Annotated in this window: 50 protein-coding genes and 3 pseudogenes (1 of these 53 running past the window's edge); 17 read left to right on the forward strand and 36 right to left on the reverse strand. The window is 47.3% G+C overall.

Features of this window, described 5'->3' with window-relative positions; genetic code table 11:
- Nucleotides 1–107 precede the first annotated feature (107 nt).
- Nucleotides 108–845: pseudogene (locus ACJHWK_RS14845) on the reverse strand (SbmA/BacA-like family transporter); the annotation flags it as partial.
- A gap of 202 nt (nucleotides 846–1,047) precedes the next feature.
- Here ACJHWK_RS14845 and ACJHWK_RS14850 point away from each other — a divergent pair.
- The gene (locus tag ACJHWK_RS14850; protein ID WP_122452221.1) at nucleotides 1,048–1,170 is read left to right on the forward strand and encodes a hypothetical protein; all 123 of its coding nucleotides are present in this window, start codon (nucleotides 1,048–1,050) and stop codon (nucleotides 1,168–1,170) included.
- Here the strand turns inward: ACJHWK_RS14850 and ACJHWK_RS14855 are convergent.
- From ACJHWK_RS14855 to ACJHWK_RS14955, 21 genes and pseudogenes are all read right to left on the reverse strand, one after another.
- Entirely contained in the window at nucleotides 1,136–2,293 is a 1,158-nt protein-coding gene (locus ACJHWK_RS14855) for an anaerobic sulfatase maturase (protein ID WP_001314726.1), read from the reverse strand. The genes ACJHWK_RS14850 and ACJHWK_RS14855 overlap by 35 nt on opposite strands.
- A gap of 51 nt (nucleotides 2,294–2,344) precedes the next feature.
- Nucleotides 2,345–4,027 carry a sulfatase-like hydrolase/transferase gene (locus ACJHWK_RS14860; protein ID WP_001523282.1) on the reverse strand — a complete coding sequence of 561 codons (1,683 nt, stop codon included), beginning with the start codon at nucleotides 4,025–4,027 and terminating at the stop codon, nucleotides 2,345–2,347.
- Nucleotides 4,028–4,428: 401 nt separating this feature from the next.
- Nucleotides 4,429–5,190, reverse strand: a complete 762-nt coding sequence (gene ydeO, locus ACJHWK_RS14865; RefSeq protein WP_000060474.1) for an acid stress response transcriptional regulator YdeO — start codon at nucleotides 5,188–5,190, stop codon at nucleotides 4,429–4,431.
- A gap of 74 nt (nucleotides 5,191–5,264) precedes the next feature.
- Nucleotides 5,265–5,462 carry a two-component system connector SafA gene (gene safA / locus ACJHWK_RS14870; protein WP_020233198.1) on the reverse strand — a complete coding sequence of 66 codons (198 nt, stop codon included), beginning with the start codon at nucleotides 5,460–5,462 and terminating at the stop codon, nucleotides 5,265–5,267.
- A 247-nt stretch (nucleotides 5,463–5,709) separates the two neighbouring features.
- On the reverse strand, nucleotides 5,710–7,989 hold the full coding sequence (gene ydeP / locus ACJHWK_RS14875; protein WP_001523285.1) for an acid resistance putative oxidoreductase YdeP: 2,280 nt from the start codon (nucleotides 7,987–7,989) through the stop codon (nucleotides 5,710–5,712).
- A 338-nt stretch (nucleotides 7,990–8,327) separates the two neighbouring features.
- Nucleotides 8,328–9,242, reverse strand: coding sequence for a fimbrial protein (locus tag ACJHWK_RS14880; protein ID WP_000520697.1), 915 nt, complete (start codon nucleotides 9,240–9,242; stop codon nucleotides 8,328–8,330).
- 59 nt (nucleotides 9,243–9,301) lie between these two features.
- Entirely contained in the window at nucleotides 9,302–9,805 is a 504-nt protein-coding gene (locus ACJHWK_RS14885; protein WP_000825458.1) for a fimbrial protein, read from the reverse strand.
- Nucleotides 9,806–9,817: 12 nt separating this feature from the next.
- The gene (locus ACJHWK_RS14890) at nucleotides 9,818–10,348 is read right to left on the reverse strand and encodes a fimbrial protein (RefSeq protein ID WP_000876770.1); all 531 of its coding nucleotides are present in this window, start codon (nucleotides 10,346–10,348) and stop codon (nucleotides 9,818–9,820) included.
- Between the two features lie 13 nt (nucleotides 10,349–10,361).
- Nucleotides 10,362–13,013 carry a fimbria/pilus outer membrane usher protein gene (locus ACJHWK_RS14895; protein WP_021523083.1) on the reverse strand — a complete coding sequence of 884 codons (2,652 nt, stop codon included), beginning with the start codon at nucleotides 13,011–13,013 and terminating at the stop codon, nucleotides 10,362–10,364.
- Nucleotides 13,014–13,054: 41 nt separating this feature from the next.
- Entirely contained in the window at nucleotides 13,055–13,765 is a 711-nt protein-coding gene (locus ACJHWK_RS14900; protein ID WP_001195159.1) for a fimbria/pilus periplasmic chaperone, read from the reverse strand.
- A gap of 360 nt (nucleotides 13,766–14,125) precedes the next feature.
- Nucleotides 14,126–14,689, reverse strand: a complete 564-nt coding sequence (gene fimA / locus ACJHWK_RS14905; protein ID WP_001296758.1) for a type 1 fimbrial major subunit FimA — start codon at nucleotides 14,687–14,689, stop codon at nucleotides 14,126–14,128.
- A 433-nt stretch (nucleotides 14,690–15,122) separates the two neighbouring features.
- Nucleotides 15,123–15,389, reverse strand: a pseudogene (locus ACJHWK_RS14910) (helix-turn-helix domain-containing protein); the annotation flags it as partial.
- 402 nt (nucleotides 15,390–15,791) lie between these two features.
- On the reverse strand, nucleotides 15,792–16,595 hold the full coding sequence (locus ACJHWK_RS14915; protein ID WP_001578353.1) for a carboxymuconolactone decarboxylase family protein: 804 nt from the start codon (nucleotides 16,593–16,595) through the stop codon (nucleotides 15,792–15,794).
- A 15-nt stretch (nucleotides 16,596–16,610) separates the two neighbouring features.
- Nucleotides 16,611–17,306, reverse strand: coding sequence for a putative quinol monooxygenase (locus tag ACJHWK_RS14920; protein WP_000909116.1), 696 nt, complete (start codon nucleotides 17,304–17,306; stop codon nucleotides 16,611–16,613).
- A 145-nt stretch (nucleotides 17,307–17,451) separates the two neighbouring features.
- The gene (locus tag ACJHWK_RS14925; RefSeq protein WP_063081271.1) at nucleotides 17,452–18,471 is read right to left on the reverse strand and encodes an aldo/keto reductase; all 1,020 of its coding nucleotides are present in this window, start codon (nucleotides 18,469–18,471) and stop codon (nucleotides 17,452–17,454) included.
- Between the two features lie 2 nt (nucleotides 18,472–18,473).
- Entirely contained in the window at nucleotides 18,474–19,046 is a 573-nt protein-coding gene (locus tag ACJHWK_RS14930) for an NAD(P)H-dependent oxidoreductase (protein ID WP_020233202.1), read from the reverse strand.
- Nucleotides 19,047–19,196: 150 nt separating this feature from the next.
- Nucleotides 19,197–19,760 carry an amidohydrolase family protein gene (locus ACJHWK_RS14935; protein ID WP_023153757.1) on the reverse strand — a complete coding sequence of 188 codons (564 nt, stop codon included), beginning with the start codon at nucleotides 19,758–19,760 and terminating at the stop codon, nucleotides 19,197–19,199.
- Complete coding sequence (locus ACJHWK_RS14940; protein ID WP_001322415.1) at nucleotides 19,720–19,875, reverse strand: hypothetical protein; 156 nt, start codon at nucleotides 19,873–19,875, stop codon at nucleotides 19,720–19,722. Before ACJHWK_RS14940 ends, ACJHWK_RS14935 begins: the two co-directional genes overlap by 41 nt.
- 102 nt (nucleotides 19,876–19,977) lie before the next feature.
- Nucleotides 19,978–20,925, reverse strand: a complete 948-nt coding sequence (locus ACJHWK_RS14945) for an aldo/keto reductase (protein ID WP_000854796.1) — start codon at nucleotides 20,923–20,925, stop codon at nucleotides 19,978–19,980.
- Nucleotides 20,926–20,998: 73 nt separating this feature from the next.
- Nucleotides 20,999–21,688: a type 1 glutamine amidotransferase domain-containing protein gene (locus ACJHWK_RS14950; protein WP_000801313.1), complete on the reverse strand. Its 690-nt coding sequence runs from the start codon at nucleotides 21,686–21,688 to the stop codon at nucleotides 20,999–21,001.
- Between the two features lie 8 nt (nucleotides 21,689–21,696).
- Nucleotides 21,697–22,005 (reverse strand): hypothetical protein, encoded by a 309-nt coding sequence (locus ACJHWK_RS14955; RefSeq protein WP_001221046.1) that lies wholly within the window; start codon nucleotides 22,003–22,005, stop codon nucleotides 21,697–21,699.
- A gap of 138 nt (nucleotides 22,006–22,143) precedes the next feature.
- Between ACJHWK_RS14955 and ACJHWK_RS14960 the strand changes: the two genes are divergently transcribed.
- The 3 genes and pseudogenes from ACJHWK_RS14960 to ACJHWK_RS14970 all read left to right on the forward strand — a co-directional run bounded on the left by ACJHWK_RS14960 (nucleotide 22,144) and on the right by ACJHWK_RS14970 (nucleotide 26,009).
- Nucleotides 22,144–23,043 carry a LysR family transcriptional regulator gene (locus ACJHWK_RS14960; RefSeq protein ID WP_001523294.1) on the forward strand — a complete coding sequence of 300 codons (900 nt, stop codon included), beginning with the start codon at nucleotides 22,144–22,146 and terminating at the stop codon, nucleotides 23,041–23,043.
- 390 nt (nucleotides 23,044–23,433) lie between these two features.
- A pseudogene (locus ACJHWK_RS14965) lies at nucleotides 23,434–24,442 on the forward strand (ISNCY family transposase); the annotation flags it as partial.
- Between the two features lie 214 nt (nucleotides 24,443–24,656).
- A complete protein-coding gene (locus ACJHWK_RS14970) occupies nucleotides 24,657–26,009 on the forward strand; it encodes an SIR2 family NAD-dependent protein deacylase (RefSeq protein WP_001551127.1) in 1,353 nt (450 codons plus the stop codon).
- A 199-nt stretch (nucleotides 26,010–26,208) separates the two neighbouring features.
- On the opposite strand, the gene hipA is transcribed toward ACJHWK_RS14970, so the two are convergent.
- From hipA to lsrR, 5 genes are all read right to left on the reverse strand, one after another.
- Nucleotides 26,209–27,531, reverse strand: coding sequence for a type II toxin-antitoxin system serine/threonine protein kinase toxin HipA (gene hipA / locus ACJHWK_RS14975; protein WP_001551128.1), 1,323 nt, complete (start codon nucleotides 27,529–27,531; stop codon nucleotides 26,209–26,211).
- Nucleotides 27,531–27,797, reverse strand: coding sequence for a type II toxin-antitoxin system antitoxin HipB (gene hipB / locus ACJHWK_RS14980; protein WP_001296726.1), 267 nt, complete (start codon nucleotides 27,795–27,797; stop codon nucleotides 27,531–27,533). The genes hipA and hipB overlap by 1 nt, the downstream gene beginning before the upstream one ends.
- 183 nt (nucleotides 27,798–27,980) lie before the next feature.
- Nucleotides 27,981–33,401, reverse strand: coding sequence for an ECSE_1600 family autotransporter (locus tag ACJHWK_RS14985; RefSeq protein WP_170886235.1), 5,421 nt, complete (start codon nucleotides 33,399–33,401; stop codon nucleotides 27,981–27,983).
- 523 nt (nucleotides 33,402–33,924) lie between these two features.
- Nucleotides 33,925–35,517 (reverse strand): autoinducer-2 kinase, encoded by a 1,593-nt coding sequence (gene lsrK, locus ACJHWK_RS14990; RefSeq protein WP_001523303.1) that lies wholly within the window; start codon nucleotides 35,515–35,517, stop codon nucleotides 33,925–33,927.
- A gap of 78 nt (nucleotides 35,518–35,595) precedes the next feature.
- Nucleotides 35,596–36,549, reverse strand: coding sequence for a transcriptional regulator LsrR (lsrR, locus tag ACJHWK_RS14995; RefSeq protein ID WP_001523305.1), 954 nt, complete (start codon nucleotides 36,547–36,549; stop codon nucleotides 35,596–35,598).
- Nucleotides 36,550–36,797: 248 nt separating this feature from the next.
- On the opposite strand from lsrR, the gene lsrA reads away from it, so the two are divergent.
- From lsrA to tam, 7 genes are read left to right on the forward strand one after another with little or no spacing between them, the layout of a single operon-like run.
- Nucleotides 36,798–38,333 carry an autoinducer 2 ABC transporter ATP-binding protein LsrA gene (gene lsrA / locus ACJHWK_RS15000; protein WP_001523306.1) on the forward strand — a complete coding sequence of 512 codons (1,536 nt, stop codon included), beginning with the start codon at nucleotides 36,798–36,800 and terminating at the stop codon, nucleotides 38,331–38,333.
- Nucleotides 38,327–39,355 carry an autoinducer 2 ABC transporter permease LsrC gene (lsrC, locus tag ACJHWK_RS15005; protein ID WP_001523307.1) on the forward strand — a complete coding sequence of 343 codons (1,029 nt, stop codon included), beginning with the start codon at nucleotides 38,327–38,329 and terminating at the stop codon, nucleotides 39,353–39,355. Before lsrA ends, lsrC begins: the two co-directional genes overlap by 7 nt.
- Entirely contained in the window at nucleotides 39,355–40,347 is a 993-nt protein-coding gene (lsrD, locus tag ACJHWK_RS15010) for an autoinducer 2 ABC transporter permease LsrD (protein ID WP_001222721.1), read from the forward strand. Before lsrC ends, lsrD begins: the two co-directional genes overlap by 1 nt.
- Nucleotides 40,348–40,358: 11 nt before the next feature.
- Nucleotides 40,359–41,381 carry an autoinducer 2 ABC transporter substrate-binding protein LsrB gene (lsrB, locus tag ACJHWK_RS15015; RefSeq protein WP_000172469.1) on the forward strand — a complete coding sequence of 341 codons (1,023 nt, stop codon included), beginning with the start codon at nucleotides 40,359–40,361 and terminating at the stop codon, nucleotides 41,379–41,381.
- A gap of 26 nt (nucleotides 41,382–41,407) precedes the next feature.
- Entirely contained in the window at nucleotides 41,408–42,283 is an 876-nt protein-coding gene (lsrF, locus tag ACJHWK_RS15020) for a 3-hydroxy-5-phosphonooxypentane-2,4-dione thiolase (protein ID WP_000774183.1), read from the forward strand.
- 22 nt (nucleotides 42,284–42,305) lie between these two features.
- The gene (gene lsrG, locus ACJHWK_RS15025) at nucleotides 42,306–42,596 is read left to right on the forward strand and encodes a (4S)-4-hydroxy-5-phosphonooxypentane-2,3-dione isomerase (RefSeq protein WP_000558525.1); all 291 of its coding nucleotides are present in this window, start codon (nucleotides 42,306–42,308) and stop codon (nucleotides 42,594–42,596) included.
- A 56-nt stretch (nucleotides 42,597–42,652) separates the two neighbouring features.
- Nucleotides 42,653–43,411, forward strand: a complete 759-nt coding sequence (tam, locus tag ACJHWK_RS15030) for a trans-aconitate 2-methyltransferase (RefSeq protein ID WP_001286549.1) — start codon at nucleotides 42,653–42,655, stop codon at nucleotides 43,409–43,411.
- Nucleotides 43,412–43,414: 3 nt separating this feature from the next.
- Here tam and ACJHWK_RS15035 read toward each other — a convergent pair whose 3' ends face one another.
- The 6 genes from ACJHWK_RS15035 to sad form a co-directional block, all read right to left on the reverse strand.
- Nucleotides 43,415–44,329 carry a bestrophin family protein gene (locus ACJHWK_RS15035; RefSeq protein WP_001313828.1) on the reverse strand — a complete coding sequence of 305 codons (915 nt, stop codon included), beginning with the start codon at nucleotides 44,327–44,329 and terminating at the stop codon, nucleotides 43,415–43,417.
- A gap of 196 nt (nucleotides 44,330–44,525) precedes the next feature.
- Complete coding sequence (gene uxaB / locus ACJHWK_RS15040; RefSeq protein ID WP_001523308.1) at nucleotides 44,526–45,977, reverse strand: tagaturonate reductase; 1,452 nt, start codon at nucleotides 45,975–45,977, stop codon at nucleotides 44,526–44,528.
- A 227-nt stretch (nucleotides 45,978–46,204) separates the two neighbouring features.
- Nucleotides 46,205–47,623: a diguanylate cyclase gene (locus tag ACJHWK_RS15045; RefSeq protein WP_001523309.1), complete on the reverse strand. Its 1,419-nt coding sequence runs from the start codon at nucleotides 47,621–47,623 to the stop codon at nucleotides 46,205–46,207.
- A gap of 138 nt (nucleotides 47,624–47,761) precedes the next feature.
- On the reverse strand, nucleotides 47,762–48,121 hold the full coding sequence (locus ACJHWK_RS15050; RefSeq protein ID WP_001523310.1) for a DUF4186 domain-containing protein: 360 nt from the start codon (nucleotides 48,119–48,121) through the stop codon (nucleotides 47,762–47,764).
- Nucleotides 48,121–49,047, reverse strand: coding sequence for a glutaminase B (gene glsB, locus ACJHWK_RS15055; RefSeq protein WP_000257409.1), 927 nt, complete (start codon nucleotides 49,045–49,047; stop codon nucleotides 48,121–48,123). Before glsB ends, ACJHWK_RS15050 begins: the two co-directional genes overlap by 1 nt.
- Nucleotides 49,048–49,110: 63 nt before the next feature.
- Nucleotides 49,111–50,499: a succinate-semialdehyde dehydrogenase gene (sad, locus tag ACJHWK_RS15060; protein ID WP_000156620.1), complete on the reverse strand. Its 1,389-nt coding sequence runs from the start codon at nucleotides 50,497–50,499 to the stop codon at nucleotides 49,111–49,113.
- Nucleotides 50,500–50,599: 100 nt separating this feature from the next.
- Here sad and ptrR point away from each other — a divergent pair, with 100 nt between their 5' ends.
- The 3 genes from ptrR (at nucleotide 50,600) to ydeA (ending at nucleotide 54,014) form a co-directional block, all read left to right on the forward strand.
- A complete protein-coding gene (gene ptrR, locus ACJHWK_RS15065; RefSeq protein WP_000366511.1) occupies nucleotides 50,600–51,475 on the forward strand; it encodes a putrescine utilization regulator PtrR in 876 nt (291 codons plus the stop codon).
- Nucleotides 51,476–51,558: 83 nt separating this feature from the next.
- The gene (gene yneK / locus ACJHWK_RS15070) at nucleotides 51,559–52,674 is read left to right on the forward strand and encodes a putative protein YneK (RefSeq protein ID WP_001523312.1); all 1,116 of its coding nucleotides are present in this window, start codon (nucleotides 51,559–51,561) and stop codon (nucleotides 52,672–52,674) included.
- 149 nt (nucleotides 52,675–52,823) lie between these two features.
- Nucleotides 52,824–54,014 (forward strand): L-arabinose MFS transporter, encoded by a 1,191-nt coding sequence (gene ydeA / locus ACJHWK_RS15075; protein ID WP_000210785.1) that lies wholly within the window; start codon nucleotides 52,824–52,826, stop codon nucleotides 54,012–54,014.
- A 24-nt stretch (nucleotides 54,015–54,038) separates the two neighbouring features.
- Here ydeA and marC read toward each other — a convergent pair whose 3' ends face one another.
- Nucleotides 54,039–54,704: an NAAT family transporter MarC gene (gene marC / locus ACJHWK_RS15080; protein ID WP_000885033.1), complete on the reverse strand. Its 666-nt coding sequence runs from the start codon at nucleotides 54,702–54,704 to the stop codon at nucleotides 54,039–54,041.
- 211 nt (nucleotides 54,705–54,915) lie between these two features.
- Between marC and marR the strand changes: the two genes are divergently transcribed.
- The 3 genes from marR to marB are packed head-to-tail and all read left to right on the forward strand — an operon-like array spanning nucleotide 54,916 to nucleotide 56,004.
- The gene (marR, locus tag ACJHWK_RS15085) at nucleotides 54,916–55,350 is read left to right on the forward strand and encodes a multiple antibiotic resistance transcriptional regulator MarR (RefSeq protein ID WP_000843422.1); all 435 of its coding nucleotides are present in this window, start codon (nucleotides 54,916–54,918) and stop codon (nucleotides 55,348–55,350) included.
- A gap of 20 nt (nucleotides 55,351–55,370) precedes the next feature.
- On the forward strand, nucleotides 55,371–55,754 hold the full coding sequence (gene marA / locus ACJHWK_RS15090) for an MDR efflux pump AcrAB transcriptional activator MarA (protein ID WP_000091199.1): 384 nt from the start codon (nucleotides 55,371–55,373) through the stop codon (nucleotides 55,752–55,754).
- A gap of 31 nt (nucleotides 55,755–55,785) precedes the next feature.
- Nucleotides 55,786–56,004 (forward strand): multiple antibiotic resistance protein MarB, encoded by a 219-nt coding sequence (gene marB, locus ACJHWK_RS15095; protein ID WP_000803518.1) that lies wholly within the window; start codon nucleotides 55,786–55,788, stop codon nucleotides 56,002–56,004.
- Between the two features lie 56 nt (nucleotides 56,005–56,060).
- On the opposite strand, the gene ACJHWK_RS15100 is transcribed toward marB, so the two are convergent.
- Both ACJHWK_RS15100 and ACJHWK_RS15105 read right to left on the reverse strand, forming a co-directional pair.
- The gene (locus ACJHWK_RS15100) at nucleotides 56,061–57,500 is read right to left on the reverse strand and encodes a 6-phospho-beta-glucosidase (RefSeq protein ID WP_001523317.1); all 1,440 of its coding nucleotides are present in this window, start codon (nucleotides 57,498–57,500) and stop codon (nucleotides 56,061–56,063) included.
- Nucleotides 57,501–57,524: 24 nt separating this feature from the next.
- Nucleotides 57,525–57,671: the 3' end of a carbohydrate porin gene (locus tag ACJHWK_RS15105; protein ID WP_001523319.1), read on the reverse strand. 1,527 nt of this gene lie beyond the right edge of the window; only the last 147 of its 1,674 coding nucleotides appear in the window; its start codon lies off the right edge, out of view; it ends in the stop codon at nucleotides 57,525–57,527.

Below are 57,671 nucleotides of genomic sequence, written 5' to 3' on the forward strand. Positions count from 1 at the left end.
AATAGGCTGATTCAAGGCATTTACGGGAGAAAAAATCGGCTCAAACATGAAGAAATGAAATGACTGAGTCAGCCGAGAAGTATTTCCCCGCTTATTCGCACCTTCCTTAGCGCAATCAGTTCAGCCTGCTTATTATGCTGCACAAGATTAGTTCGAAATGTCGCTTCGCTACGTTGTTTTTCCACATTAAGCGGACGAATACGTTTACCAACCTTATGAGTAAATAAAGTTCCACCGATCACAATGAGCACGACGGTATAGACCATATACCCCTGGATATTCCATTCTGTTCCACCAACAGTGAATGAGAGCGTACCCGCGCTTTGCCAAAGAATAACGGTAAAGGTGATCAACATGCTAAGTGACTGGATGAAGCCAAATGAAAGACTGAGCGTTTTGCTGATCAGTAAGAGAATGTCTTCAGCGATACGTTGGTCAGGGTTATCTGTATTTTTATGCTTACCGTAGATCTGCGTGAAGTAGTAGTTTTTATCTGCAAACCAGCGATTAAGGTAGTAATCTGTTAACCATTCGCGCCAGCGAATAGTCAGTAGTTTAATTAGCCATGTTTTGTTTACGGATATTAATACAAAGATCCCCAGCAGGGCAGGGAACCAAAGGACAAGCTGCCAAAGCTTATCGGTTTCTTTCTGGCTTAGCGCATTGAAAAAATCATTATTCCAGTCGTTTAACCAGACCTGAATTTTAACCACGCCAAGGATCATGGCGAGGATAATAATGATTAACAGCACTGAAGTTTTATTATTCTTACGCAGCCAAAAGGGCTTCAGCAGACAGAGATACTTTGCTATCAACATACGAAACGTAATGGGAATGGTTATCATTAGCGAAAATTGATTGTGCCATCCAATGATTATCTATGGCAATGATTTACTGATGAAATTTATTTAAGTGTCATTTAACATTATGAAATATAAAGAAATTATTTATTTTCAATGGTTACGGTTATGCTATTGATAATCAAGGGTATTGCTAATGCCCTGACGCATGCCACGTAAGCCAGAATTTTCGCAAGGGAAGATGATGATGACGAAACACCCAACAGTAATTTATGTCGGGTGTCTTGTTAAGGCCATAAGAACGAAGCTAAGACTGGAGCAAAGAGGGAGCGTTATTAATTATTCTCCATTTGTCTTGCAACATCCATGATGTGGTAAAGCGGTACTCTGTTCTTAGCTAACTCCACCATGGCGTTCATATAAGGTACCATGGTTGAAAAAAGGATTTTATAACCTTCGCAAAAATAAGAAACAGTCTCATTGTTTACTTTAGTAATACGATGCTTAGGACAACCGCCATTGCAGATAGGTTTATATGCACATTGCTGACATTTCGCTGAAATCCGTTTTTTTTGCGCTGTCAGTTGTACACTGTTCATCGTTTTGAGTTCAGATTTATTAATGTTTCCAATTTTGTACTGTGGATAGACAAAATGGTCGCATTCGTAAATGTCTCCATTACTTTCAACAACCAGATTATCCTTGCAGGACTCCTGGAAAATACAACTGGTATGCCCATTCCCCAAAAAACGGCTGACAAAGCTTTCAAACTGACGGATGAAAATTTCACCCACATCGTTTTTAACCCATTGCATAAAAATGGTCGACATAAACTTGCCATAAGCCGTAGGAGGCACAGAAAAATCAATGATACGGAATGTGTTCTCACTATGACCACTGAAATCAATATTCGGCGTCCCGGTTTCGAGCAATTCGATAAATTGCATATGTTTACTGCCGATAGATTTTAAAAAATGATAAACCTCAAGAGGGTAATGGACATTAACGTTATTAATGACGGTTAACGTATTAAACTCTACTTGATATGATTTCAGACGCTCGATGGCTGCTATCACTTTTGCAAAAGTACCGTTACCAGAATTACTGCGTCTGTAACGGTCATGTAGCTCCTGGGGTCCATCGATCGAGATACCAACCAGAAACTCATGTTCTTTGAGAAAGGCACACCATTCATTACTCAATAAAATGCCATTCGTTTGTAATGCATTAAAAATACGTTTTTGGCCTGCATAGCGTTGTTGATAGTGAATAACTTTACGGAAAAAATCCAGGCCAGCCAGAGTGGGTTCACCGCCTTGCCAGGTAAAATAGACCTGATTGCCAGACGCTGCGATATATTGTTTGATGAACTCTTTCAGAGTGCTGTCATCCATCCATTTTTCATGAGTAAACTGCGACTCTTTTTCAAGGTAAAAACAGTAATCACATTTGAGATTACATTGAAAACTGGAGGGCTTGGCTGTAACGTGCATCGCTATCTCGCTCAATAAGGCGGCGGAAAATTCCGCCGCATGAAGGTTTAGTTATTTCGCTTCGCTTAGTGCTTTCTTGATATTGTTAAACTTCTCCTGATTTACTTCGCTAAGCGGTGGCTGGCTGCTGTCGATAAACTCTCTTACCACGCCTTGCATCTCTTTAACGACCTGCGGATTGGCGGCGGCAAGGTTATCTTTTTGCTGTAGATCCGTCAGTTTGTATAGACCTAACTGATTGTTTTCTACTGTATAGACAAGCGAATAATCGTTATTTCTCACCGTATAAGAGAATTGGCTTAAGTCCTCGGTGTTGGGATTATGCGGGTAATCGTCTGACTGATGGCGGACAAATTTGTGGTAATTATCCCAGAATGGAATATTTTCCTCGTCAAACCAGTGAGAATAAGAGGTTATCCAGGTCAGATTTTTATGTGGCTCGCCTTGTTTCTTATCTTGCAACCACGGCAGCAAGGAAACGCCATCCAGCTTAAGGTCTTTTGGAATGCTGATATCGGCTGCATCAAGAGCTGTCGGGTAGAAATCCATTGCGGAAATCAGCTTGTCATAATTACCGGGTTGAAGTTTTCCTTTCCACCACATAAACATTGGGGTGTGAGTACCGCCAGGATAGGTCTGACTCTTATAGCCTTTTTGCGCCCCGTTCAGCGGCAGAGGACCATCGATAACCGCACCATTATCGGAGGTAAAGAGAATAATAGTATTGTCATACTGTCCGTTTTTCTTCAGTTGTTCGAGAATGCGTTTTACACCCTGATCAACAGAATAAACGGAAGCGTAGTAGTTATCTGCTGTTTGACTACCAGTATTAAATTGCTTCTGATATTGCTCCGGTGCAGGATTATCATTTGGCAGGTGCGGAGCATTATAAGCCAGGTAAAGCATAAAAGGCTGGTCAAGTGTTTTGGCACGATCAACAACGCCAATTGCCTCATCGGTTAACTGATCGCTGATATAACCTTTTGCGGGGACGCGTTCACGGTTTTTGAACAGTGAAGGGGAGTTGTAATATGCCGTTCCTGCAGCGTGGAATCCCATAAAGTAATCAAAGCCACGGTTTTGAGGTTGCCATTCTTCCGCAGAAAATGTGGTGAAGTTGTCATGATAGTCACGCGTTTGTTTATCTTCCGGTACTGGCACATTACTGATTTTTGACAAGTGCCATTTACCTACTGCTGCAGTGTAATAACCATGATTCTGGAATAATTCAGGCAAGAAAGTTTCTGTTAGCGGAATACCATCCTGAGCATCGGTATTGGAATAGACACCAAAGCGGGCGGGCGCTCGACCGGTCATTATTGCGGCGCGGGAGGGGCCGGAAACACCGTGCGCCACATAGCCGTTAGTAAAACGTACGCCTTCATCCATTAATGAAAGGAGCGTCGGCGTTGATTTTTGCGCAGCTTCAATGGCTTTATCTATCCCTATTTTGTAGGTATCGACAACATCACGATTTTCCATTGTTTTTGGGTCAAAAGATCCCTTATCAAAAGGAAGTTGTCCATAACCAAGATCATCCATGGTCAGTACGATAATATTTGGCTTTCCTTTGGTACTGTATTCAGTCGGCGTAAAGTCTGAGAAAGCAACGTTTGTTTTGGTTGCTTTCAGCTTTACATCATCTGCCGCATGAGCAGCAAATGCAGCCATACCAGATGCCAGTATCAAAGATATCGAGGTACTTACGACACTTTTCTTTAATGCAGACTTCATAAATGTTCCTCTTCTTATTGTACTTAATTCCAAAGTAATTTTACGAAGAGAAATAAGTGAATGTAAGTGAAGTTAGTCACATAAAGAGATAGCAGATTTAGCTAAAAAAAGGGAAATAACAGTCCATAAAGCGTTGACATTACTTTCTGTTCTACTAAGTAATTTCTCGATGATAAACAACTAATCCATTGATATTTAATAAATTATTGTATTTTACTGACAAAATGCCGAATTGAGATCATAAATAATCATGCAACGGGTTATGCAAATGCATAAATATGTGATGAATGTCACTTATTTATTTCAATAAATATATCGCCTAAAAACAACGCGGGGCAGGAAATGGCTGCCCCATTTAATTCTTACGCAGCGTGTGTGGTTGACTACTCGTTAGCAAATAATCAAATAGCTAAAGCACTCATCGTGTTGTCCGTGTTCATACCGGTGTGCCTTTGACAACGGTACTCCTTAGAAACTCTCTTCGGACTGTTGCCGAAATGTTTGCGGAACGCATAAATAAAATAAGATGTACTGGCATAACCACATTGTTCGGCAATTTTATTGACTGAACCTTCTACGCGTATCAAATTTTTTGCGTGCTGCATTCTGGCATCTAAAAGAATCTGTGAGAATGTCGTTTGCTCTTGCTTAAGTTTTTTCTTCAACAGGCTTTCACTAATGTACAGGCAGTCACAAATATCTTTCAGCTTCCATGGGTGCGCCAGCTTCATGTTGACAATATTTCTCACTTTCCCGGAAACGGATAGCACACCGTTAGTTAATAGTGTAATGAAACCTTTACATGCGGCAAAAATAGACAGGCAAGAAAAAAGCAAAAGTTCTGAAAAATTATGATGATTGCGTTCTTCCGAGTTGAGATAAGCAATCATTTCATTAAGCAATCCAGTCGGTACATTTGAAGCACGTAAAAACTTCGCAGGAACAGGCACCGTCACTGTCTGGATGTTAGTGCATTGTAGATATTTTTTAATGGTATTTTCATTAAATCCGATTTCTTTGAAATGCCGCTCATAAGGTTCAAAATGCGTACGAACAGCGTTATCTACCATCAGGATCTCGCCGTCAGAGAAGGCGTAATCTTTATCTAAAATGTTAGCGTTGAAGGCATGATGAATAAATATAACAGAACAAACGAGCGACATTTTATCTCCTTAAAACAATAAAGTTTTTATCGATACTTTTTTAACATTTCATATTTATAATTTGCTGTTTATTTTCAGTCTTGCAAACTATTGATAATGAAATGTGTAAGATCCCTTGCAATGCGACCCATTTCTGAAATACCCAGCTGATCAATTGCCGAAAAAATGGCTATCAATGTAAGGGTCAGTAATAAGACAACCACAATTACAGACATGATCCTTTTATAGTTGTCTCTTTGCGTGATTTTATTTTTCACTATGGTCGCATGCATTTCAAATGTGTTTATTAAACGAATGACGTTAAGCATCCTTAATCAGTATGCTTAATATAACAGGCTGGAGAATAGAGGAAATAGGACTGGCGCTTCAGTACTGAGCGGAGTTTCTTACAGCTGTAGGCGGAGGTATATATCTTATAACGAGCAGTTTAATTTAGCACATGTGAGTAAATTGCGCGACAATGGTCAATGAGGAATTCTTCTGCTGTGCGGATGACAGCAGAAGAAATGAGGAGGCGAATTAATTTGATGGTTCTAATTCAACCGGAATACTTTTATAGCCAGGAATGCCACTTAATGGATCGTGGTTATCAAGTGTTAGCATGTGATTCGATTCTGGAAAATAGGTCACCAGTGAGCGGTCAGCCATAGGGTAAATGACCACTTTTAATCTATCCATGCGGCGTGAGCTTCGCTTACCGTCTGGCGTAAGCGCAATAAGATTAACTCTTTCGCCGTTTTTTACACGGCAAATTTTAGCTTGTTTAGCACTCATAAAGACCACATCTCGTTGACCGAATACCCCTCGATAGCGATCATCCATACCATAAATCGTCGTGTTGTACTGATCGTGGCTGCGTACTGTCGCCATGACCAGCTTACTGTTAAACGCTGAAGAGGGATCTTCTAACAGCCCTTTGCTGGTAATGAAATTAGCCTTACCTGACGGCGTCATCCAGCGCCTTTCAGCAGCTGCATTTATCAGGTGAAAACCACCGGGATGACGGATGCGCTGGTTATAGTCGGCGAACTCTGGCAGCACAGCTTCAATGTCATTGCGAATGCGATCATAATCTTCCACCAGATACTCCCAGGCTACCACGCTCTGGGGTAGTGCTGCCTGCGCGATTCCCGCGACCACTGCACACTCTGATTTCAGCATTACACCGGCGGGTTTTAACACGCCACGCGAGGCATGAATCATCGACATTGAATCCTCAACGGTTACCGCCTGCGCACCGCTTTTTTGCATGTCAATCTCGCTGCGTCCCAGAACCGGCAGAATATAGCTATGCCGTGCGGTCAGCAGATGAGAGCGGTTAAGCTTAGTGGCTACGTGTACCGTCAGATCTAAGTGTGTTAACGGTACAGCGCTCGCTTCCCGATCTGGCATTGCCAGAGCAAAGTTGCCCCCCATGCAGATCAATGCTCGAGCCTGCCCCGTACATATTGCTTGCATGCTGGCAATTGCAGCATGTCCAGGTGCATGAGGTGGGGTGAAACCATAGCGCTCACCCAGGCGAGCCAGAAACTCTGCAGACGGTTTCTCGGTGATACCGACGGTTCGGTCGCCCTGTACATTAGAGTGACCTCGTAGTGGGCAGATACCCGCACCAGGCTTGCCAATGTTACCTTTCATCAACAGCAGATTGACCAGTTGCTGTACATTCTGGGTACCATGTTCGTGCTGAGTGATCCCCATTCCGTAACAGATAATGGTGCGTTCGGCAGCGGCATATGCATCAGCCAGTTCGGCGATTTGAGTCTGACTTAATCCAGAAATACGTTCGATATCTTTCCACTCGGAATTGAGCACGTCACGGCGTAGCTCGTCAAAGCCGACGGTATGCGTTTGAATAAATTCGTCATCCAGCAATGAGGGCCGACCTGCGGCGCTTGCAGCATCATCGCGCTCAATTAACAGGCGCATCATCCCCTTGAGCAACGCCATATCACCACCAATGCGCACGTTATAGTAGGCACTGGCCAACTGAGTCTCAGAGTTCGTCAGCATTTCAAACGGGTTTTGCGGTGCGGTAAATCGCTCCAGGCCACGTTCCTGTAGAGGATTGATGGCGATCATTTTCGCTCCCCGTTTCACTAAAGCGCGCAACGAAGTCAACATGCGAGGGTGGTTTGTACCAGGGTTATGCCCAATGCAAATGACTAAATCGCATTTCTCAAAGTCTTCCAGCAACACGGTCCCTTTACCTACACCGATACTCGCTGCCAAACCCACACTGGTCGGTTCATGGCACATGTTGGAGCAGTCGGGGAAGTTATTGCTCCCGTATTCACGAGCAAAAAGCTGATAAAGAAAGGCAGCTTCATTGGAAGTGCGGCCCGAAGTATAGAATTCAACCTGATTGGGATCACTATAGCTTTGAAGGCGTTCGCCAATTTCGTCGAAAGCTTGTTGCCAGCTTAATGGCTTGTAACAGTCGCTGACGGCATCATATTTCAAAGGCTGGGTGAGACGCCCCGCAGCCTCAAGCTCGTGATCTCCCCAGGTAAGTAATGATTGAACCGTATTCTCAGCAAAGAAAGAGGCGTTTACCTGCTTATCCGTGACTTCCCAGGCGATTGCTTTTGCGCCGTTTTCACAAATGTCGAATGACGCACTGTGCTTAGGATCTGGCCATGCACAACCCGGACAGTCAAAGCCCTCTGGCTTATTCATGTCAAACATGGCAATAACATCCTGGCGTATATCCATCTGCTTACGTACTGCATTCGCTACGGATTTAACAGCACCCCAACCACCGGCAGCCCCCTGGTAGGATTCAATTTTTTTCTTCATCTACTTATCCTGTGTGGAAATGAATTATTAGGATTTGAAATAGCGATGATGCACAGTATATACAAAGGGATTATCGTCAATATGGATATATAAGAGTAGGGGACTACTCTCTTTCTATTTTTAATCTATTATCGTTAAATAATAGAATGGTATAAATACGATAAGTTAAGCATCATCTCTCATAGTGTTTAAATTAACATGTTTTTCAATATAAAAAATAAGACTCTGGCTTCAATTGTGCGCGGATTTTCTTACAGGTGTAGGATAATAGCCTTCACAAAATAATTATCCGCGCAATTTTCGCGAATGGAGCGCATAGACTAAGGTCAAAATCACAATTATTCATAGATAAAAGTGACACCAATGACTGACTGGACGGTTCCGGCTGAAACTTTGTTTCCTGTTTGTCCATAGGTTGCGCTTAAACCCAGAGGTACTTTGCTTTTATTTACTGTCCCCAGGGAGACGTTTTCTCCCGTAGCCAGTATTTTTCCATTACGCATCAGAGAGACACCCACTCCCGATGCTTTTGTTGCATCTGGTGCTGTGTTAGCAAACACTTGTCTGGCACTGTCAGTGGTAGCACCCGAAAGATAAAATGAGAGCTTTTGTTCACTTGAGCAATATACGCCAAGGGGTATTTCTGCGCTTCCAGGAAAGTCCGGGAGATTCACGTTGACATTACGACTATCAACGGTGCAGCCGCCTGTTGGCATAACAACACTGTTATTTGAAATAATATTCCACGTAAAATTACGCGGATTTCCGCTTCCTAACGTGGCAATTTTATACATATGAATACGGGCAATAACTTCCCCGGCTTTTATGACAACTCCACCGGCCGCACCGACTGGGGTAATATAGAGTTTTAACGGTAATGGCATCGGTGTCTTATCACCAATATCTAATACATTAGTATTTGTCGTCAACGGGAAGGGGTAGGTCACATTATTCCAGTACAGCGATCCTTTATATGACTGTAGAGAGCCTGCGAAAGCTGAGCCTTGTACCAGGTTTATATGATCAGTGTCGTACCAGCCGCCGTAATCATTCCAGCAACTTATATGCTGAGACAAGTCTACAACCAGATTCTGGCCCGGTTGTATTACAGGGTCGAGATTAACATAAACAGAGGTTGTACCTGCTCCAATACTTGACCCGCCATCGACATTACAACTGAAGGCAAAAACTTTGCCTGCCATTAATAGAAGATAAATACCGAACAGAAGCTTCATACTTATTGTTTTACCCATGATATATCCTAAGGTTAAAAAATTGATTTAAAAAGGAGGCTAAGAAAATCGAATCGACGTTATTGCCAGGTGTAGATCACATTGATTAGCGCCTCGATCGTTCCCTGGCTTGCGTTTCCATTCACCGTGATAGCTCTTGCCTTAAGTGGAAACTGTGCATTACGAGTGATCTCATCAACAATAACCGTTTTGCTATCGCCATTTTTTAACGTCGCATCCTGGTCATCCCTTAGCTCTATCTGAATATTTTCGGCAGTACCTTCATTTTTGTAATAACCCGTATTGTCAGTTGAACCTGTCACGATTGCCGTCACTGCACTTGTTTCAACCGGACAATCGGTTAATGACAAAGTAATATTGTGCCAGCCTGATGCAGAACCAGGTTGTTGCAGATTGCGCGTATAAAGATCCCCGAGATTAACGTTAGCTTCTTTGGTTTGAATAGTGCAGGGTTTAGCGACTACCCGACCATTAACAGTGATAGTGACATCGGCGGCCTGGAGAGTTGCTGTGAATAACGCGCAAAACGTAGCTAACAGGAACCTCTTGTGAAGTCTTTTCATATCTGACTCTGATTATTGAAATTCAAGGGTAAAGGTTGCCGAAGCCCTCACCAGTCCCGGATTGACGGACTTCTGAGTTGACTTCAGACGAGCGGAGTAAGGCAAAATATTGTTCTGTTCTGGTACCAGTGGGATCCACTGCATCCCGGCATGAAGGTCATTCAATTTCACCGGACGCATATTTCCGTCCAGTATTTCTATACCCAAACCGGAGGCTGTATTGCTTCCTTCATCCAGTTTCAACAGAGTATTATTTTCTGCATCCTCAATACCGTTAAATGCAACCCGAACCCCCGTTGTCCCTTTACTGCATTCACTTAACGTAATCTGAAAAGGGACGGCTGGACTTGTGCTACCGGTCGTTGGAAATTGTCTGGCACTGTTTTTTTGGAGATCTACGGTAAAATTAAGCGAATCCGATGAGACTGTGCAGCCATAATCGAGGACGCGCCCGCTAATTTTAATAACGCTATCTGCAGATAAAGCAGAATAGGTGGTTAACCCCAGACATAAACCGAGGAAAATAATGTTATTGTATTTCATAATCTATTGTTCCTTAGCGACAGATTGCTGTCTGCTGGTTCAGTAAGGTACCAGGAGAAACTTCAGGAAGCTTGTACTCGACAATACAGTTTGAGTTTTTATCTTTGCCCCATGAAACCTGTAATTTCCCTGACTGTGGAAGTCCAGTCAGATAAACCTGACCGTTTTCCGCGACAATGCTGCCATTTTTATTCTCTCCATGTGTGACAATTGCACCGAATGGAACGCTCTTATTACCGTACTTCAACGTCATTAATACTTTCCCGCCGATTTGTGCATTAAATGTTGCTCTGGCAATAGCACCGTGAGTTGGGATGACAGTGACCACGGTTTCATCCAGTTCAACATTATCTGCAAGGGAATTCGCGTTAAGAGCGACACGATTTTCTCTATATTCTGTCGCAAATGGTAATATGGCATAGCCACGCCAGTCGGTATGAATTCCGGTCTGGTTCTCTATTTTGACATTATCAGCGCCAGGAGCCTTAACCAGAACCATTGTGTCGCCCAGCGGCTGTCCAAAGGTGATGCCATCAGCATGAGCAATAATGCCACCATTCATTCCGTAATAAATCTGGCTGCTGTCACCACTCCGACTGTAACCGACATTCGTATTACCGTAAGCTCCACGATAATTAAGAGAACTGTAACCACTGGTGCCAGACGATGTATTACCCCCGTGGGTGTTACCGACCTGAACACTATAATTCAGGTTATTATCCGGCAGCAGAGTGCCATAAACTCCCGATAGATTGGTCATGCCGCCTTTCAAATCGTTTGACATACTGTAACTGGCGTTTGAGTTACGAAATGCCGACTGACTGTCTGTACGCATCCAATGACTGAAGGGAACATTAAGCGTAAAAGCAAGTAAATGATCCCGATCGTTTTGCCATATATTATTGGAATAGCTGTAATTCAGCGAAGTCGTAATATCACCAAACGGCACATTTAATCCAAATGATATTTGCTGGTCGCTGCGTGACGTGTTCCAGTAACTTTGGCGACTGGCACTGAAAAATGTCGTACCGTAATTTCCAAGCTGCTGAGAGATGCTTATTTGTTCCTGACCACGCTTACTGTAGAACAGATTAAAATAATCAATAAATTGTGTCTGCTCATTGCTGTCTCCGGTAGGAGGCTTGACGGTGTAACCACTCATTCGACTGTAGGCACTGTCGGATAAGTTATAAAAACCTTGCGTAGAATAGCGATATCCTGCGACCTGGATATTGGTTCCCGTCTGGTAGAAGGATTTGCTGTAGACGGATTTAATCGATTGCCCGCTGTGACGGGTGCCATCTGCAAGTGTCGTATTGGCCTGCGTGATATCGAAAGAAAAGGCACCAAAAAGTCCTAAATCTTTACCAATACCAAGGTTGAAGGCTTGATAATCTTCTGCAATTTGCATTCCGCCATAAGGTGTCCAGTTTCCTTCCAGTCCATGCATCAAGCTACCTTGTATGAACTTGGGGGAGCTTTGCAGGTTATTTCCACTACGATATTCCCCCATGGCAAGCGCATAACGCGTATATCCAGCACGTTGGAGAACCGGAACAGACGAATAAGGAACATATAATGTCTGAATACTGCCGTCTGCCTCTTTTATGGTTACTTGCAGATCACCACCATTGGCCGCAGAGTTGATATCATCAATAGTAAAAGGGCCGGGTGGGACAGTAGTCTGATAAACATCGTATCCATTCTGTTTTACACTCACTTGTGCGGTGCCGCGGGCAATACCATGAATCACCGGAGCGAAACCATGTTGGCTATCGGGCAACATCGCTTCTGTTGAATTTATTTTGAGGCCACGAAAGTTCACACTATCAAAAATATCGCCATCGGTATAACTATCACCTACCGTTAAGCGTGAGCGTAAGGGAATAATGTCACGTTCAGCCGACGTATTGATATGCTGCCATTTATTGCTGTCAGATGAATTGCTACTCCCACTGTTATAACTCCACGTTGAGTTATCGCGCAGTCGCCAACTACCAATGTTGATGCCACTCTGTAAATTCAAATATGCATAGTTGGATTTTCCTGCATTATGGTTACTACGATTATTAATAGAATTACCATTAAAACTATAGTTTAGAAGCCCAGCATTTATTCCTTCTTCCCACAGATCAGGAGAAACATAGCCGCGAGCCATTCTGCCGACATAAATTTGCGGAACGGAGAGTGACAGATGTTGCTGACCAACATCAAACTCAGTTGATGCGTCGGCCAAACGATCCTGAAGTGGTGTGCATGCGCTGTTGTCCGGCACATGTTTTTCTGCCAAATGTTCTTTATTGTCTAATAACGCTGATTTTTTTATGCCAAGACTGACAAGAAGATCTGTACTCAGGCATGGGATGAGATCTGCGTTATTATCATCTGCAATAAAAGTAATATCCCGACTAGTCATAAATTCGTCGTTCAAATAAATGTCGACCCGATATGTACCAGGTGGTGCCTCGCGTCCCTTAGTAAAGGCGGATAAATCGACAGATTCAGCAAGATCATTGCTTAAAAACCGTGGATTAAAATAATACTCTGCGTCAACGGGAAAAACCGCAGTTGCTAAGCCAAGGGCAAAGGTAAGCCGTGCAAAGCGAGGCAGTATTAACACCTGATGCATACGATATGCCTTAAATGCGGCATGAAAGGCTGTCATTTTTAATTCCGATTGAGTTTATTATTAATTAGGTCACTGGCTTATTGCATGGTTGCCTTAATACGCGGAGTTAATGCACCGTAATCATTGATCGTCTGAAAACTGATATCCCCGGTTGCAGCATGCGGGATATCCACCGATACTTCACCTTTTGGCGGCACCATGGTGTTTGGGAGATTGCTATTTCCTGCTTTCATATTTGTTACGGTAATGAAGTAGGGCGTTGGATTAATAAGAGTGAGTTTGCTGCCGCTGCGACGAAACCGAAGCATTGCAGGCGCTTCTTCAGGTGCCATTGCCAGGTTCGTGGGGCGATAAAACATTTTTATGCGGCTAATAATTGCCAGCTGTAATGTATTCTCATTCTTCTGATCTTTTTCCATAGCAGGAATAGCTTTAACATTAACCCAGAACAGGCTTTCACGGTCGCCTGGTAACTGATGATTAGTGGCGTTGATTATCCGCAGCGTATTCTCTTTTTTACCTTGCATGGAAAAAAGCGGTGGGGTAATGACAAACTGGGTGTCTTTTTGGTCACCTGCATTTTCTATCCATGACTGAATGAGATAGACACTGGCAGGATCATTATTCGTGACAGGCAATAAAACCTGTTTCTGGTTTGCCGGATAAATTACCCGCGTCGCACCCAGTGCGACAGCTGCGTTGGCAATGGTGCTATGGCAAGCAAAGAGCAATAAAAGTAACACTGTCGCCATAAAGGAAATAGAGTAGGGGGTACGCGTAGTTTGCATCTGATGCATTCTCCATGTGTTAAGAGGATAAGCGGGGAAACCGTTACATCAGACAATCGGTAAATGTTGCTAATACATTGGCGAGTCGCCGGGTTTCCAGACTTAATGCGTTTGAAATAAATGTTGGTTCTCTTTTAATAGGAAAACCTTGCTACAAAGTAAATTTTTTAAATAACAGTAAATTTAACTACTGTTGTTTATTGATCGTTTAGATATTATGTGATTTTTCATAGCGCTCCAAATACAAACCACTCCTCATTAATAATGAGATTCACATTTCTGAGTTGCTAGGGTGTGCGTAGCCATGCCACACACACCCTGTTTCAATTTCAGATGACGTATAGCCACCTTAAGATTGAATTATAGATATTGAACTTTGAAGGTCGCATCTGCGTTTGCAGTACCAGCTACTGACTGCCCGAGAGCAATATATCGAGCCTGGAACGGCAATATATTCGTGCCATCAATCAAGTCAGTTTTAGCGCTAAAAGTGGCACCATCAAGTATTAATACCTCCCCCGTACGGTCCAAAATTTGAATACCGACATTTTGGGCAGAGCCTGCCGCTGAACTCTGCAGCGCTAATGTGTCGTCATTACTGGTGACAGTAGTACCCAGGAATGCAACAGCTGCATTACTGGAAACATTGGTATCACAATCATTCAGCTTGATATTGAAGCCAACGGCGGAGCTGAGGTCACCCGCTTTAGCCAGACGAGAAGAACGGACCTGACCCAGCTCAACCGTTTGGTTCATTGATTCTGAATCAATCGCACAAGCGGCATTTACCACTTCACCTTTAAAATGAATAACACCGCCATTAACAGTGGTCGTTACTGATTCATCACCCTCGGCTGCGCTTACCGCAGCAGACGACATCGCCAACACAGAAACGACAATCATACCGACATGTTTGAGTTTCATAATTCTCCAAAATTTATATTTAAGTAGCTGAATAAAGAAAGTTAACAATTAAGTCATTCTGTTATTGCTTATAAAACAAGAATCATTCTTGATGGGATATTGCCCTGAGAATATAGTTTCCAGGGTTATTACACTTCACGAAGAACGATAATATCTTTAAATTACAAGGACACCTAATCTCAACAAGTTTATTGCAGCACTTGTTGTAGAGAGTATTTGCAAAGACATTTTATGTCGCTAAATAACATTACGATTTCATTATGCATGTTATTTATAAACAGCGACTAAACAGAATATTATTGCGAACAAGGGAAGTGTCAGGAAAGGTCAAGAGCGACCAATGGTTTATATGGCTATAAATCATTAGCCATAGTTAATGTTTGCCTGGTGTAACTAACACGGAATTGCTTTAAACAGATAAGTGCAGGGTTTATTAAAGCTGACCGACAGACTTTCTTAACCTGGTAATATCTCTCTTAGGTGACTCTCCAAACATCCGCGAATATTCCCGACTGAAATGGGATAAGCTTTCGAAACCGACAGCATAGGCTGCAGTGGTGACATCGTAATGTTCATTCAGCATCAGTCGCCTGGCTTCATTGAGGCGTAGCCATTTCTGATACCGGAGCGGACTCATTCCCGCAAGCTGTCTGAAGTGTTGATGGAAAGTGGGGGTGTTCATTTGCACGCGGTTTGCCAGCCTGACTCTTCAACGCAGGGAAGATGCGGCAAACGGCAAACCTGCATACCAGCCAGCCTATATCCGGTATGCACAGGCCAATCATGAAAGAGGAGAGGCTTTATGTTCTGGAACCCTGAAGTAATAACGACGACTGGAAAATCGCTTCGCATCACTCAAATTCCATTTAACTATTCTGGGTTTGAGGGATATACATAATTGACTTCAGCACCAGAAACAGCATAACAAACTGTTTTAAATGGATATTAATCAAATGGCGATTCAAACTCACAGTTATGAACTCAGTTTTGGTTCATAACTGTGTTAAACGCTGTCCATAAATCACTCGATGTTACGCTTATTGGTTCATGAACTGTTCGTTCTAATGTTGTGATGTGCGTCAGGTTTTAGTGTTCGGTAATGTTACCTTTTACTCGATGATCGATTGTTTAGCACCTCTCCCACAACCGGAGCAGCGGTAAATGCGTTTGGCCAGCCAGCATAGAAGGCGGCCTGGGTAACGATCTCACCAGCTTCCTCAACAGAAAGTCCATTATCCATTGCTCTATTGAGGTGATAGCCAATCTGCGCGCTCTGTCCGGATGCGATTAAGGCGCTGACCGTAATCAGGCTTCTGTCGCGGGGTTTCAGCGCGGGTCTTTGCCAGAGATCCAGGAAGAGTGGATCAGCAGTGAATTTAACCAGGCCTGGAGATATTGGGCCAACATTTTTTTCCACTGTCTCTGAACGCTGCTTTTCTGCTTCCTGATTGAGAGGAAGCAGGTCCGGAGAAGCTTCAGGAAGTGCATCTGCCGTGACGCCACGAGTTTCAAATACTGCTTTGGTCACGCTGACGGCTGACATTGCATTTGGCCAACCTGAGTAGAACGCCAGATGGGTAATGATTTCTGATAATTCCGCTGGCGTCACGCCGCTATCGAGAGCGACGTCAATATAGTGCTTAAGCTCGGCAGGCTGGTTGCGGGCAATCAGCATGGCGACGGTCACCACACTACGATCCCTCGGTGAGAGGGCGTCGCGTGTCCACAGATCTTCAGTAATAGCTTCGCGACCAAAGCGCGCGAGAGCCGGTGAGACGGAACGAATATCAGCTTCCGAAATCGCTGACGGTTCTATTTTCATCATAGCTTTACCTCTTGTTTCCTCAGCATTGGCAAAATCAGAAATAACAAGCGACATAGCCGCTGCTGCAAGTACGCTTTTCATGTTAATCCTTACTGGTCAACGTTGCGGCTCCTGTTTGATTCCGCCTTTGTTACGAAGAAATACCGGTTTTACCGGGATTGCGTCCTTCCTGGCGCTCATATGCGCCGTTTGCCTGAGGTAATCCAGGAAGTGCAGCGTTTGTCGGTGCAGTTGATAATCCTCCTCACTGGCGTAAATCTCATAGAAATACCAGCGTTTTGGAGTCTCTGAATCTGTACCGGCATACATGGCTAACACGCCTTTCTCTACTTTGAGCGACTCGACCATTTCAGGAAGGACGATGTTTCTAAATTCGCTCTGAAATTCAGGCTTTACTTCGACGATCACCAGATTATTGATAGTTCGTTCATTCGGTATGATGTGTTTGTCGCCCAGAAACTGTGGCTCCAGGGTAATTTTCTTCTTCCTGTCAATAATGTCAGGTGCACGAGCAGCGAATGCTTTGTATGGGGCGGCATTGAGATGTTTGCGATAAGCACGCTCATTTTCATAGAGTTCGAACATGAATGCCTGACCTGAATTGTCGCTGCGTTGCAGGGCATACATCGCCAGTGTACCTGCTTCATGATCAACCGAAGCGGAAATCGTCTGTCTGGCCACGTCTGCAAAGTCGTTGTCCCGATCGGGTCTGATGCCGAGCTCGAAGATATTCATCTCCGGCTTATTCGGCGCGTCCGGTTTTGTTGCAAAGACAGGGCTGCTTATTAGCATGCAAATTAAAAGCATAAAAGTCTTTTTCACGATGATCTTTTTACTGACGTTACTGTTTAAGACGTTCGATCAACTGGTGCTGGTAAGAACGTAACCGACCGCTACTGGCGCTCTCAAAGACGAGAGGAGGAAAAGTGAATAAGGGCTATCGCATCCAGACCTGCTTAACATCTTTCGTTTGCGGCGTATTTTGCGCCATGACCCCCGTCAGAACATGCGGCTGGTAGGTTTCTTCCAGAAACTGAATTTCCTCCGGACTTAGTTGAAGATTTACTGCGTTTACCGCGCCATCGACATGAGCTTTTTTTGTAGCCCCTACGACAGGTGATGTGACTTTTGTCAGCAGCCAAGCGAGAGATATTTCCGTCATTGACACCAGATGGCGTTCGGCCAGTTCGGCTACACGCTCAATAATGCTGCGATCCTGTTCAGCCGTGCTGTCATATTTTCCACGCGCATAGTCATCCTCTGTGGCTCGCCGTGTATAGCCTTCTTTACGAGAGAGGCGGCCGCTGGCCAGCGCGCTATAGGGGGTCATTGCGATATTATCCTCAGTGCACAGGCCGAAGAGCTCCCGTTCATCTTCGCGCATAATTAGATTGTAGTGGCTCTGTACGGAAACAAAGGGCGTCAGCCCTTCGCGTTCAGCAAGGGCGTTCGCCTTCGCCAGCTGCCAGGCATAGCAGTTTGAAATACCAACAGATCGTACTTTGCCAGCAGTAACAGCGGTATGTAACGCTTCAAGCACGTCGATAATGGGCGTGTTGTAATCCCAGATGTGGTAGATGTAGAGGTCGATATAGTCCATCCCCAGATTCTTCAGGCTCTGGTCAAGGGATTGAGCGATTGCCTCTTTTCCGCTGATCCCTCCGGCAATTTGTGCGGGGGTTCGCGGCAGAAACTTGGTGGCCAGGACGATATCATCGCGTTTCGCCATCTCCCGTAATGCCCGGCCAACGTATCGCTCACTGGAGCCATTCTGGTAGGCTATAGCGGTATCGTAAAAGTTGATGCCCTTTTCAAGGCCATAGCGAATGATGTCGCGGCTTGCTGTTTCGTCCAGCGTCCAGCTATGCTGACCCGTCGACGGATCGCCAAACCCCATGCATCCCATGCAGATGCGGGAAACAAGTAAGTCACTTTTACCGAGCCGGGTATACTGCATTGTTATTCTCCCTCTGGATTATTCACGACGGAATTGAGCAGTTCGACAAGCCTTGAAGCGTGTTCCCGGGCAAGCGTTTTTTGCTGCGCGATTTTGTCGGCATCCCGGTCGGCATAGCTGATACCGCAGGTATAAACCGGCGCCAGCAGCTCAAGATTGCACAGCCTTGCCGTGGTTTCGAACGGAATAAGATACTCTTCAATGGTATGGCCAAAGAAACTGTCGACGGTATAGAGCTCCTCTGGCGCTCCCGTTGTAAAGGAGAGGATCAGCTTTTTACCGCCCAGTTTCGCCGTTGAGCCATGCGCGAAGCCGTGAACAAAGACCTCGTCCAGCCATTTTTTCATTAATCCTGGCAGCCCATACCAGGAAAAAGGGAACTGCCAGACAATCACATCGGCCCTGAGCAGGCTTTCCTGCTCCGCCGCGATGTTGAATTTGCCATCCGGATAGAGCCTGTCCAGACGACGAATCTCAACATCGGGAAGGGCGGTCTCCACTTCATCAAGAATAGTGGCATTGGCGACGGAATGGGTAAGCTCAGGATGGCCTGAAACAATAAGGATATTTTTCATTTCAATGAGTTAAATATATTTGGTGAATGTTTAACCCAGTATAGAGTGACACCATTATTTTTTTTAGAGCAGTAAAGACTCATTCACTTTTAGACAAAAACTAATAATGGTCAACTGTTCTCATTGTACCGGTCATCACGAACCCGTGAACTACGCCGTGATGCACAGTAAACGTTCTGCATTGCGAAATGCGATGGCCTCTTTTTCAGCCTTGTTGACGGGCAGACTGTCTATAAAGGTTTTTACACCGTCCAGGGTCTGATAGGGATAATCGACGGAGAACAGGATCCTTTCTGCCCCCATTAACTCGTAGATAAACTGGAAGTGCGGCAGTGTCAGCATACCTGACGGGGTAACGTAAACGTGTTGCTGGAAGGTTCTCGTTAGCGTGCGTGACAGACCCGTTGCAGCCAGTGGTAGGCTGTCATCAAGACGCTGGAGCCAGAAGGGTAACATCTCCCCCCAGTGGCCACTGATTACCTGCAGGTTGGGATATTTATCAAATGCGCCCGATAACATCAGCCGCAACAAATGGATCCCCGCTTCGTGATGCCAGCCCCAGGCAAACATAGAAAGCCTGGCGTTGACCTCTGCGCTGAAGCCCGTGAAGTAGGCCTGCTGTACGCTTTTAAGCGGTAACCCGGGATGAAGATAGAGTGGCACATTCAGTTTATTAAAGCGGGAAAGCAGGGAGTCGGTCAGGATTATGACCATCAGCGACGGTTTTCCCCCAGTCGCCAAGGAAAGGTGCCTGCTCAAGCGCAACAGGCATACACGCTCGCCCTAACTCGCTGTCGAGATAATTTTCTTCGAGGCAAATGATTTTCATATTCTCACCATTCATACAAAGCAGTAAAAGTGATACAGATTAGAATCACCCGGAACAGCCCGTTCGTGTGTGTCATTCATGACAGTCTGTTCCGGACGGGCTTTACACCATCGGTTTTTCCCAGGCGCCTCGTGTATCCACTCTGGTCTCTGCGGCGAGTTGTTCCAGCAGGATGATTTCCTCATCGCGTAACTGGATGTCTGAAGCGCAGGCGGCGTCCAGAACGTGATGGACTTTAGTCGCACCAACGAGGGGAAGGGTACCTTTCGCAATAGCCCATGCGATGGCTATCTGTGCCACGCTGGCATTCCTTTCGGCTCCCATTTTTTTCATGGCGGCGGTTAGTCTTTCTATCTGCGGCAGTACTGCGTTATAACTTTCGGCCCGGCCACTCCCGGCAGGCATGGGATGATTTGAATCATAACGACCACTGAGCGCGCCTTGCTCCAGGACCATGTAAGCAAAGAACGTGATGTTATTTTGTCGGCAATAATCAAGGATCCCGGCCTCTTCAGAAGCGCGATAGAGCAGGCTGTAGTGATTTTGTACTGCACTGAGGGAATAACCGGAAGCGTTAAGGATTTCATTGGCGCGTCTGATTTGTGCCAGATTGTGGTTGGAAACACCTACGCGTTTTACCTTACCGCTTTGTAAAAGTGGGATCAGTCCTGGCGTCCATTTTTCGACGTCGAGGGGATTATGGATCCAGTAGATATCAATCGCGTCCACGCCCAGGCGCCCAAGGCTGGCCTCAAGCATATCGCTGACAGGCTGCGCAGACTGCTTGTCCGCAATCTGCGGCGTGAATTTGGTGGATAAAATTATGTTCTCGCGGGGAAACTGACGGACTAATGCTCCCAGCGCAGTCTCGGAACTCCCCATACCATATACTGCTGCGGTATCCCAGAGATTGAGGCCCTTACTCATGGCCGCAGTGAACACTTCTGCCATCTGAGTATCAGAAAGATGATTACCAAAGACGGTGTCGCCGCCGGCAAAGCCTGTGCCCCAGGACCATGTACCTAGTGCGACTGGAGGTAGTGTTTTCATATTCAGCTCCTGAAAAAAGGCCGGATCGTGGCTGACTTAAACCGGCCAAGTAAGGTGAGTAACGATGAATTAATTAAGCTGTCCGGCGGAGTGCATTTAACAGCGCCACACCAACCCCATGTGCTGAAGCGGGATTCTGCCCCGTGATAAGGCGATCGTCGGTAACCACGTTTTCAGACCAGTTTGGAGCTTCATGATAAAGCGCACCATGCTCGCGAAGTGCGGTTTCAAGCAGGAAGGGAACCACATCTGTTGTGTGAACTTCTTCCTCTTCCTTGTTGGTAAAGGCCGCCACATTTTTCCCTTTTATCAGGTATTCGCCGCTACTGAGTTTTGCGTCAACCAATGCCGCAGGCCCGTGGCAGACGGCTGAGACAATCCCATCACTTTCATACACTTCGCGGATAATACGCTGGGCATCCTGATTATCACGGAAATCCCACATGGTCCCATGACCACCTGCAAAGAAAACTGCGCTGTAATCGGCACCTTTCAGCTCGGATAACGCAGGTGTTGTTGCCAGGCGCTGCTGAAAATCGGTTTCGTTCCAGTACCAGGCGTTAACAGGGTCGCTGAGGTCAAATCCATCCACCGGTGGCTGCCCCCCGCGAATACTGGCTATTGTTGTTTTTATTCCGGCATCTTCCAGTACTTTCAGCGGATGAGTCAGCTCGGCCAGGAAAAAACCGGTTGGTACACCGGATGCGCCTTTAATCGGATGGCTGGAAACGACACATAGCACTGGTTTATATGCAGGTTTCATATCGGTCCTCACTCTTTATTTTTAAATTCATCGGCGAAGAGATTTTCCCAGTTAATAAAGGAGCCAAGCGGTATACACTCGAAGCTTAGTAAGCCTGCTTTTGCCAACGGGAATTCGGCCATAACGTTCATCGCTTCATCGACAGAGTCACATTCAAGAAAAATAGCGACGCCAGGTCTGTCCTGACGGAAGTAGATGTCGCGGATGAAGCCTGATTTATACAATCCCCAGGCGTGCAGCGCTTCAGCGTTGAGGTGCGGAGCATATTTCTCCAGCGATGCTCCAGGGGCAGGGATATCCAGACATAAAATTCGCATCATAGTCTCCTGAACTCAGGTCGTAGTAGAAAGAGACTAAAGTATAAGAGGCGTATTTCAGGAAGATTAGAGGGTCATTGACTTAAGCATTTTTAGACTGTACTTAATAATCAGGCGAGAATTGCTTAGGAAAACATTATGAATAACGCTCTTTATAACCAGATTCGCATCTTCCAGAGCATTGCGCGGGAGGGCAATATTTCGGCAGCCGCAAGGAAACTGGAAATTACGCCTCCCTCCGTCAGCAATGCACTAAAGCTGCTGGAAGAGTATATCGGCCATCCGCTTTTTGTGCGTACGACCCGCCGTATAGAGCTGACGGAAACCGGTCAATTATTGCTGGAACAGACCGCTGCGGCGGTGGAGTCGCTGGAAAACTCACTTGAAAGCATTCGCGACCAGCATCAGGAGCCCTCAGGGATGGTGCGAATTACGCTCTCGCGTTTTGCCTACCTGTTAATTCTTAAGCCTGCGATGGCAGAATTCTGTCAGCAATATCCGGGTATACAGTTAGAAATTTCGGTCTACGACGGTACCGTGAATATCATCAAAGAGCGTTTTGATCTGGGGATCCGTTTTGGCGATATTCTTGAGGGAGGGGGGGTGGCCCGACCGTTAATGAAACCGTTTCGTGAAGGATTATATGCATCCTCAGCGTATCTCTCCCGACATGGAACGCCTGAAGTGCCGGCAGATCTCTGTCATCACCAGCTGATTGGTTACCGTTTTATCACCAACAACCGCATCCTTCCGCTGCTCCTGAACGATCGCGGTGAGCAGTTGACCGTTGAGATGCCGGGGCAGTTAATCAGCAACGATATTGACGTTATGGCAGACGGGATCCGTAACGGGCTGGGAATTGGGCGCTTGTTTGAGCCTGTCTGGCAGTTACAGCCGGACAGGGAGCGCTTTATTCCGGTGATGGAGAGCTACTGGAAAACCTACCCGCCAGTGTATCTCTATTACCCCAAAAACGCGGGTAAAACGAAAAGAGTGAAGGCCCTGATTGATTTTCTGATATCCACTACGGGGCGATAAAGACGATAACGCCTCGTTCGGTATGGAGATGCATCGAATGGCATTGTGAGTTTTTTTTCACAGATGGGCGTAATCGTCAGTGGATTTTACATACAAGGATAGCGCCCACATACTGACATCATTAATTAACGTTGGGTGAGGTTTACCGGGGGGAGGGGAAAGCGAACCAGGAGATGGAGGTGGCCAATCTGGTACGAACCGCCGCGTAGCTTGCACGGCAAAAGCTGCTGACTGATTCATCAGTTAAGCTACTGAAAGAGCGGAACACATGAACTTAAGAACAAACCCACCACATTTAACATAATATACATTATGCGCACCAAAATTATAGAGGCTCAATGCTAATGTTCTATTTGTGGCTCATTGGAGGCACTCAGTATAATCCGGGAGCACTACCGTGATTTTGGCCCCACGCTGGCGCGGGAAAAGCTGGAGGAAGTTCACGGTCTGGTCCTTGGAAAAGAAACCATCCGACGTCTCATGATAAACGCGGGACTCTGGATCCCCCGCAGACAACGCGCACCGAAAATTCATCAGCCTCGTTACCGGCGTCCTTGTACTGGCGAGCTGATACAAATTGATGGCTGCGACCACCACTGAATACGGTAAACCGATGATCCTCTACAGCGATAAAGCCAGCGTATTCAGAGTCAATAATAAGCACGCCACCACCGGTCTCGGCGATACCCAGTTTGCCAGGGCCATGCGCTGCCTTAATATTACTCCTTTGTGTGCTGAAACCAGCCAGGCAAAAGGCCGCGTTGAACGTGCTCATTTGACACTTCAGGACCGACTCGTTAAGGAGCTCAGGCTTAAGGGGATCTGTACAATAGAAGCGGCCAATGCATTTGCAGAAGAATACATGGCGGATTATAACCGGCGCTTTGCCAAAGAACCCTTGCATGATTTTAACGCGTACCGGCCGCTGGCATTAGACGATGACCTTGATGCAGAATTTACCTGGCGAGAGCCTCGCCGGGTATCAAAAAATCTGACTGTACAATACGATAAAATGCTCTATCTGATTGAGGACAACGAGTACAGTCGAAGAGCCATCGGCAAGTATATTGATGTCTGGCATTATCCTGACGGACATAAGGAGCTGCGACTAAATGGCGTGCTGCTACCCTACTCCACCTATGACCGGCTTTCTGAGGTTGAGCCCGTCGCCATTGTAGATAACAAGAGACTTGGCCATGTGTTGGATGTTGCCCGTCAGGTCCAGAGAAAACGGGACAATAATCGCTCACTATCGTTACCTTGTTCTGGTGATGAGCCTTCCCGCAGACGGCACGCGCCTAGCATCAACAAATCTCAGCGCTCACTGAACGAAGATGACCTACTTGAAACCATGATAAAGCTTCAGGGAAGCTCTGAGGCCATCTTTGGTAAAAGGTGAACTTGGCGGAAACCTCGTACTAACTGACCAACGGCGAAGTGTGCGCTATCTTTCGGCTATAGCAATCAAAGCCAGAGAAGATTTCTGAGAAATGCAAATAACTTCAATGATATTATATACAAAGGAAACCGAGGTAAAATTCGGGTGTCACAGAACCCCGAACCGCTCCGCGGCGATTTACTACTCCAGCATCTCACATCCTAAAGGCTAAAGTATGGACTTCTCTGAATATCAGACAGAAATAATTGAAGATATCAAATCATGTCTTGAAGGTTTACAGGTACAGCCAATTCTCTTTATGGGTGCAGGGGTATCTCAACGCTACTTGAAAGCTCCTGATTGGGAAAACCTGTTAAAGTATCTCGCTGAAACTTGCCCATTAATCACTCGCCCGTATGGTTACTACAGTCAAACAAGAAATGACAATAAACCAATGATAGCAAGTGATTTTTCTGAGTCATACGCTGAGTGGGCTTGGGATGTGGGGACATCTCGTTATCCTGAACAGTATTTCAATGGAAAAAGCTCTAAAGATATATATATCAAGCATGAGATTGCAACATTGTTGAATAACCTTTCAGACTCGGTTGATTTTTCAGCAATGGAGTACACTGAAGAAATTGAAAAGTTAAAAAAAGTAAGGCCCCATGCCATTATTACAACAAACTATGACGATCTGCTTGAAAAGATATTTGATAACTACCAACCGATAGTTGGCCATAATGTTGTGACTGTTAACTATACTACATACGGTGAAATCATGAAGATTCACGGCAGTAGTAAAGAACCAGAAAGCATCATTATAACAAATGAAGACTATGTTGAGTTTTATAAGCGTAAAAAGTATATCAGTGCAAAACTTTTAACATATTTCGTCGAGCATCCGTTGTTCTTCATTGGCTATAGTATTAATGATGAGAATATTAAAGCCATCCTGTCTGATATTGATGAGATAATTGCGCCAAATAACGCTTTGATTCCGAATATTTATTTGGTTTCCTTTAGTCCAGAATGTGAAGGTACAGGTTCACACCAGAAAGAGATTTTGATTGGTGTTGGTGAAAATAAAAGCATCCGAATCAAAGTGATCTATGCCAATGATTTCGGTTGGATTTATGATGCCCTATCGTCAAATACGCCAGAAATCAGTGTTAACCCAAAATTAGTCAGGGCGCTATTAGCCAGAACCTATACATTTGCCTCTCAATCTCTTGTAAAACAAGAGCTTCCATATGATTTTGAAATGCTTAAGAACATTGCTGAGCAAGATAACGTGTTAGCGAAACTTTATGGAATTGCAGAGTTAAATAATGGGCAAGCACTTAACGCAAGCTATCCCTACACCATATCTGAACTTGCAAAATTACTTGATATGGGATCTTGGCATTACGTCCATAAAGTATTAGAAAGAATACACAAGGAAACTGGTTTTAATATTAAATCCTCAGATAATAACTATCATGTGCTAGTGAAAACGGGGAAGGAAGGTGTTCATAAATATTCCCCCGCTGCATTCGAGTTAATCAAAAAAATCATTAATGGTCAGAAGTATAAACTCAAACCATAATTGGTTCGCATAATGACGTTATGCTAAAGAGGCCGTTGCGGGAGGGATTTTCGCAGCGGCCTTTTCAACATATGGACATTTCTAATGAGCCAGTGATTAGACATTTTCACTGAGCTTTGACAAACATAAACCAAGGGAGAATCCAGTCGTTGGCGGTCATGATTGTCCTGCTCATTAACAACGACCAAAACCCCATATCTTACTTAATACCGTATTCTCGGCTTAACCGGCCGTGCAACCTCAACACATTGGTTTCAACTGCCGTCACCACGTTCTCCGGAAAATCTGTCGGTAATGAAGTCTTCACGTTATCCAGTGCTGCCGGAATCATTCTGGCAAAGTCACTCAGGATTTCATGCATCTGCACTTCCGGAAATTTCAGCACCTTTGCTGTCGCCAGAAAATGTCGCGGATAAATTTTATCGATTGCCGTTTTTTTGCCTTTGGATGCGTTAACCCCCATTGCCAGTTTGAGATCGCTGATGTGTATTCCTGCGCCACCCAATACCGGAAATGCTGAAATGATGTCGTAAAATGGCGTGAGTCGATAACTGCCGCCAGCCTGAATAAATACGGAGAAGTTTTTTGCATGGCCATCCGTTGCGCCAATCAACCACTGGAACACCTGAAACTTCATAAAATCATAGCGATCTTTCAGCGCCTCGCTGGACCCCATCAAAAAAGCCATGATCCGCGCGATGCCTGGGCCTCCATCTGATTCATATTTCACCGATGAAGGTAAACCGAATGTCTGACACATATCCTCCTGTGGCAAGCGAAGTAAAACCGTTCGCTCAGCATTCCAACGCCTGTCAAAACGTTCGACCGCTAACGCGCGCACATTCCCCGCTTTAATGATTTCTGCGTCCGGCACATTCAACCCAAGTTCTTTCGCCAGCAGCAGACAGTAATACTCATTATCAACGCTTTGGCTGAGATCGAGCGTCGCATTGGGCTGCCTGATTTCGCCAATCGGTAATTTAATGATGTGCGTCGTCGGCGTTATTCCTTTCGGAATGCACCAGTCATTGCCTATTCTGAGCAGCGCTGTCTTCTCCTGCGCGCCAGCAACCGAGATGCGAAAGTCATTTTCTTCTCTAATCATGCCCAGAGGGATATCTGCTTTATAAGCCGTTAATACTTCTTCAAGTCTGGCTTCAGTAAGCTTTTCCCATGCCATTATCGGATGCGTTACGGTTTCATCTTCGGGTATTAACGTCACGGCACCAACGCTGTCTCGCCCTATTTCTGACAATAAATCAAACGGTTGTCTGGATTTGGCATGATAACGTTTAACGATCCGGTCACGTACAATCGGGCTATCGGGTAACAGGTTATCGAAGAAGTTAAATACGGCATCAGAGGTGATATTCCCCCTCTGCAATGGCAGCGAAAGTGATAACGGTCTGGCATAACGGTTGGCTAACCACTCCGGTGCATACTTAAAGGTGTGCGCGCCATTGGCTAACTTCGTTAACTCGCCTACCCGCTGGTTGTTCATCCAAGTGACAAGTTTAGGCATTACCACTCCAGATCTTGCTGTTCTGTTGATTCTGGCGAGGCATTTTTCGTGTCGCATAGCGTCATTGAGAGTTCAAGCGACTGTAAAATCTTAAAAAATGTCGTCAGCGTGGTATTGTCAGGGTTGTTTTCGAAATTGGAAATTGTCGCCTGCTTAATGCCGATTTTTTTCGCCAGCTCGCTCTGCGTCCAGCCATTTTGCTGACGAACCAGTTTCATTGCATTCGCTAATTGCGTTGGGCTATAGATCTTCTGAAAGCTCATCATGTCATACGTCCACAGCATATTTATCCGCTCAAGGGGATATTATCAGTTTTATCCTTTAGTGGGGATAAAGTCAATCAGGAAACACATCTTATCCGCTGTACGGGATAAACGCTGCGATATCCGCGATCGCGGATAAAAGGAAGGCTTAAGCCGCATGCCATCTCGACATGCGGCTTATACGGTTTACCAGCTATATTTCACTCCCAGCATGCCCTGAGTATCGCTATAGCCTTTATCACCTAGTTGCACACCGACATTCCCCCACAGGCTAAGGTTGTTATTTACTTTCGCCTCAACCCCGGTACGTACTTCACCGAGATTACGCGCACCATCACGGCTTACGGTTTGACCATTCATCTTCACTGCGTAGACTTTGCTGTTGTTGATCCAGTTCGCTTCAATGTAAGGCTGGAACTCACGCTGTTTACCATCGTCACGCTGGTGATGGCTGTTCAGGTAGGTTTTCACCCCAAGTCGCGTTTGCACGTTTCCGTCGCCTTCCGTTTCAATGCGTGTTCCGTCTTTCCGGGTATGGTCAGAATCTTTCACACCCATCCAGGTGATTTGTACCTGTGGCTGGACGTACCAGGTATTCAGCGTCCCTTCGCTGCCGCTAAAAGTTCCCGCTTCAAAGGTATACCCACCCTCAACAGAGGCCGTCACACCGCGAGAATCATAGTCGTCAGCAGAACGGTTATCGGAACTGACGCTGTTATCAAACCAGTTATACAGCGCCCAGCTGTCAACATAAGCGCCGGTCTTATTCGCATCGTTCTGATACCAGGTCGCGTACAGTCCTGCGCTGTAACCGCTGATGCGCCCATCCGATTTATAACCCACACGATTACTCTGAGTATTACTGTGCTGATTGGCGTAGCCTGCCATCACGCCAAGATGCCAGCGATCCTGCGCGTTGCTACTCCACTGCGCCAAATCGCCGCCTAGCTGCAATACATAGCGGTTAGCCTGAGTATTTAGCTGGCCGTCACCGGTCCTGAAACGTTCGTGCCCCCCGACATGACGCATCCACATACTGCTTGCCGAACCCTGAGAATGCAGTGAATCTGTATACTGCGGCTCACCCAGACGGTCGTGTAAGCGATGGCTAAACAGCGAGTTGGCTGCGGCAATGTTGCTGATATAGCTTCCGGCCTCCGGGCGATAAACTGATGGGCCTTCCGGATCCACAACAGGGGGATTATTGATGGGATCGGGTGTATCCGCTGGCGTTACGCCATCCCATTTACTGGTCAGATACCAGTTTTTCTCGTCATTCCCCTTCCCTTTAGCCAGCGTGTAGACGTAAGCCCCAGCTTCGACAGTTCCGGTGGTCAGCGCGAAGTTACCTGCAGAATTACCGCCGACCTCAATGAGTTCAATACCGTTGACCGTTTGTGCACCGACGCCGCCAATGTTATCAACCCGAACGCGAGTATTCCCTTGGGTATCGCCTTTCACGTTCATCTTATCGGTGGGCGAATTATCGCCGCCCAGCGTCGCGTTGAACGTCATCAGGCCATTGTTTCCGGTATAGTTACCGTTAACGGTCAGTACATTCCCCGGTTTCCCCCCTTCGCTGTTCATTTGAACCGTGCCACCATTCTCCAGGTTACCGCCGACAGTGGTTTTAGAGACACGCAGTGTCCCCCCTGGCATAACGTTCACATCACCTGCAGTGGTGACATTTCCCGACATCACACCGCTGTTATGGATATTAATGTGCTGACTTGCCATATTAATGGCAGAGTCGGAACCGAAAGCAATTTCACCACCCACGATATCCGTCGTACCCTGATACGCCGCGGAATCTTTGTTAAGAGTCAGGATCCCGGTACCCAGTTTTGTCACATCACCGCTACCGCTGATACTGTGCGTCATCGCCCAGCTACGCTCAGTGGAGATGGTGAGCAGGCCATTATTGATAACGGAAGCATCACCCAGGTTTTTCTGCTCGTTGACGCTGAGCGCGCTGCCTGTATCAATGTTGAATTGCCCCACAAAGCGGCTATTATCGCCATCCAGCTCTACGTCTGTCCTGGCGGTTGCGCTCACGATACCCTTCCCGCTTATGCTATTACGCAGTTCGCCGGTCACATTTTTTAGCGTTAACAGACCGTCATTGGCAATATTTCCTCTGCCTAACCCCTGCGTATTATCGAGGCTGACTTCCGCATTTGAGCTAATGCTGGTTAAGGCATTGTAGCGTGCATTAAGCCCCTCGATAGCCAGCGTTCCCCCTGTAACATTCAGGTTTCCGCCACCTGTCAGTTCGCCCTGACTGATCCCACCTTTATTCACCGTCAGCGACCCCTCTTTAAACAAAATAGTCGAATCCATCAGCCCGGTGAATGTCTCTACCGTCTGGGCCGATCCATTAAGATCGACGATGGCCGCGTTGCTGATGTTCAGTTCCCGAGTATTGCCCAGCGCGCCATCCGCATCGGTACGTAATGTCCCCATCTGAACGTAGGTTGCCCCCTGATAGTCGTTCTGACCGTTAGAAAGCGAAACCTGTCGCACCGTATTGATTGCCAGATCCCCTTCACCACCGATTTTTGCCGACATATCGGCCGTTGCGCCATAGGCTCCGCCATGTTCGGCTAACGTCAGCTTTTGCCCACCATGGATGTTCAGCGCTTTCAGCCCATAGTTAACGTACAAACCATCACCTGGTGCGGTCGTGAGGCGGAATCCATAATCACCCTCGGCGACCACTGTCCCGTTTTGTGCAATATGTAACGTTTTGTCCGCTTCCACCTCGTCGCCCTGTAAATCACGTAACGTTAATGAGCCACCCGACCCAATAACCGTTTGCGCCTTCACCAGTTGAACGCCGACATGACTATCATCGTGTTCCAGCAAATTGAGCGTCGTCAGAGGGTTATTCGCCATGGGATCATTCCACGGTTTAGGCACGTCGATAAGCACGTCGCCCGTCCCGTTTACCTGATAGTTACGGCCTTTCCAGGTGTAGTCACCCGCGCCGACAACCAGCGTATCGACGCTGATATATCCCTCCGCGAGCGTCGCAGCAGGAATATCCGTATCGAAAATGAGCGTACCGCCATTCATGGCCAGTCCACCAATGGATTGCTCTCCCACGTTTACCGATGTGGTATTTTCACTGTCAGACTGCAACATCGCGTGAGTAAGCGCAGCGGTGTTGTCGCGTTCCAGCGTGAAGGTACTATCTTTCAGTTGGGCAACACCGGCGAATTCAGTCCCTGTTGCATGGGTAAAGCCAAACATCTTGTCGGAGGATGACAGCTGCACTCGCATCAAGCCATCGCCTTTGAGCGCATTGGTCAGCGTGTAATCTCCTGCACTGTTCGTTGATGCGAGAATGTCGAGCGTACCGGGGTTTGCAATGGTTACTTCACTCGAACCCATGCCCGTTACCCCATCTGCCGTATGAGACGCAATGGTCAGGAGGCCGTCATTGACCAGCGTTTTACCGCTATAAGTATTCCCTGCATTGAACACCGTATGGCCTGCATCATGGATCACTTTTCCGTCTTTATCGTCACCTGTAATCAGCATATCGACCTGGTAGCCGGCATCACTGTTATTAGTATGATTAAAGACAAAAACACCTTCGCCAGAGCCAAACTCTATTTTCGTCGCGTTGGTGATAAATCCGGCATCTGCCGCCGCCTCACCGTGAGCTGCACCAATGTTTAGCGTTCCTACAGCAGGTTCAAAAACACCTAAGTAAACTTCTCCACCTTCGACATTCAGCGTACCGTTATTCGTCAGTGTTAACGTACCTGTGCCAGTCGTCCCTACATTCATATTGAATGTTTCAAGAAGAGAGTTCTGCCCATCCACCCGCACGTCGCCCTTACTTTTGTCATTGAGAGCTATCTGTGTATCACGCGCTTTAACTATACCTCCGGTGGTAATATTCAGTTCACCCGCGCCTAATACACCGACCTGTAGCAATTGGGCGTTAGTAGATGACGTTTTTAAATTCCAGAGACTATCCGTTGAAATATTAACTATCCCCTTACCGGAGGCATTTCCTCCGATAAATCCATAGCCCGTTGAATTAAGAGTGGCACCATTACTGACATTTACGATGCCGCTACCAAAATTACCGACATTAATACCTACAGTATCGAACAATGATGTCGCATCCATCAGGTTCAGTGTGCCGATACCGCTTGCTTTATCGCCCAAAAAAGTAATATTTTGCGATACAAACTTACCGCCATCGCTAATATTGAGGTTTCCGACACCCGCAACACCAATGGTGGTATAGACATTCTTATTGACCTCCCACATCCCCCCCGTGGTGATGCTGACATTCCCGACGCCGGTTTCTCCATAACCGAGTGAGCTTCCTCCGTTGCTGACAACAAGCCCCTCATTACTGATATTCATTTCGCCGTGGCCGTCATAACCAAGATTAGTTCCGAGATTAGTGATAACGGAGTTCTTATCCTTAATAGTAATGTTGCCTGTGCCTGTTTCTTTCATCCCCGCAGTGATAATTCCCGAATCTACTTTTCCTTCACTCGAGACATTAAGTTCACCGTCGCCAGCATCACCGATATAGATATAGCGGAAAGCTTCGCCCGTTCCGAGGAAATTCCAATGCCCTTTATCAGTCACGTTGACGACACCGTGAGAACCGTCCTGAACGCCCACCAATGAATATTCTTTGTTATTAATCAGTCCATTATTGGAAATATTGACTTTGCCATTACCGAAATATCCATTATAGAGTCTGCGTACCGTGATGACAGAGTCTTGATCCTGCACATTCAGGGTTCCGATACCGGTGGCATTGCCACCGATAATCGTATTTTCAGCCGTAATCAGCCCACCCTCGCGAATAGTCGCTTCCCCAGTTCCTTGATTGCCAATTTGAAATTCAATTGAGGAATCATTATTTTTTATTAGCCACTCGCCACCCTTTTCAACGACAACCTTACCATTACTGTTCGCCTGATATCCTACAATGGCGACGATTGAACTCGTGACGTAACCCTTATCCGTAATATTTAATGAGCCTGTACCGTAACTCCCTATTTCGAATAATTCGGTCATCAGAACCGAGTCCTCTCCCTCAACATTGACCGTCCCGACGCCTCCTGTCGAAGAACCTATCCTTAAATATCCTCCGTCAACGTGCCCCTTCTGTTTAATATTCAGCATCCCCGTTCCGGATTGGCCCACATTTAAAGGCCTTGCATTATTTCCGCTATCATACAATCGCCAGGTGCCACCCAAAACATTAACGGTGCCCTTCGAGTTCTCATTACCACCAATGACGCTGGTAGTAATAGTGGTTAAGGAGGCATTACCGCCAGCCAAAATATTAAGCACTCCAGTGCCATACCACCCAACCAGGTAGGCATCATAAGCAATATCAGTATTAATATTGGTAATCTGATCATTATCAACTTCCAGACTCGCACCAGACGCTGAACCGCTTAGTGCCAGCAAAACACCCAGCGACAATCTACTGAATTTCGTTGTCAGTCCAGAGGATTTACGCAAATTAACCGTCGATGTTTTACCTACTCTGCGAGTTAATTCCGAGCAGACCTGAAATACCTGTAGGGTGCAATTCCATATCACGCGATAGATTCTATTCATATAAACGCTCCATATACAAACAATACAGCCACGAAAGAGATGAGTCGTCAGACATTAAAAATGAAACTTATTAAATTGTCAGAGGTCTGTATTGAGTGTTGGTTGGAGGTGGGAAGGTGTCAATTTGGCTAATTTGCTAATACTTTCGAATTGATAGATTAAAAATTGCATAGTTCTTATTTTATTTAAAAATGAACCATGAGTTATTGTTGCTTAATAAGAAAAATGTTTCTTTTAATAAGAAAATTACCATCATCATATTTAACAAAGAATAGCATTAATTGCTAAAAAAGAACTCTATTAAAACTCTTTTTCATTCATTTATGCCTTTAGGAATATTCGCTATAAAATAAGGGTTATGCTTAATATTTTAAGAAAAATAGCAATTTCCCCTTGAATATATTACTGGCGATGGAACGATGAATCTGCAAGCTGGCATTTAACAAACCAGCTCTAAAAGAAGGGAAATAAGAATACTCAAAAACTAACAGCCACGGTCATCATGATGTGGCTGTCAATGAAACTATAACCCAGGCGCTTTCCATAACGACGTCGTCAGCCCGTGATCAACCAGCCCCAGCTGATCCTGATAAACTGCCTGCCACTTATCGCGTGAATCCTGATAAAGTTCATGTTTTTCCGGGTCTGGTGTGTGCGTCCGTTCCCAGCGAACCAGGCGTTCTCCGGTTTCTGCCATTGATGAAAAAATTCCGGCACCGACGCCAGCTGCAATGGCACATCCTAATGCGGTGGCTTCTTTGACCACCGGAATATTGACAGGTAATCCCGAGACATCAGCGAGAATTTGACTCCATAATTTCCCTTTTGAACCTCCGCCTGCAAAGACTAACGATGAAGGATGAATATCCGAGAAATCAGCGATTTGCTGCAAGTTACACGCTGATACAATCGCCGCATTTTCTTCCAGCGCACGGAACAACGTCGCTTTGTTACATTTATCCGGATCAATAGACAAATTAATAAAGGAAGGCGCAGCGTGATACCAGGTTTTAAACCGCATTCTGTCGGAGAATATCGGCATTACGCCCCACGACCCAGGCGGCACCCGACTGGCCATCTCTTCCAGCAGCGTATAGGTGTCGATGCCTAAACGTTCGGCAATCAGTTTTTCTTCGGCACAGAAAGCATCGCGGAACCAGCGCATGGTGAGTCCGGTAAAAAAGCTTATAGATTCAGCTTGTACCATGCCAGGAATAACATGAGGATTAACGCGCACGTTCATTTCTGGGTCTGTCACCGGCGCGGCTAAGTTTACAACTTGCTGCCAGAATGTGCCGCCAAGAACAGCGGTTTGTGCCGGACGCACAACGCCTAACCCCAGGCAACCAAGTTGCACGTCGCCTCCTCCAACGACCACCGGAGTGCCCGCCTTCAGACCGCAGAGTTCCGCCGCTTGTGAACTTACCACGCCCAGCAATGTGCCGGTTTCTTTGACAGGAGAAAGAATATCGGCCCGCAGTCCGGCCATATCCAGCAATGCAGGTTTCCAGTCACGGGTGGTTAGATCAAGAAGTCCCGTGGTGCCAGCGTTAGAGGGATCCACCGCCAGTTCGCCGCTGAGCATATAGGCCAGCCAGTCGCTGATCATGGTGATGGTCGACGCCTGTCGGTAGATATCAGAACGATGGTGCGCCAGCCAAAGTAATCTGGGAATAGCGCTTAAAGCCAGCGTTTGTCCGGTGGCGCGATAAACTTCGTTTTCAAAGGTATTGTTGTGCAGTTCTTTAAGTTCGCTAACTTCGCGCGCCGCTCTGGCATCCACATTGGCGCAGGCCCAGATCGGTGTTCCTTCATTGTTATATAAAACAATGCCTTCACGCATAGAACATGCCGAAACGGCAGCGATATACTCCGGGTCTATGCCGGCGTTGTGCAGCGCCTGGCGCATACACTCACACGCCAGTTGCCAGTTTTTGTTGAGATCAAATTCCATAGAACCAGGAACGTCCGGTACTGCCAGATGCCGCCACTCCGCCTGTCCCACTGCTATTTGATTGCCTTCCAGGTTGAATATCACAGCCCGAATACTTCCGGTGCCTGCATCCAGCGCCATCAGGTAGTACTTTGATTCTGAAGGGGTAAAGAGTCGAGCCATTAGATTATCCTCGGCTTATGCGTTCTGTCTGTTCCTCTATACGTTCTCCATCATTCCCGGTAATAAGGTCATGCAAATTTAACTACGTAAAATCGCCGCTGCTGTGTCCTGATCGGTAACCAGTGCGTTGATATAACCGCCTTTCATTGCAGCGGCAATTGCTTCGGCTTTATTTTCTCCCCCTGCCACGCCAACCCGGACGGGAATAGTCTTCAGCGCGCTTAAAGGTAAGCCAATCAGTTCGTTATGTATTTTGATATCCGTGACAACGTCACCTTTTGCATCAAAAAAGTAGCCTAAAATGTCGCCAACAGCCCCTTTTCGACCAATCATTAACTGTTCGCCCTGGCTGATATAGCCGGAGCGAATGATTGTTGCGTCGTCTTGTTGACTCACAGCCCCAATGCCGACAATCGCCACATCCGCTGCTTGTGCGGCTAACAGAACATCTTTGACGCAATTTTCATTTTTTAGCGTACGGGCAATGTCAGCGGAGGATGCCCGCAGCGGAGCCGGAATAATATTCACACTGCACGCCGCATTAAGCTGCCCGATACCCGTCATATAAGAACCGACGCCACCGGAGAGCGTGACCAGGCGAATTTGCTGCGACGAAATAAAACCACTTAAGCGTTGCAGCGTATTCATGGTTGCCTCGCCAAAACCAATCGCCAGCATCTGTTGTGGTTGAAGTAAACTCATCAACATATGCGCCGCGCCTATCCCTAGTCGCCCGCCGACATCAGCATCCGCAAGCCCAGGGATCACCCGGACATGTTGCAGCGAAAACTGACGACGTAATTGTGTTTCATGTTCCAGACAGCCTTCAAAGCGAGAATTAATCTGCACGCGAATAATGCCGGACTGATGCCCTTTTTCCAGTAATCGCGACACTTTCAAGCGAGTCAGCCCGAGACGATCGCTGATCTCGCTCTGGGTCAGCCCGTCGTGGTAGTAAAACCACGCGATCCGCGCGACCTGTTCTTCTTCACACATTCCCTGTTCTGAAATTGCCGAATCGTTGATTGTCATAATTCATTCTTCACTTTGAACATATTTAAATCTTTAATGCAATTGTTCAGTTCTTGCGCATTTATATCTGTGATGGCAACCACAGTTTGACTCTACGAGTATGAACAAACGCAACCGTGAAAATCAAAATAGCATAAATTGTGATCTATTCGTCGGAAATATGTGCAATGTCCACCTAAGGTTATGAACAAATTAAAAGCAGAAATACATTTGTTCAAAACTCACCTGCAAAACTGAACGGGGGAAATATGCAAACGAGTGATACCCGCGCGTTACCGCTACTTTGCGCCCGCTCGGTTTATAAACAGTATTCAGGGGTCAATGTCCTGAAAGGCATCGATTTTACGTTGCATCAGGGGGAGGTCCACGCCCTGCTCGGCGGCAATGGTGCCGGTAAATCGACGTTAATGAAGATTATTGCCGGTATTACCCCTGCTGATAGCGGTACGCTGGAGATTGGGGGCAACAACTACGCCAGATTAACGCCAGTTCATGCTCATCAGCTGGGTATTTATCTCGTTCCCCAGGAACCGCTGCTTTTCCCAAGCCTGTCGATAAAAGAAAACATCCTGTTTGGGCTGGCAAAAAAACAGCTCTCCATGCAGAAAATGAAGAACTTGCTGGCGGCGCTGGGCTGCCAGTTTGATCTGCATAGTCTGGCAGGATCGCTGGATGTCGCCGATCGCCAAATGGTGGAAATCCTCCGCGGGCTGATGCGCGACTCGCGGATTCTGATCCTCGATGAACCTACCGCCTCGCTTACCCCTGCGGAAACCGAACGCTTGTTTACTCGCTTGCAAGAGCTGCTTGCTACTGGCGTGGGTATTGTTTTTATCTCGCATAAGCTGCCGGAAATTCGCCAGATTGCCGATCGGATTAGCGTGATGCGCGACGGAACTATCGCCTTAAGCGGCAAAACCATCGAACTGTCTACCGACGACATTATTCAGGCCATTACGCCAGCGCTACGGGAAAAATCGCTCTCTGCCAGCCAAAAATTATGGCTGGAATTACCTGGCAACCGCCCACAACATACCGCGGGAACGCCGGTGCTGACACTGGAAAATCTGACCGGCGAAGGTTTCAGGAATGTCAGCCTGACGCTTAATGCCGGAGAAATTCTGGGTCTGGCTGGGCTGGTGGGTGCCGGACGCACAGAACTGGCCGAGACGCTCTATGGTCTGCGTACTTTGCGTGGCGGACGCATTATGCTGAATGGTAAAGAGATCAATAGATTATCCACCGGAGAACGTTTACTGCGCGGTCTGGTTTATCTGCCGGAAGATCGCCAGTCATCCGGACTTAATCTCGATGCTTCACTGGCGTGGAACGTCTGCGCCCTTACTCATAACCTTCGTGGATTCTGGGCGAAAACCGCGAAAGATAATGCCACCCTGGAACGTTATCGTCGGGCGCTGAATATTAAATTTAACCAACCGGAACAAGCTGCACGGACATTATCCGGTGGCAACCAGCAAAAAATCCTGATTGCCAAATGCCTGGAAGCTTCGCCGCAAGTATTGATTGTCGATGAGCCGACGCGCGGCGTGGATGTCTCGGCGCGTAATGATATCTACCAACTGTTGCGCAGCATCGCCGCACAGAATGTGGCTGTGCTGCTTATCTCCTCTGATCTCGAAGAGATCGAACTGATGGCAGATCGCGTGTATGTGATGCATCAGGGCGAAATTGCCCACTCTGCACTGACCGGGCGCGATATTAATGTCGAGACCATTATGCGCGTTGCCTTCGGCGATAGTCAGCGTCAGGAGGCGTCATGCTGAAATTTATTCAGAACAACCGTGAAATCACGGCACTGCTGGCGGTGGTGCTGCTGTTTGTATTACCCGGTTTTCTCGACCGCCAGTATTTAAGTATGCAAACGCTGACCATGGTTTATAGCAGCGCGCAAATCCTGATCCTACTGGCAATGGGCGCGACGCTGGTGATGCTCACGCGCAATATCGATGTTTCGGTAGGTTCGATTACCGGAATGTGCGCAGTGCTGTTGGGAATGTTACTGAACGCGGGGTATTCACTACCTGTTGCTTGTGTCGCGACTTTACTGCTTGGTTTGCTCGCGGGATTTTTCAACGGTGTCCTGGTCGCGTGGCTAAAGATCCCTGCCATTGTCGCCACCCTTGGCACGTTAGGGTTGTACAGAGGCATCATGTTGCTGTGGACTGGCGGTAAATGGATTGAGGGATTACCCGCCGAACTGAAACAACTCTCCGCCCCGCTGCTGTTTGGCGTTTCCGCGATTGGTTGGTTGACGATAATTCTGATGGCATTTATGGCCTGGCTGCTGGCGAAGACGGCGTTTGGACGCAGTTTTTATGCCACGGGCGATAATTTACAGGGCGCTCGTCAACTGGGCGTTCGTACGGAAGCCATTCGCATTGTGGCATTTTCGTTGAACGGCTGCATGGCGGCACTGGCGGGAATTGTGTTTGCTTCGCAGATTGGTTTTATCCCCAACCAGACCGGTACCGGGCTGGAGATGAAAGCAATTGCAGCCTGCGTGCTGGGCGGCATTAGTTTGCTCGGCGGTTCCGGCGCGATCATCGGTGCGGTACTCGGCGCATGGTTCCTGACGCAGATCGATAGTGTACTGGTGCTGTTGCGCATTCCGGCATGGTGGAATGATTTTATCGCGGGCATGGTTCTGCTGGCGGTGCTGGTGTTTGATGGACGCCTGCGTTGTGCGCTGGAACGTAATCTGCGGCGGCAAAAATATGCCCGCTTTATGATGCCACCGCCATCCGTTAAACCCGCTTCGTCAGGTAAAAAACGGGAGGCCGCGTAATGCGTATTCGCTACGGTTGGGAACTGGCTCTTGCCGCACTGCTCGTTATTGAGATTGTTGCATTTGGTGCAATTAACCCGCGGATGTTAGATCTCAATATGTTGCTGTTCAGCACCAGTGACTTTATTTGCATTGGCATTGTCGCCCTACCGCTGACGATGGTGATTGTCAGTGGCGGGATCGATATTTCGTTTGGTTCGACTATCGGCCTCTGCGCCATTGCATTGGGCGTACTGTTTCAAAGTGGTGTGCCGATGCCGCTGGCGATTCTTCTGACCTTACTGCTCGGCGCATTGTGCGGGTTGATCAACGCCGGATTAATTATCTATACCAAAGTTAACCCGCTGGTGATTACGCTTGGCACGCTGTATCTGTTTGCCGGAAGCGCCCTGCTGCTTTCCGGGATGGCCGGAGCGACGGGGTACGAAGGTATTGGTGGATTCCCGATGGCGTTTACAGATTTCGCTAACCTGGATGTGCTGGGACTCCCTGTTCCGCTGATTATCTTCCTGATATGTCTCCTCGTTTTCTGGCTCTGGCTGCATAAAACCCATGCCGGACGTAACGTGTTTTTGATTGGGCAAAGCCCGCGCGTGGCGCTTTATAGCGCGATTCCAGTTAACCGTACCTTATGTGCGCTCTATGCCATGACGGGGCTGGCGTCTGCGGTCGCCGCTGTGCTGCTGGTGTCGTATTTTGGTTCAGCACGTTCCGATCTCGGTGCGTCGTTTCTGATGCCCGCCATCACCGCCGTGGTGCTTGGCGGTGCCAATATTTATGGTGGTTCCGGTTCCATTATCGGCACCGCCATTGCGGTTTTACTAGTGGGATATTTGCAACAAGGTTTGCAAATGGCAGGAGTGCCAAATCAGGTGTCCAGCGCCCTTTCCGGTGCGCTACTTATCGTCGTTGTCGTAGGTCGTTCCGTTAGCCTGCATCGCCAGCAAATTAAAGAGTGGCTGGCGCGTCGGGCCAATAACCCATTGCCATAAAGGATATCTTCATGACACTTCATCGCTTTAAGAAAATCGCCTTACTTAGCGCGCTTGGCATTGCCGCAATCTCTATGAATGTGCAGGCCGCAGAGCGTATTGCATTTATTCCCAAACTGGTTGGCGTGGGATTTTTTACCAGCGGTGGCAACGGCGCACAACAAGCGGGTAAAGAGCTGGGCGTTGATGTGACCTACGACGGGCCGACAGAACCCAGTGTTTCTGGTCAGGTACAGTTGATTAATAACTTTGTCAATCAAGGTTATAACGCCATTATCGTTTCTGCGGTTTCGCCTGATGGCTTGTGTCCGGCACTGAAACGCGCCATGCAACGTGGTGTGAGAGTGCTGACCTGGGACTCTGATACTAAACCGGAGTGCCGCTCTTACTACATTAATCAGGGAACGCCCGCCCAGTTGGGAGGTATGTTGGTGGATATGGCGGCGCGTCAGGTGAATAAAGACAAAGCCAAAGTCGCGTTTTTCTACTCAAGCCCCACCGTTACGGACCAAAACCAGTGGGTGAAAGAAGCGAAAGCTAAAATCGCCAAAGAGCATCCTGGCTGGGAAATTGTCACTACGCAGTTTGGCTATAACGATGCCACTAAATCATTACAAACCGCAGAAGGAATATTAAAAGCGTATAGCGATCTCGACGCCATTATCGCCCCCGACGCCAACGCCCTGCCCGCTGCCGCACAAGCCGCAGAAAACCTGAAAAATGACAAAGTTGCGATTGTCGGATTCAGTACGCCAAACGTGATGCGTCCGTATGTGGAACGCGGCACGGTGAAAGAATTTGGCCTGTGGGATGTGGTTCAGCAAGGCAAAATTTCAGTTTATGTCGCGGATGAATTATTGAAAAAAGGATCAATGAAAACGGGCGACAAGCTGGATATTCAGGGCGTAGGTCAGGTGGAAGTCTCGCCAAACAGCGTTCAGGGCTATGACTACGAAGCGGATGGTAATGGCATCGTACTGTTACCGGAGCGCGTGATATTCAACAAAGAGAATATCGGCAAATACGATTTCTGATGTGCATTACTTAACCGGAGTACGTTATGGCAGATTTAGACGATATTAAAGATGGTAAAGATTTTCGTACCGATCAACCGCAACAAAATATCCCTTTTACCCTGAAAGGTTGCGGTGCACTGGATTGGGGAATGCAGTCACGCTTATCGCGGATATTTAATCCGAAAACGGGTAAAACCGTGATGCTGGCCTTTGATCATGGTTATTTTCAGGGGCCGACTACCGGACTTGAACGCATTGATATAAATATCGCCCCGCTGTTTGAACATGCCGATGTATTAATGTGTACGCGCGGCATTTTGCGCAGCGTAGTCCCCCCTGCGACCAATAAGCCGGTGGTACTGCGGGCGTCAGGTGCGAACTCTATTCTGGCGGAATTAAGTAATGAAGCCGTGGCGTTATCGATGGATGATGCCGTGCGCCTGAACAGTTGCGCGGTGGCGGCGCAGGTTTATATCGGCAGCGAATATGAACATCAGTCGATCAAAAATATTATTCAGCTGGTCGATGCCGGAATGAAAGTGGGAATGCCGACCATGGCCGTGACTGGCGTGGGCAAAGATATGGTGCGCGATCAGCGTTATTTCTCGCTCGCGACTCGAATCGCCGCTGAAATGGGGGCGCAGATTATCAAAACCTATTATGTCGAAAAAGGTTTTGAACGGATTGTTGCCGGATGTCCGGTACCCATTGTTATTGCTGGCGGTAAAAAATTACCGGAGCGCGAGGCGCTGGAAATGTGCTGGCAGGCTATCGATCAGGGCGCTTCTGGTGTGGATATGGGGCGTAATATTTTCCAGTCTGACCATCCGGTGGCGATGATGAAAGCCGTACAGGCGGTAGTACACCATAACGAAACGGCTGATCGGGCATATGAACTCTATCTGAGTGAAAAACAGTAACTGCGGATTAAGGAGAAGAAACATGCACGTCACACTGGTTGAAATTAACGTTCATGAAGACAAGGTTGACGAGTTTATCGAAGTTTTTCGCCAGAACCACCTGGGCTCGGTACAGGAAGAAGGCAATTTGCGCTTCGATGTCTTACAGGACCCGGAAGTGAATTCGCGCTTTTATATCTACGAAGCTTATAAAGATGAAGACGCAGTGGCGTTCCATAAAACCACGCCCCACTACAAAACCTGTGTCGCAAAACTGGAAGCTTTAATGACCGGGCCGCGTAAAAAACGTCTGTTCAATGGGTTGATGCCGTGAGGCGAATTTATCAATTTTATCTACAATTGGGGTAACGCGCTGACGGGAGTAAAAAAATGTCTGACTGGAACCCCTCTTTATATCTGCACTTTGCCGCTGAACGATCGCGTCCGGCGGTGGAGCTGCTTGCCAGAGTGCCGCTGGAGAATATCGAATACGTTGCCGATCTTGGCTGTGGCCCAGGTAACAGCACCGCCCTGCTGCATCAACGTTGGCCTGCGGCCAGGATAACAGGCATCGACTCGTCTCCGGCGATGATTGCTGAAGCGCGCAGTGCTTTGCCAGACTGCCAGTTCGTGGAAGCAGACATCCGCAACTGGCAACCGGAACAGGCACTCGATCTGATTTTTGCTAATGCCTCACTGCAATGGCTGCCCGACCACTACGAATTGTTCCCTCATCTGGTTTCTTTACTTAATTCGCATGGTGTGTTGGCAGTACAGATGCCAGATAACTGGCTAGAGCCAACCCATGTGCTCATGCGCGAAGTCGCCTGGGAACAAAATTATCCGGATCGCGGGCGTGAGCCGCTGGCTGGCGTTCATGCTTACTACGATATTTTGAGCGAAGCCGGATGTGAGGTCGATATCTGGCGAACCACTTACTATCACCAGATGCCGTCGCACCAGGCGATTATCGATTGGGTGACCGCCACTGGATTACGTCCGTGGTTACAGGATCTGACCGAGAGCGAACAGCAGCATTTTCTTACGCGCTACCATCAGATGCTGGAAGAGCAGTATCCACTGCAAGAGAACGGACAGATACTGCTGGCATTTCCGCGTCTGTTTATTGTTGCCCGGCGTACGGAGTAAATCTTACGTCAGCTGGTAATGACGATCGGGAAGAATTTTTGCCGGAATTTCTGCTTCATCGTTCATCTGTAACAGGTCAATTTCAATAGCGTTGCAGATGGCATCCAGCGGTAAATCATTGTTTTCAGTACCGAAGGGATCTTCCAGTTCTTCCGCCAGACAATCCAGCGAAATAAAAGTGTAGGAAATCAGCACAGAGATAAAAGGCGTCATGTAATGCAGGTCCACGACCAGCGCGAACGGCAGCATGATACAAAACAGATAAACGGTACGATGCAAAATCAGGGTGTAGGCAAAGGGAATTGGCGTATAGGCAATGCGCTCGCAGCCTGCCAGAACCGCTGAAATATCATTAAGCCGATCGTTGAGGCTAATAAACAGGATATCTGAAAGTTGTCCATTGCGTCGCTGAACCGCCAACCACTCCCCCATTATTAACAAGATGCGGTTAGCTGGAGAGTTCGAAGCCAGTACACGCTGAAGATCTTCCGTCTTGAGATAATGAGCCAGCACTTCCGCCTGTGGCTGTTTGCGTAATGTCATGCGTAAACAGTGGGCGAAGGCGATTTGCAGCCGGGCAAACTCCCTTACACTTGCCGAATCCGGCAATGTCGTTTTTACCTCGCGCAGTAACGACCGCGAGGCAATCATCAACTGCCCCCAAAGTTTTCGCGCTTCAACGTAACGGGCGTAACCGGCATTATTACGAAAACCAAGAAAAATGGCGATGGCGACACCGAGAATGCTGAACGGTGCGAGGGTGAATTTAATGCCCAAATGCGTGTACCAGGGCAGCATGAAAATAACAGCGATAGAAAAGAGAAAATTGAGTAGTAAGCGCGAGGATATCTTGGATAATACTGAACCGTGCCAGACAAAAATACGGCGCAGCCAGTGTTGTTGTGGACGAACAATCATGGTTATCTTCAGGCGTGGAAAAGTCGCCCTATTAAACGTGATTACGATCACATTCTCAAGACACTACTTACAAATTACCTACAAGCTTACAACATTTACAGGTGTGGCATATGGCACCCGTTAATGATAAAGGCACATAGGATGTTGTAACTAATATAGTGAAATAAGAAACCCGGTCGAAACCGGGTTCAGAGTATTAGCACAACGGACGTACAGCTTCGCGCATTCCTTTTTCGAGAATCACATCCAGGTCATTAGCCACCTGCTCGACCAGACCAGGCACTTGCGTCAGGTCCTGCTCCCAGTGGTCTTTTTCTGCCAAAACAATCGCTACCAGTTCCTGGGTACCGATAACACGGTCACGATGCTGACTCCAGAGTTGCTGATAACGTTCCAGCCAGTGTGCATCGTCCTGTACCGGATATGTTTCTCCATTACGCTCACCGCGATAAAACGCAATCAATGCCGCTAATGCGAAAGTCAGGCGCGCCGGAAGTGTGCCGTTTGCCTTCTGCCCTGCCAGCAGTTGCGGCAGGATGCGGGTGCGGAACTTGGTCATACCGTTGAGCGCGATAGACAGCAGCTGATGCTTGATGTACGGGTTACGGAAACGTCCGGTGACTGCACTGGCGAAAGATTCCAGTTCATCACGAGGCAAATCCAGTACCGGAATAATTTCTTCGTAGATGGCTTTTTCAACGAATGCGCAAATTTCGGCATCGTTCATCGCTTCACCTACGGTATCCAGCCCTGCCTGGAACGCCACCGGCACCAGCGCGGTGTGCGCACCGTTGAGGATTGCCACTTTGCGTTCTTTGTACGGTTTAATATCGTCAACAATCAGCACGTTGAGTGGATATTTGTCCAGGCACAGCTCAGTCGCTAAGGATTTCGGCCCCTGAATCACAAACAGGTAAAAGTGTTCAGCGGTGTCGAGGAAACCATCGTGATAACCCAGTTCTTCTTCCAGTTTAGCCACTTCATCACGCGGATAGCCGGTAACGATACGGTCCACCAGCGTAGAACAGAAGCTGTTAGCCTGATCCAGCCATTGAATAAATGCTTCTGGTAGTGCCCACTCTTGCGCATAGCGCAGCACAAGTTCACGCAACGCGTCGCCATTGTAGTCGATCAACTCACACGGGATGATGATCCAACCTTTATCCTGCGCTCCGTTGAAATGGCTAAAACGTTCGAACAGCAGACGGGTCAGTTTTGCCGGATAACTTACCGCTGGCGCGTCATCGAATTTATCGCCCGCATGGTAGCTGATACCCGCTTCGGTGGTGTTAGAGAAAACAAAGCGCATTTCCGGGTTGTGCGCCAGTTTCAGGAATTCATCGTATTCACTGTAGACGCTGATTTCACGATTAACAGAGCGAATCAGACGCGCGTCGCTGACCGCTTCCCCCTTCTCGTTCAGACCACGGATAATGGTGGTATACAGACCATCCTGCGTGCTCAGTGACGGCGGGAATGAAGTTTCAATCGGACGAACAACGACCACGCCAGAATTCAGATCGGTGTGCTCATTCAGGAGATCGATTTGCCAGTCAACAAAGGCGCGCAGGAAGTTACCTTCACCAAACTGAATGATACGTTCTGGATACTGTGCACCGGGAAAATCGCGACGATTTAGTGTTTTCACAATGGGTTCCCTTCTGATTAGTCATACAACCTGTTTGAATTGGTACGACAGGTTAGCAAACTTTAATACGCCGAACCCCTGTTTTGATCAACTCCTGATGATTAATGAGCAGTTTTATGAGAAAAGTGTGGCGCGGATCATGGTTTAATCGAGGAACTACGCCTTTTATTCGCTCAATAAAGTGGTAGAACACATTCCGTTAAAATCGCTGTGAATGAATAAAGATGTCAGACAACTTCCTCACCGTAACGCATAGTGCTGGTACGGTTGCGCCCATCTTTCTTCGAGCGATACAGGCATGTATCGGCTTCGACCATCAATTTATTAAAGTCATCGGTCAGCGTTCGGTACGATGCGCAACCACTACCGACGCCAATACTTACCGTGAGATAAAGCGTTTTTTGTTGCCAGGTGAACGGTTGCAGTTCAACGCCTTTACGGATTTTTTCCGCCATTAGCAGACCATCGACAGGATTCACCGACGGCACTGCAACAGCAAATTCTTCGCCGCCCATTCGCGCCACCAGCCCCTTATCACCGACAATCTTCTGAATATGCTGGGCAAACACGCTTAACACTTTATCGCCACATTCATGTCCATAGTTATCGTTAATGCTTTTGAAATAGTCGATATCAAGCAGCATGACAGTCAGATGTTGTGTCTGTTTCAGCGATGGACTTTTCAGCGCCTCATAAAGACCGGACCGTGAGTAAACCTGAGTCAGAAAATCAAAGTCGGCTCGCAGCGCAACTTGCTTCATTAGCGAATTGATCGCTGCCACGCTAAAAGAAACCATAATTGGGCATATCGCCATCGTGGCAATACCGAGACGTGCGGAGAACATTTGCGGAATGGAGAACGGCGAACCGACCGAGATATCAATCACTGAATTTGCCACCAGTACGATTTCAACCGCACCGGTGACAAAGGTCAACAGACATGTTACCTGCGGCGTATAGCGCACTGCACACCAGATTAATGCAGGCAGCGGGAACGCCAGACTCCCCGCTCCGCCAATGACTACCGAGGCAATAACCGACACAATAAGCGCGATAGCGGGCATCATCTGTTCTGCTTTAAAGCGCGGCAGCACTCCAGGAATTGCCAACGTCAGCATACAAGGCACGATCAACACGCCCGTTGAGAATTGCTCACTGAACCAGTCGGCAAGCAAAGGCCAGAAATCCAGACTATCAATACTGACCGAACCAATCGCCCCGACAATAGCGCATAATAATGCGGCAATCAGACAGTAATTAAATAGCCGTAAGGCACTTACCGGCTCATACTTATTTTTCCCCAGACGCTTATCCCGCGCGACCAGTAAGGCGACGGTAACAATAAACATCATATTGGAGAAATTGATAGCCAGTGAAACCAGCCCCCATTCGGTGGTTATGGCATCATAAACCAGCATTGCCACATAACTGATCGCATAGTAATGCAGTCGATTAAGCCAGACATAGCGGGCAAACCCCCCCGCCATTACGCCATTCAGCGGCCAGAAAAGAGAAAGTTCGTGAACCAGCCGTAACTCTGCACCAATGAAATAGAACAGCGTGGTTAGCGCAAAAATAGCGATGCTATTACGTAGCAGATGACCTTCCTGGAACAAACGGAAAGTTGAAATGGGCTGTACATGCATTAATTATCTGTCCATACAATTGCGGGTGGCAATTATCTCAACGTAATAAGTAAATTCTTATAAAGGATAGCATGTTCGCTGACAGCGGCGGCAAATAAAGATATCCTGGGAATGCTATTTTATCGTTTTCCGCAATTATCATGGCTGATTCATCTGTATAACCAACCAGTGATAGATTACCGCCACGATATAACGTTGTTGTTCCTCGCTTAACGAAACACCCTGCGGAATGTTATGCCACTTAGCCAGACAACCGCGACAACAGGTTGCAGTGGCGTGCTGAGCGATAAACACCGGATGCCCGCGCATGGGGGTTTGCTTACCGTCGTTAGCCGGTAATGCCGGAGCAAGACGTTTAGCGACAAAATCCGCCGCATGTTGTTCGATGACTGGCGCGCCTTTCTCCAGACAATACTGACGCTCTTTCACACCCAAACCAAAGCGAGAGCGAAATTTTGAACGGGATAAACGCGCGAAGAGTGGATCGAGAGACTGCATTAATAAACCGAACGCCCTAATTGTTTCGTCAATTGTTCAAGGACGGCGATACCCGCAAGCGAGTTACCGGCATCATCCAGTTCCGGGCTCCAGACTGCGATGGCCATTTCATGCGGAACAATCGCCACAATACCGCCACCAACGCCAGATTTCGCCGGTAGTCCCACCCGCCAGGCAAACTCCCCCGCGTTCTGGTACATACCACTGGTCGCCATCAGTGCGTTAATTTGCCGCGCCTGCATTGGCGTCACCACAGGTTCATCAATATGAATAGCTTTCCCCTGATTAGCCAGAAAGACAAACGTCCGGGCCAGCTCTACACAGCTCATTTTCAGAGCGCAGTAATGAAAGTAGTTTTGCAGAACGGTTGTCACGTCATGATGGAAATTGCCAAACGACTTCATCAGCCAGGCGATAGCCGCATTTCGCGCGGAGTGTTCAAATTCGGAACGCGCTACCACCGTATCGTAGGAAATATCAGACACACCGCTTAAGCCGCGCACGACTTCCAGCATACGTTGCCGAGGAGCGCTTAATCGCCCTTGCAACATATCGCAGACCACCAGCGCACCGGCATTAATAAACGGATTACGCGGAATACCCTGCTCCATTTCCAGTTGCACTAAAGAATTGAACGGTGATCCAGACGGATCTTTGCCGACGCGTTGCCAGATTTCCTCTTCGGAGTAATGACGCATGGCGACAACGAGACTCAGCACTTTGGAAATAGACTGAATGGAAAAACGTTCTTGCGCGTCTCCGGCCTGAAAAAGCTGTCCGTCAACGGTACAGATAGCAATGCCCAATCGGGAACCGTCTACCGTAGCCAGCGCCGGAATATAATCCGCGACTTTACCCTGACCAATGAGCGGCCGCACTTGCCGCAAGATGTTTTCTAAAATTGCATTATCCATGGCGACTGCCACTTTCTACTCCTGGACCGCAGGTCTGAAAAGACCTGCGAGTATATCAGAGCTGAATATGTCGCGTCAGATCCGGTCTTTCCACACCGTCTGGATATTACAGAATTCGTGTAAGCCGAAATGGGAAAGCTCACGACCAAAGCCACTCTTTTTCACGCCACCAAAGGCCACTCGCGCGTCGCTGGCACAATAACCATTGATAAACACCCCACCGCATTCCAGACGTGCCGCCATCTGTCCGGCCTGTGTTTCGTCAGTGGTAAAAATGGTCGCTGAAAGGCCGAACTCGCTATCATTAGCCAGTTCCAGTGCATGTTCTGCATCTTTCGCAATCGTGATTGCCGCAACGGGGCCAAACATTTCTTCCCGAAACGCGGTCATTTCTGGGGTAACATTCGCCAGAACCGTTGGCGGATAGTAGTTACCTGCCCCAGCCATCTTTTCCCCGCCCAGTAACAAACGCGCACCCTGCGCCAGGGTTTTCTCCACCTGATGATGCAGCTCATCACGTAAATCAAAACGAGCCATTGGTCCGAGAGTGTTCTCTTCGTCACGGGGATCGCCCATTTTCAAGGCTGCCGCAGCTGCCACAAAACGTTCGGTAAATGCCGAAGCAATTCCCTCTTCGATGATAAAGCGTTTTGCCGCTGCACAAACCTGTCCGGTATTCTGATAACGTCCGGCTACCGCCGCTTTAACCGCCAGTTCCAGATCGGCATCGTTAAGCACAATAAATGGATCCGAACCGCCCAGTTCCAGTACGCATTTTTTCAGTGCCGCTCCAGCCTGTGCGCCAATAGCCGCTCCCGCACGAACACTTCCGGTCACCGTGACAGCAGCAATGCGCGAGTCTTTAATCATCTGACTGACGCCGTCGTTGTCGGCATTCAGCCAGCCATATACGCCTTGTGGGATACCCGCATCTTTAAACACCTGGGCAATGAGCTGTGCACAGCCCATCACATTCGGCGCATGTTTAAGTAAGTAGCCGTTACCTGCAAGAATGATGGGAACCGCGCCACGCATCACCTGCCATAACGGAAAATTCCACGGCATAATCGCCAGAATTGTCCCCAACGGTCGATACTCAATAACTGCCTGCTGATTTTCCACCAGCGTAGGTTCCGCCTTCAGCATTGCCGGACCATGTTCTGCATACCAGTCACACAAATTCGCCGATTTCGCCACTTCAGCGCGCGCCTGGTTGATTGGTTTGCCCATTTCACGGGTGATCATTTGCGCCATTTCTTCGCTACGGACACGCAGAGCCTTACCGATATCGCGCAGTTTTTCAGCACGATAATCTATATTTGTCTCGCGCCAGTCGCGAAAGCCTGCTGCCGCCAGCTGAAGTGCGTTTTCGATATCATCAGCGCCAGCCCACGGCAGCACAGAAAGTTGTTCACCGGTGGCAGGATTTATCGAAATTGCATGAGTTGCCGGAGTAATGGTCATCGGGGTATCTCCTTTATGAGTTATGGTAAAAAGATACGCAGATTTACTCTTGCTTTAAAATGAATAATATTAAGCCACTTATTCACGAATCGAGAATATTATGGATCTGACCCAACTGGAGATGTTCAACGCGGTTGCCGAAGCTGGCAGCATTACCCAGGCTGCAGCAAAAGTGCATCGCGTGCCGTCGAATCTCACTACCCGTCTACGCCAGCTGGAAACAGAACTGGGGGTTGATCTGTTTATTCGCGAGAATCAGCGTTTACGTCTCTCGCCTGCCGGGCATAACTTTTTACGCTATAGCCAACAAATTCTCGCGTTAGTGGATGAAGCGCGGAGCGTTGTCGCTGGCGATGAGCCGCAAGGTTTATTTTCTCTTGGTTCGCTGGAAAGCACCGCTGCAGTGCGCATTCCGGCCACGCTGGCGCAATTTAACCGTCGTTATCCCAAAATTCAGTTTTCACTTTCCACCGGCCCTTCCGGCACTATGCTGGAAGGTGTGCTGGAGGGAAAACTGAATGCAGCGTTTATTGATGGGCCCATTAACCATACTGCCATTGACGGGATACCGGTGTACCGCGAGGAGCTGATGATCGTCACGCCACAAGGACATGCGCCAGTAACCCGCGCCAGTCAGGTTAATGGCAGTAACATTTATGCCTTCCGCGCCAATTGTTCGTATCGTCGCCACTTCGAGAGCTGGTTTCATGCTGACGGTGCCGCTCCGGGAACTATTCACGAGATGGAGTCGTATCACGGGATGTTGGCCTGTGTGGTCGCAGGAGCAGGCATTGCGCTTATTCCACGCTCTATGCTGGAAAGTATGCCGGGGCATCACCAGGTTGAGGCGTGGCCGTTAGCTGAGCAATGGCGTTGGTTAACAACATGGCTGGTCTGGCGTCGCGGTGCAAAAACGCGTCCGCTTGAGGCATTTATTCAACTACTGGATGTGTCTGACTCGGCAAAACAGAGTTAGCAATGAGCTATTTTTGATAGTTCTTGCGGCTAATATGCTCTATATAGTGATGCTCCGATGACTTATGACTATATGGGGCAAATATGGTTACGCCAGTAAGCATCAGCAATTACATATCTCTTCCTGATGATTTTCCCGTTCGTAATATTGCACCTCAGGTAAAAGAAGTTTTAAAGGATTTTATTGATGCGCTAAGTACAATAATATGTGATGAAGAGTGGCGTACGTCTTTAAATATCAGCTCAGCCACAAAAAAGATATTTAATAAGCTTGATAACTTATCATATATTCAGAGAACCTCTTTCCGGGGTAACGACACGCTATACAATGAAAAAGTTCAATTTAAACTCACTTATCCTGACAGGAATGGAAGACACAAAGAAAATATTGAATTTCAGGTAGTGATAAATTTAAGCCCTATTTATTTAGATAATTTCCGCCATGATGGGGAAATTAATATTTTTTGCGCTCCCAACCCAAAGCCTGTCACTATGGGGCGCGTATTTCAGACCGGCGTCGAGCGTGTGCTCTTTCTGTTTCTGAATGATTTTATTGAACAATTTCCAATGATCAACCCTGGTGTTCCTATCAAAAGAGCGCATACGCCACATATTGAACCCCTGCATCCGGATCACCATACCGCTGCAGATTACTTACGCCAGTTTGATTTGCTTGTCCTGAATTTTATCTCTCGCGGTAATTTTGTCATACTCCCCCGATTATGGAATAACTCTGAGGTTCACAGATGGTTCGGGAATAAAGAACCTAACTTGCTCACCGCTATTCTCGACATAACGGACAGCGAATTAAAAGAGGATTTATTGCAAAGTCTGATGGATTCACTAGGTTCTAACAAACATGTACTACCCGAAGTCTGCATCTGCTTTTTATCCCTTTTAGCAGAACAAGATTTTCCACATTTTCAGGACTTGTTTTTATTTTTCGCCAATATGTTATTGCACTATCACCAATTTATGAATCCCAATGAAAGTGATTTGATTGACGTGTTGATGCCAGCATCATTAAGTGATGATAAAATTATCAAACATATGGCGCGCAAGACCCTCAAACTTTTTGTAAAAAATGAAACGCCGCCAAAAGTTACTCATGAAGACCTGGTGAAAAACAGGCCTCGCTCCCCTGTCAGACCACCTATACCCGCAACCTCCAAAACGCCAGACCTCCCTGAACGTCATTAAACCGTGATGTGACCGACTCTCTGACGCGTGAACGAATCAGCGTCAGAGAAACGGAAAACGCGATCCAGATCACAAATGCATTGTATTCACATCATTAACCGTTTTAAGATCATTTCATCACTTTTTCGCAACTCACCCGATAATCTGTTATGACAACAAACACTGTTTCCCGCAAAGTGGCGTGGCTACGGGTCGTTACGCTGGCAGTCGCCGCCTTCATCTTCAACACCACCGAATTTGTCCCAGTTGGCCTGCTCTCTGACATTGCGCAAAGTTTTCACATGCAAACCGCTCAGGTCGGCATTATGTTGACCATTTACGCATGGGTAGTAGCGCTAATGTCATTGCCTTTTATGTTAATGACCAGCCAGGTTGAACGGCGCAAATTACTGATCTGCCTGTTTGTGGTGTTTATTGCCAGCCACGTACTGTCGTTTTTATCGTGGAGTTTTACCGTTCTGGTGATCAGTCGCATTGGTGTGGCTTTTGCACATGCGATTTTCTGGTCGATTACGGCGTCTCTGGCGATCCGTATGGCTCCGGCCGGGAAGCGAGCACAGGCATTGAGTTTAATTGCCACCGGTACTGCACTGGCGATGGTATTAGGTTTACCTCTCGGGCGCATTGTGGGGCAGTATTTTGGCTGGCGAATGACCTTCTTCGCGATTGGTATCGGGGCGTTTATTACCCTTTTGTGCCTGATTAAGTTACTTCCCTTGCTGCCCAGTGAGCATTCCGGTTCATTGAAAAGCCTCCCGCTATTGTTCCGCCGCCCGGCATTAATGAGCATTTATTTGTTAACTGTGGTGGTTGTCACCGCCCATTACACGGCATACAGCTATATCGAGCCTTTTGTGCAAAACATTGCGGGATTCAGCGCCAACTTTGCCACGGCATTACTGTTATTACTCGGTGGTGCGGGCATTATTGGCAGCGTGATTTTCGGTAAACTGGGTAATCAGTATGCGTCTGCGTTGGTGAGTACGGCGATTGCGTTGTTGCTGGTGTGCCTCGCACTGCTGCTACCTGCGGCGAACAGTGAAATACACCTCGGGGTGCTAAGTATTTTCTGGGGGATCGCGATGATGATCATCGGGCTTGGTATGCAGGTTAAAGTGCTGGCGCTGGCACCAGATGCCACCGACGTCGCGATGGCGCTATTCTCCGGGATATTTAATATTGGAATCGGGGCGGGTGCGTTGGTAGGTAATCAGGTGAGTCTGCACTGGTCAATGTCGATGATTGGTTATGTGGGCGCGGTGCCTGCTTTTGCCGCGTTAATATGGTCAATCATTATATTTCGCCGCTGGCCAGTGACACTCGAAGAACAGACGCAATAGTTGAAAGGCCCATTCGGGCCTTTTTTAATGGTACGTTTTAATGATTTCCAGGATGCCGTTAATAATAAACTGCACACCCATACATACCAGCAGGAATCCCATCAGACGGGAGATCGCTTCAATGCCCCCCTTACCCACCAGCCGCATAATTGCGCCAGAGCTGCGTAGACTTCCCCACAAAATAACCGCCACCAGGAAAAAGATCAGCGGCGGCGCAACCATCAGTACCCAATCAGCGAAGGTTGAACTCTGACGCACTGTGGACGCCGAGCTAATAATCATTGCAATGGTTCCCGGACCGGCGGTACTTGGCATTGCCAGTGGTACAAAGGCAATATTGGCACTGGGTTCATCTTCCAGCTCTTCCGACTTGCTTTTCGCCTCCGGTGAATCAATCGCTTTCTGTTGCGGAAAAAGCATCCGAAAACCGATAAACGCGACGATTAAGCCGCCTGCAATTCGCAGACCGGGAATCGAAATGCCAAATGTATCCATCACCAGTTGCCCGGCGTAATACGCCACCATCATGATGGCAAAGACGTACACCGAGGCCATCAACGACTGACGATTACGTTCGGCACTGTTCATGTTGCCTGCCAGGCCAAGAAATAACGCGACAGTTGTTAATGGGTTAGCTAACGGTAGTAACACCACCAGCCCCAGGCCAATTGCTTTAAATAAATCTAACATTGGTGGTTGTTATCCTGTGTATCTGGGTTATCAGCGAAAAGTATAAGGGGTAAACAACGATAAAGTGTCACTCTTTAGCTAGCCTTGCATCGCATTGACCAAAACTTGAACCGATTTAGCAAAACGTGGCATCGGTCAATTCATTCATTTGACTTATACTTGCCTGGGCAATATTATCCCCTGCAACTAATTACTTGCCAGGGCAACTAATGTGAAAAGTACCAGCGATCTGTTCAATGAAATTATTCCATTGGGTCGCTTAATCCATATGGTTAATCAGAAGAAAGATCGCCTGCTTAACGAGTATCTGTCTCCGCTGGATATTACCGCGGCACAGTTTAAGGTGCTCTGCTCTATCCGCTGCGCGGCGTGTATTACTCCGGTTGAACTGAAAAGAGTGTTATCGGTCGACCTGGGGGCGCTGACCCGTATGCTGGATCGCCTGGTCTGTAAAGGCTGGGTGGAAAGGTTGCCGAACCCGAATGACAAGCGCGGCGTACTGGTAAAACTTACCACCAGCGGCGCGGCAATATGTGAACAATGTCATCAATTAGTTGGCCAGGACCTGCATCAAGAATTAACAAAAAACCTGACGGCGGACGAAGTGGCAACACTTGAGCATTTGCTTAAGAAAGTCCTGCCGTAAACAAAAAAAGAGGTATGACGATGTCCAGACGCAATACTGACGCTATTACCATTCATAGCATTTTGGACTGGATCGAGGACAACCTGGAATCGCCACTGTCACTGGAGAAAGTGTCAGAGCGTTCGGGTTACTCTAAATGGCACCTGCAACGGATGTTTAAAAAAGAAACCGGTCATTCATTAGGCCAATACATCCGCAGCCGTAAGATGACGGAAATCGCGCAAAAGCTGAAGGAAAGTAACGAGCCGATACTCTATCTGGCAGAACGATATGGCTTCGAGTCGCAACAAACTCTGACCCGAACCTTCAAAAATTACTTTGATGTTCCGCCACATAAATACCGGATGACCAATATGCAGGGCGAATCGCGCTTTTTACATCCATTAAATCATTACAACAGCTAGTTGATAACGTGACAACGTCACTGAGGCAATCATGAAACCACTTTTATCCGCAATAGCAGCTGCGTTTATTCTCTTTTCCACGCAGGGCATTGCGGAACAAACCACGCAGCCGGTTGTTACTTCCTGTGCCAATGTCGTGGTTGTTCCCCCATCGCAGGAACAACCACCGTTTGATTTAAATCACATGGGTACTGGCAGTGATAAGTCGGATGCGCTCGGCGTGCCCTATTATAATCAACACGCTATGTAGTTATTGTCAGGCTCTGATCACAGAGCCTGATATCTCCGTAATATCTTCCTGAAGTCTCAAATATTTTCGCCATTGTTGGCGATGAGATCCCGATACCAGTAAAACGACGCTTTACGTATCCGTTCCAGCGTTCCCTTCCCTTCGTTGTCTTTATCGACGTAAATCATTCCGTAGCGCTTTTTCATTTCCCCTGTTCCGGCAGAAACCAGGTCAATGCAGCCCCACGGTGTGTAGCCAATTAAGTCAACACCATCTTCAACAACGGCTTTTTTCATTTCCCGAATATGGGAAGCAAAGTAATCAATGCGATAGTGATCGTTCACCGTGCCGTCAGCTTGTCTCTGGTCAACCGCACCAAATCCATTTTCGACAATAAACAGCGGCAACTGGAAATGATCCCAGAACCAGTTGAGTGAATAACGTAGCCCTGCCGGATCAATTTGCCATCCCCATTCGGATGTATCGATATAAGGGTTGCTGACCAAATCTCGTGGCTCAACATAATCCAGTTGCGGGTTATCTGGCGAAAATTGTGTCGTAAAAGACATGTAGTAGCTAAAGCCGATAAAGTCGACACAACCTCTGGCAAGAATCGCATTATCTTCTGGTGTGATATCGAGGTTGAATCCTTTCCTGGCAAAGTAATTCAGCATATGTTGCGGATAATATCCACGCGCATGAACATCAGTAAACCAGTAACGACGATGCATCGCTTTCGTGGCCATCATCATATCGTTGGGTGCACACGTCAGAGGATAGATGGGGCACATGGCGATCATACAGCCGATATTAAATTCAGGATTGATCGATTTTCCAGTCTGTACCGCCAGGGCACTGGCAACTAACTCGTAATGTACCGCCTGGTACATTATTTGTTCGCGCTCATTGATATCTTCCTCTGGCGAATACAAGATACCGGAATTAGTAAATGGACACAGGCTTTCGCTGAAATTCACCTGATTATTGATTTCGTTAAACGTCATCCAGTACTTTACTTTTTCTTTATAGCGCGTGAAGACCGTTGATGCGAAGCGGATAAAAAAGTCGATCAGTTTACGGTTTCGCCAGCCACCATATTTTGTCACCAGATGGTAAGGCATCTCAAAATGCGAAAGCGTCACCACAGGTTCCATTCCCTGCTTCAGGCATTCATCGAACAGATCATCATAAAATTTTAAACCCTCTTCATTCGGCTCCTGTTCGTCACCTTGCGGAAAGATTCGTGTCCAGGCAATGGAAGTTCGAAAGCATTTGAATCCCATCTCGGCAAATAACTGAATATCTGTTTTATAGCGATGATAAAAATCAATTGCTTCATGATTGGGATAATTAAGTCCGTCGATAACGCCTTCTGTCACTTCACGCGGCACACCGTGAGCGCCAGCAGTCATCACATCAGCGATACTGATGCCTTTTCCTCCTTCATTCCAGCCACCTTCCAACTGATGCGCGGCTACCGCGCCGCCCCATAAAAAACCTTTTTTAAATCCTGACATACACAACTCCTTAACTAAAATAGATTACCACCAGACTTCCGCCTGGATGCCGGCCATAAACTCGTCTTTGCTGTTCTCATTAAACTTAAAATTAGATAATTCGTTATCCAGAATATTGATATACGTTCCATAGAAGCGAATTTCTGGTCGTGAACCTAAAATGCTTTCACC

The organism is Escherichia sp. WS547 (genome assembly GCF_046486065.1).
Lineage (GTDB): Bacteria > Pseudomonadota > Gammaproteobacteria > Enterobacterales > Enterobacteriaceae > Escherichia > Escherichia coli.

Bases quoted from the DNA above. Each gene is read 5' to 3' on its own strand.
- ACJHWK_RS14850 (WP_122452221.1), top strand. From the start codon at position 1,048: ATGACGAAACACCCAACAGTAATTTATGTCGGGTGTCTTGTTAAGGCC.
- ACJHWK_RS14855 (WP_001314726.1), bottom strand. From the start codon at position 2,293: ATGCACGTTACAGCCAAGCCCTCCAGTTTTCAATGTAATCTCAAATGT.
- ACJHWK_RS14860 (WP_001523282.1), bottom strand. From the start codon at position 4,027: ATGAAGTCTGCATTAAAGAAAAGTGTCGTAAGTACCTCGATATCTTTG.
- ydeO (WP_000060474.1), bottom strand. From the start codon at position 5,190: ATGTCGCTCGTTTGTTCTGTTATATTTATTCATCATGCCTTCAACGCT.
- safA (WP_020233198.1), bottom strand. From the start codon at position 5,462: ATGCATGCGACCATAGTGAAAAATAAAATCACGCAAAGAGACAACTAT.
- ydeP (WP_001523285.1), bottom strand. From the start codon at position 7,989: ATGAAGAAAAAAATTGAATCCTACCAGGGGGCTGCCGGTGGTTGGGGT.
- ACJHWK_RS14880 (WP_000520697.1), bottom strand. From the start codon at position 9,242: ATGGGTAAAACAATAAGTATGAAGCTTCTGTTCGGTATTTATCTTCTA.
- ACJHWK_RS14885 (WP_000825458.1), bottom strand. From the start codon at position 9,805: ATGAAAAGACTTCACAAGAGGTTCCTGTTAGCTACGTTTTGCGCGTTA.
- ACJHWK_RS14890 (WP_000876770.1), bottom strand. From the start codon at position 10,348: ATGAAATACAATAACATTATTTTCCTCGGTTTATGTCTGGGGTTAACC.
- ACJHWK_RS14895 (WP_021523083.1), bottom strand. From the start codon at position 13,013: ATGACAGCCTTTCATGCCGCATTTAAGGCATATCGTATGCATCAGGTG.
- ACJHWK_RS14900 (WP_001195159.1), bottom strand. From the start codon at position 13,765: ATGCAAACTACGCGTACCCCCTACTCTATTTCCTTTATGGCGACAGTG.
- fimA (WP_001296758.1), bottom strand. From the start codon at position 14,689: ATGAAACTCAAACATGTCGGTATGATTGTCGTTTCTGTGTTGGCGATG.
- ACJHWK_RS14915 (WP_001578353.1), bottom strand. From the start codon at position 16,595: ATGAAAAGCGTACTTGCAGCAGCGGCTATGTCGCTTGTTATTTCTGAT.
- ACJHWK_RS14920 (WP_000909116.1), bottom strand. From the start codon at position 17,306: ATGCTAATAAGCAGCCCTGTCTTTGCAACAAAACCGGACGCGCCGAAT.
- ACJHWK_RS14925 (WP_063081271.1), bottom strand. From the start codon at position 18,471: ATGCAGTATACCCGGCTCGGTAAAAGTGACTTACTTGTTTCCCGCATC.
- ACJHWK_RS14930 (WP_020233202.1), bottom strand. From the start codon at position 19,046: ATGAAAAATATCCTTATTGTTTCAGGCCATCCTGAGCTTACCCATTCC.
- ACJHWK_RS14935 (WP_023153757.1), bottom strand. From the start codon at position 19,760: ATGGTCATAATCCTGACCGACTCCCTGCTTTCCCGCTTTAATAAACTG.
- ACJHWK_RS14940 (WP_001322415.1), bottom strand. From the start codon at position 19,875: ATGAAAATCATTTGCCTCGAAGAAAATTATCTCGACAGCGAGTTAGGG.
- ACJHWK_RS14945 (WP_000854796.1), bottom strand. From the start codon at position 20,925: ATGAAAACACTACCTCCAGTCGCACTAGGTACATGGTCCTGGGGCACA.
- ACJHWK_RS14950 (WP_000801313.1), bottom strand. From the start codon at position 21,688: ATGAAACCTGCATATAAACCAGTGCTATGTGTCGTTTCCAGCCATCCG.
- ACJHWK_RS14955 (WP_001221046.1), bottom strand. From the start codon at position 22,005: ATGCGAATTTTATGTCTGGATATCCCTGCCCCTGGAGCATCGCTGGAG.
- ACJHWK_RS14960 (WP_001523294.1), top strand. From the start codon at position 22,144: ATGAATAACGCTCTTTATAACCAGATTCGCATCTTCCAGAGCATTGCG.
- ACJHWK_RS14970 (WP_001551127.1), top strand. From the start codon at position 24,657: ATGGACTTCTCTGAATATCAGACAGAAATAATTGAAGATATCAAATCA.
- hipA (WP_001551128.1), bottom strand. From the start codon at position 27,531: ATGCCTAAACTTGTCACTTGGATGAACAACCAGCGGGTAGGCGAGTTA.
- hipB (WP_001296726.1), bottom strand. From the start codon at position 27,797: ATGATGAGCTTTCAGAAGATCTATAGCCCAACGCAATTAGCGAATGCA.
- ACJHWK_RS14985 (WP_170886235.1), bottom strand. From the start codon at position 33,401: ATGAATAGAATCTATCGCGTGATATGGAATTGCACCCTACAGGTATTT.
- lsrK (WP_001523303.1), bottom strand. From the start codon at position 35,517: ATGGCTCGACTCTTTACCCCTTCAGAATCAAAGTACTACCTGATGGCG.
- lsrR (WP_001523305.1), bottom strand. From the start codon at position 36,549: ATGACAATCAACGATTCGGCAATTTCAGAACAGGGAATGTGTGAAGAA.
- lsrA (WP_001523306.1), top strand. From the start codon at position 36,798: ATGCAAACGAGTGATACCCGCGCGTTACCGCTACTTTGCGCCCGCTCG.
- lsrC (WP_001523307.1), top strand. From the start codon at position 38,327: ATGCTGAAATTTATTCAGAACAACCGTGAAATCACGGCACTGCTGGCG.
- lsrD (WP_001222721.1), top strand. From the start codon at position 39,355: ATGCGTATTCGCTACGGTTGGGAACTGGCTCTTGCCGCACTGCTCGTT.
- lsrB (WP_000172469.1), top strand. From the start codon at position 40,359: ATGACACTTCATCGCTTTAAGAAAATCGCCTTACTTAGCGCGCTTGGC.
- lsrF (WP_000774183.1), top strand. From the start codon at position 41,408: ATGGCAGATTTAGACGATATTAAAGATGGTAAAGATTTTCGTACCGAT.
- lsrG (WP_000558525.1), top strand. From the start codon at position 42,306: ATGCACGTCACACTGGTTGAAATTAACGTTCATGAAGACAAGGTTGAC.
- tam (WP_001286549.1), top strand. From the start codon at position 42,653: ATGTCTGACTGGAACCCCTCTTTATATCTGCACTTTGCCGCTGAACGA.
- ACJHWK_RS15035 (WP_001313828.1), bottom strand. From the start codon at position 44,329: ATGATTGTTCGTCCACAACAACACTGGCTGCGCCGTATTTTTGTCTGG.
- ACJHWK_RS15045 (WP_001523309.1), bottom strand. From the start codon at position 47,623: ATGCATGTACAGCCCATTTCAACTTTCCGTTTGTTCCAGGAAGGTCAT.
- ACJHWK_RS15050 (WP_001523310.1), bottom strand. From the start codon at position 48,121: ATGCAGTCTCTCGATCCACTCTTCGCGCGTTTATCCCGTTCAAAATTT.
- sad (WP_000156620.1), bottom strand. From the start codon at position 50,499: ATGACCATTACTCCGGCAACTCATGCAATTTCGATAAATCCTGCCACC.
- ptrR (WP_000366511.1), top strand. From the start codon at position 50,600: ATGGATCTGACCCAACTGGAGATGTTCAACGCGGTTGCCGAAGCTGGC.
- yneK (WP_001523312.1), top strand. From the start codon at position 51,559: ATGGTTACGCCAGTAAGCATCAGCAATTACATATCTCTTCCTGATGAT.
- ydeA (WP_000210785.1), top strand. From the start codon at position 52,824: ATGACAACAAACACTGTTTCCCGCAAAGTGGCGTGGCTACGGGTCGTT.
- marC (WP_000885033.1), bottom strand. From the start codon at position 54,704: ATGTTAGATTTATTTAAAGCAATTGGCCTGGGGCTGGTGGTGTTACTA.
- marA (WP_000091199.1), top strand. From the start codon at position 55,371: ATGTCCAGACGCAATACTGACGCTATTACCATTCATAGCATTTTGGAC.
- marB (WP_000803518.1), top strand. From the start codon at position 55,786: ATGAAACCACTTTTATCCGCAATAGCAGCTGCGTTTATTCTCTTTTCC.
- ACJHWK_RS15100 (WP_001523317.1), bottom strand. From the start codon at position 57,500: ATGTCAGGATTTAAAAAAGGTTTTTTATGGGGCGGCGCGGTAGCCGCG.